Consider the following 57,671-nt stretch of genomic DNA (forward strand, 5'->3'; position numbering starts at 1 on the left):
ACTCTTATAGTATATCACATTTAGTGTACTTTTAGTATATCAAATGATATGTCATTCGAACAAAAACAAGCGAACCATAAATGGTCCGCTTGTTTCTCCTATAATGCTTTTGTTTAATTTAGCGGCTAGGTAAACTGTAACCTTCACCCATTCGAGCCCCATCTGAGAACCGATAAAATTGATAATAATATCGACCGCTTTGTTTATAGAAAAGCTGCCAAGCATACTCCCCGTTATATACTCCTGGCAACAACCGCTCAATGCTGATGTCCGGAAGATCGGCTTTTATAAGGCTACGCATTTTCGCTTCAGAGGTCCCTTTACTTAGTTCTTCAGCATATACTGCGTCGGTTCCTTCAGCAAACTTCCCGTCTACAGTAAAACGTACCCAAACCATCAACTCGGTCCCGGCTTCATTCTTCCCTGTTATGACCCAGTACACCGCATTTTCATCCCACACGGATTTCTGCGCTTTGGTTACCTCTGTCAGACCAGCACTGGTTTTAGCGACATCCTTAGCGATATCTCGCTCGTTCCATTGATCTTTCATAATATAAGCATAGAACTGGATAAGTCCGAACAGAAGGAGCAGAATCAGAACTGACCCCAGGAGGATCCATTTTTTCCTTTTCTTCAAGGTACAGCTCCCTTTCTAGTAATATATCTTTTTTGATTATATAACACACCTGTGTGTTTATCCAAAGTTTCATATCCAATTCAATGATCTAATGATCAGAACCACAAAAGGCTGTAACTTTGCAATCGCAGAAAGTCACAGCCTTTCAGTTATTCGTTATGATCTTAGACTACCGTTTAAGCAGTCCATCAAATGATTCTTGCGCCTTACGACGGATTGCTTCCTCATCTAGCGTTACACATTGTCCATGTTTTACAACCTGTTTACCATTCACCCATACATGCTCAACATCCTTGGCGCTGGCAGAGTATACAGCATGAGACAACAGATCTGTGTGTGGTAGCAAATGCGGCTGGTCTATATCAATCGCGATAAAGTCCGCTTTCATGCCAACAGCGAGTCTACCCACATCATTTAAAAAGATAGACTTTGCGCCATACTCTGTAGCTATACGCAGCGCTTCCGGAGCTGGGACAGCCGTCGGATCACCACTTACACCTTTATGAATGAGGGCTGCAAGACGCATCTCTTCAAACATATCCAGGTTATTATTGCTTGCCGCACCATCTGTACCCAGTGACACCTTCACACCAGCCTTTAGAAGATCCGTAACCCGAGCCACTCCACTAGCCAGTTTCAGATTACTTCCTGGGTTATGAGACACGCCTACATCATGACGAGCCAGTATCTCGATCTCTTCATCATTCAAATGAACGCCATGTGCAACAATAGACGGACGTGTGAACATTCCAAGCTTCTCTAAATGCGCTACAGGCCGAAGTCCGTAATCCACCACATTCTGCTCCACTTCGCGTTTGGTCTCGGACATATGGGTATGCATCGGTAAATCCAAATCATGTGCCGCTTGTACAAACTTAACAAAGAAGTCCGGTGGGCAAGTATATGGGGCGTGTGGCGAGATCATCGTCGTAATTCTACCATCAGCCTTACCATGCCAATTTCGTGCAAAAGAAATCGCTTCCGCAAGCTTGTGATTTTGTACTTCCTCTGGACATAAGCCAATTACGCCTCTCATCAGTACGGAACGGATGCCTGATAATTCGACTACCTCTGCTACTCGGTCCATATGATCGTACATATCCAAGAAGGTTGTAGTACCACCTTTTAGCATTTCCAGTACCGACAAGGAGGTTCCCCAGTATACATCTTCTCCAGTGAACTTCGCTTCCATCGGCCACATCTTCTCTTGAAGCCACACCTGAAGTGCTAAATCATCTCCATAACCACGAAGCAATGACATTGCGGCATGGCCATGTGTATTTACCAGACCTGGCATAAACAGCAGACGACTGCCATCAACAACTTGCACATCATCTTCCATTAAAGGCTCTTTTTTTCCTATGTAAGTGATCAAATCATCTTCAATAGTCATATATCCATTCAGAACCGGCTCATCCGTTCCCGGAATAAGAAAACGCCCGCCCTTAATTATCGTTTTACTGCTCTTCATTTCCGGTTTCTTCCTTTCCGTCTTTCAAATAATAAGCAAGGCTTTGCAAATCCGTTGTAAAATCGGCAGCATGAACCCGGATATTCGATGGTGTTTTTAGAATCACTGGTGCAAAATTCAAAATCGCCTCAATACCAGACTCAATGAGAATATCTGCTACATTCTGCGCTTCTGAATCAGGCACAGTAATTATCCCAATTCGAATACCTTGCTCACGAACCGTCTGACCAAGCTCCTCCATCGGTTGAACGGTAAGAGAGTTGATTTTCCGCCCTACCTTAGGTGCATAGGAGTCAAATATAGCGGTAATCTTCATAGTATCTTTCAGATAAGCATTGTAATTCGATAATGCATGTCCAAGGTTACCGGCTCCTACTAAAGCCACATTCAATTGTTGATCCAGCTTCAGAATATGACGGATTTTTTCAATAAGATAAGTTACGTCATACCCGATACCTTTTCTACCAAAGTCTCCAAAATAAGCTAAATCTTTACGAATTTGAGCAGGATTCAAATCAAGTTTTTGTCCTAGTTCTTGTGAGGAAACGGTTAATATTTCACGTTTCTGGAGATCATTCAAGAAACGCAAGTACACAGGAAGTCTGCGAACAACGGCTTCTGATATTTTATCCGATTTCATAATTTACCTCCTAATTTAAGTGATATTCTGTTCAATTCCTATCGAAATATCTGCACCTCGTCTCAAGGAAGAGCGGTATTCTTATACCGCCCTTCCTTGTAGAGTGATTAATAAGATCGATGACGTTTTTTTCAAGAAACGCCTCCGTCTTCCAACCACTCCGCTATACGAGGAACCATTTGATCCGTAAGCATATGCTCCATTTTCGGGCCAGGCAACGAATAGAGGAAATACTTCCCATAGTGAGATTCGATCACCCTTGTGTCATACACAATAACAATACCCCGATCTTGCGCTGTCCGTACCAGCCTCCCAAATCCTTGCTTGAAGCGAATAACCGCCTGAGGAACAGACAACTTCATGAACGGATTCTTTTTCTGGGCTTGTAATAACTCAGACTTCGCTTCCGCTAGGGGGTGGTTTGGCGGTTGAAATGGGAGCCTCACGATGGCCAAGCATGTTAATGCTTCACCTGGAATATCTACACCCTCCCAAAAGCTGCTTGTTCCTAACAGTACAGAAGCTGCACTGTCCTGAAAACGGCGGATCAGCTTGCTACGGCTGCCCCCCTCCACGCCTTGACCTAACACCGTGATCTCTTGTGAGGCTAGAGCCTCTTTCAGAGGATCATAAACCTGGCGTAGCATCTTGTAAGAAGTAAACAGGACAAGCATCCGCCCACGTGTTGTAATAGCTGCTTCTGCTAGTGACTGTACGAGTGTATCGACAAATCGGGCATCGCCTACACTACCCTTCACACTAGGGAAATCCCGCGGAATAACTAACAGCGCCTGCTCCCGATATTTAAAGGGAGAAGGCAGGAGTGATGTCATCAGACGCCCCTCTTCCGCAGCTTCATTAAGTCCGAGATTATCAATCATAAACTGGAAAGATTTATCGACAGAGAGTGTCGCCGAAGTCAGTACGATACTTTTCTTCTTGTCGAAAAACAGCTCCTTAAGCTGAGTACTAACATCAACAGGAACGGCATACAGCTGTAGCGATTTACTGCGATAATTTCCATTCGCCTCCAGCCAATATACTACATTCTCATCATTTAATCCCATAAAAAACCGTACTTGCTCACGTATAGAAGCTAAATCCTTAAATAAGCCGCTAATATCGGTAACTAGACTATCTGAGGAGGATTGACCTTCTTGATCTCGCATCTCATTAAGCATTTTATCACCTTTACGGATAATTTCGCTTAATGTCAGATTCATAGTATTCTCTAAAGCAACCAATTCATCCCATTCTTTCGGTTTACGGGTAGGAAGTAGCCGCATAACTAACTGGCCAGCTTCTCCCGCCGCTGCATCGCTACGTTCCGGCAAGAGGCTGAATAGTTTATCACTAAGCAGATCCCAGGTTTCTTTTACGGTAAGCAGGTCCGGATAGATTCTATCGATCACTCCGCTCCATTCAGAAGCTTCCTCACTGCCTGATGACTGAAGCATTTGGCGAAGTGTAGGAAGCTGGCCATTTCGACTATCCTTATAAAGACGCGATAGTGTATGTGCCACCGTGAAATGCTTCATATGCATGCCTAAATGCTTGCCAGCGACGTCCTCCAGATGATGGGCCTCATCTATTACAAGATGTTCATAAGCCGGAAGTAGTTGATGCCCAGCCTTAACATCTGCGAAAAGCTTAGAGTGGTTCGTAATGACCACGTCTGCAATACCAGCTTCATGCTTAGCCCGATGATAATAACACTTACGGAACCAAGGACACGAGCGACCCAGACAAGAATCGGTATCGCTTGCCACCGTCTCCCAAAAATCTCCGCCACGTCCACTTAGATTGAGCTCTTCGTCATCTCCTGATTCACTTTGTGTCAGCCAAACGATCATCTGAGCCGCAGTAAGCGCATCTTCCCTCGGACTTATAAAGTCTTTTTTATTAATTTTATGTTCGAACTTACGAAGACACAAATAATGCCCTCTGCCCTTAAAAATTGCAGCTTTAAATGGAAAAGGAACTACCTGTGTTAACAATGGAATATCACGCTCACGCAATTGATCCTGCAGATTAATAGTATGAGTGCTGACCATGACTTTTTCATTAGTGCGTACGCTTTGGTAAATGGCAGGCAATAAATAACCAAGGGATTTACCGGTTCCTGTCCCCGCTTCGATCAATAGATGCTTGTCTTCGGCAAGTGCCGTCATCACCTCATTGATCATAATATCCTGAGCTTCCCGGCTTTCATACTGTGGCAAAGTTTCTTTAAGTCGTTTCGTTACTTCATCCATATAATCTGTAAAAGATAAATTGTGTAGTGGATTCTCAGCATGCTCGTCTCGAGGTGGAGCTAATTCGTTCCAGTCTCCTACAGCAAGCGCTAATTGACGATAGAAGGTCAGATCACCTTCGGGCTGAAGCGTCTCCGCTTCCCGTTCACGCAGCAGACCATCAAAATACCAACCCAGATCACTATCCTCTTCCGTAAACAGCTCACAGAGTCTCTGAATCGTCAGCAGAGGCAAATCGTAGAGCTCCTCTAGACATTTCAGCAATACAAGAGCAGTTGCGAGTGCATCACTGTCTGCCTGATGCGGACGATCATGCGTCACTCCAAAATGTGCACTAACTGATCCTAGTTGATAGGATGTGAGGGAAGGAAAGCAGATTTTCAGAAAATCAATCGTATCTAAAATCCGCCCTTGAAATGGTAAATACCCACACCGGTCTAAAGCATTTTGCAAAAAATGGAAGTCGAATGCGACATTATGCCCTACAAGCACAACATCATCCAAGAGTGGGACAAGCTCCATCATCATCTCATCCAGCTCAGGTGCATCCTTTACATCATCGTCGGTAATCCCCGTTAGACCAGTTATAAAAGGAGGTATCGGTGTTCCGGGCTTGACGTAGGAACCATATACCCGGGAGATGGACCGGTCTTCTTCTATAATTGCAAGGCCAACCTGGATAATTTCACCCACGGATTGGGTTCCCGTTGTTTCAAAATCAAGCACGGCAAATTTCATTATAATTCTATTCCCTTTCAATTGAGACTCTTAATCAGCATAACAGAAGTTGCGAAAAAAGGCGATGCACACCACTGGTTCAGGGGATGCATCGCTTGAATGAAAATACGGAATAATAAACCGTAAACGTAATAATTTACAATAATGAAACAAGCTGATTTCCGAAATGAAGCTTACCTCCCCGGCGGCGGCAAACCTCCAAATTAACGGTTGGTTCAGGAAGTGCCGGGTCAAGTTGCAAAGAAAGGCCAAACAGCTCTTGCGCTTCATTGAACCGTTCTTGAGAGGCCCTGATGCAACCTAAAGCGTTATAAACCATTGCCTTCAGCTTGGTTTCCCGTATCAAACCGAGCATATGGTTCAGATGGCTCCAAGCAGCTTCCCCCTCCCCTTCCTGCAGGTAAGAGATGGCTAAATATAATCGAGCAGCCAAGCTATCCGGATATTGCACAATAACTTCCTTAAACTGTTCAATACATTTCCCATACATCAGCAGCTTATAATACCCTTGACCTCTAACAAAAGTATCCATGCACAGCTCGGGTGCTTCCTGCTCTGGCACTTCCTCTTCAACCACCGTCGTAAAATCTACACTTTCACGAAAGTGACTTAGCTTCTCTGCAAAGGCCAGCCATTCATCCATCACTTTATCACTAAGTCGATGCAGCATATTATAATTGCATAAAAGCTCATTCCGGCGGGCACCCTCCGCTGTAGGGTAATCTGTAACGATCTCCTGAAGCACCTTGTTCATTTCAGCAAACAAATGTTGAAACATGGGCTATCCCCCCTTACTGAAGATGAAATCAGTTCAGCTTGCCTGACTTCATTTTCTGCGAGAACGGGGTCTTTCATCCCTGCCATTCATTACATGGCGTAAGTCCATAATTTAAGCGATTGTAGCATGCAATTCATGATCAGCCAGCTTCACTGGTCTGTTGTTCTCATCCACGAATACCACCGTTGGCTTATGCGATTCCAGTTCTTCCGAAGACAGCATCGCATACGAAATAATAATTACTGTATCTCCCGGTTGAACAAGACGCGCAGCTGCACCATTTAGGCAGATCACACCACTGCCGCGGGGCCCTGGAATAACATAAGTTTCTAACCGTGAACCATTATTGTTGTCCACGATCTGCACTTTTTCATTCTCAAGAATATCTGCCGCTTCCATTAAGTTCTCATCAATGGTAATACTTCCCACATAATTCAAATTCGCTTCTGTCACCGTCGCGCGGTGAATTTTGGATTTCATCATATGTCTAAACAAGAGCGGCAACCTCCTTTGGAATAAATACATTATTGTCAATTAAGCGCGTTCTGCCAAACTTCACGGCAAGCGCTATAATAATTTCCCCATTTACATCCGTTAATAAAACTTCGTTCTCTAAGCCTTCCAGATTAGGGAAAGTCAGTATTTCCGCATAATCAATGACCGCCAAAGGAGAGCTGGAAATAACCGAGGTCAACAATTGCCGCACTTCAGCAACGGTTGTTACTTTTCCTTCTTCAATGGACTGACGTGCTTCACGTAAGGAACGAGATAACACCAGTGCTTGAGAACGTTCCTCTGGAGATAAGAATACGTTACGCGAGCTAAGTGCAAGTCCATCTCCTTCACGAACGATAGGGCAAGGTACAATTTCAATATTCATATTCAAATCAGATACCATTCTGCGGAGCACAGCTACTTGCTGAGCATCCTTTAGCCCGAAGAAAGCATAATCTGGCTGCACGATATTGAATAGTTTATTAACAACTGTTGTTACGCCATTAAAATGCCCTGGACGCGAAGCCCCACAAAGTCGAGTGGTAAGCTCTGATACCGAGACAGTAGTCCGGGTAGGCTGTGGATACATTTCTTCCACACTGGGGATAAATACAATATCGACACCTTCGCGTTCCGCAAGCTCCAAATCACGCTCTTCATCGCGCGGATAGGAATCAAAATCCTCATTCGGTCCGAACTGCAGCGGGTTCACAAATATGCTCATGACGACCGTGTTGCTCATTTCTCCTGCCCGCCGAAGCAGACTGGCATGTCCTTCATGCAGGTATCCCATGGTTGGAACAAACCCAATCGGGGTATGCCCACCTTGTCTCATATATTCCAAGGCCTCGCGCAGCTGCTTAACGCTTCTGACGACTCTCATTTTATTCCCCATCCTTTCCGGCGCCGCCGTATAAAGATTCCAGAACGGTTTCATCCGCCTTAAAAACATGGCCTTCATCTGGGAACGAACGGTCCTTCACTTCTTGTACATATTGGCTGATACCCTCACGAATTACATTACCCACATCCGCGTAGGTTTTGACAAAACGTTTCTCACGGTAGGGTGAGGCATAACGTAGCAAATCATGGAAAACCAATACCTGACCGTCGCAATAACGGCCTGCACCAATTCCAATGGTCGGAATGCTCAGTGCCTCAGAAATCGCTTGTGCTACTTCTTCTGTCACCAGCTCCAGTACCACTGCAAAAGCACCTGCCGCTTCAAGGGCCTTAGCTTCATTCATCAGACGTTTTGCATCTTTGGCGTCCTTACCTTGAATGCGGTAGCCACCAATCATATTTACCGATTGTGGTGTAAGTCCAATATGCCCCAGCACAGGAACTCCCGCAGCTACAACCGCAGTAACAGTCTCACAAATTTCGAGCCCGCCTTCCATTTTGACGGCATGAGCCCGCCCTTCCTGCATCAGTCTGCGCACACCCCGCAAGGTTTCATCTATACTTCCGTGGTAGGTCATAAATGGCATATCTGCCACAATGAATGTTTTTTGTGCGCCCCGAGTTACCGAACGAGTGTGGTAGACCATATCGTCAATCGTAACAGGTAAAGTTGTATCATATCCAAGTACCACATTCCCCAGGGAGTCACCCACCAGAATAAGATCGATACCGGCTTCTTCAGCAAGTAGAGCAGATGGGTAATCATAAGCAGTCAGCATGCTTAACCGCTCACCATCTGCTTTCATTTTTTTCATTTTCACAATATTAAGTGCTTGTTTGTTTGCCATTTCTCTCTTCGTCCTCCTTTTTGAAATTACATCCCCGTAAAAATCGCAACAAAAAAACCTTTTAGCAACGATTTGCTAAAAAGGTCCGAAGGGCAAAAAAGAGTCACTCGCGATCGTCCCTTCTGTCTCGGTCCTTACGGCTCAGAGCAGAATCCAACGTAACCGTCTAACGCAGTTATGAAGGTGATTCCAATAATAAAACCATTATAAGTTCATCAGATCAAGAGTACAGTTCGCAAAACGATACCGCCTCTGCACCATAGTATAACAAAAAGGACTCGGAAATACACGAAAAAAATATGACAGGGGATGACACCCTGTCATATAAAAAAAGATTTATAAAAGCTCGATTTCACCTGAGCATACGCTAGAAATCTCTCCTGCGCTGTTTTTAAGGATTAGTCCACCTAACTCATCCAAACCTACCACAACGCTTTCAGTGCGTCCCTGAGGGCTATTCAGAGCGATTTGGCGACCCAAAGTAACTGACATCGACTCCCACAGCTCTTTGATAGGTTTAAAACCTTGTTCCATGTATAGATTGTAATGCAGCTCTAACTCATTCAATACAGCTCTTACCAGCTCCGAACGGTCAATAGGGACACCGCCCCGCTGAATCCGAAGAGAAGTCGCTACTTCCTTCAGGTGATCAGGATAATCGTCTTCAGTCAAGTTCGCAGAAATTCCAATCCCGGCGATGCAATAATGAAGCTCTCCTTCTCTTAGCGAAGACTCGAGCAAAATTCCACATATCTTTCGACCGCCTGCAAGCAAATCATTTGGCCATTTAATCCCGGCGTCTACTCCGGTTACACGGCGAATTGCCTTACAGACAGCAACCCCAGCAAGCAGTGTTAACTTAGGAGTCTGTAACAAAGGTAAATTCGGACGCAATACAATACTCATCCAAATGCCTTTGCCACGAGGAGAAAACCATTTCCTACCCATTCGCCCTCTAGCACCGGTCTGTTCTTCAGCGATTACGGTTGTTCCTTCTGGCGCACCGTTTTCCGCCAATCGTTTGGCTTCCTCCTGAGTAGATACGACAGACTCTAGGAGCTGAACGCTGTCTAGCCAATTCGAATCAGAAGCTTCCTGCTTCAATCCGGTTAGCGACAGCGCTTTTTCATAGCTCATGTCCATCCATCCTTTTTGCTTCAAGCAGCAATTCTTGTTTATTGTTAAGAAGATCTCCCGAAGCAGTCGCCTGCAGAAGTGCACTCAGCATATTGCCAAGCCAAGGTCCTGGACGTTTCTCAAGCGCTTCCGCCAACTCATTGCCTGTAACAGCAAGCTCCGAGAGACTCTTCAGTGGCATTTGTGCGATCCACTCTTTTGCAGGCACCACTGGGTTGGTGACAGCGGGTGAGACTTCCGCTTCCGCTGGCTGATTCGCAGCGGGAAGGGCATCTGCTGGCAGGATCGCCAGCAGCGAGAGCCACCCTTCGGCGGCTTCCACGCCGAAGGTCAGCACGGCGGCGAGGAAGCGCCGCCGCAGTAGATCCGTGCCGCCCTCCCCCGGCGGCACAGCCTCCAGGGCAGCGGTCCAAGCTTCGCGGACCCGCAGTACCTGGACGACGCTGGTACGCGTCGTCCCAGAGAACGTCCATGCCCGCAGCAGCTCATCGGCCTCCTGGGCCGACTGCTTCAGGGCATGGAGGAGAAGCGCCCACCGCAGGTGGGCGCTCTCCAGTTCCCCTATCCCGGCCGTTAAGGCGGCAGCAGCCGCTAGATCGGTTCCGGTCCAGGGGAACGGGGCTTTGCCGCGCGCGAGCAGCTCGCAGCGCGCTAGCATAGCAAGGCCGCGCCGAGGATGCGGCCCCTCTACGATGCGATCCAGCTCCGCGCGGACACGCTCCACAGCAATATGCGCCAGCTTATCTCGCTGGCGCAGTAGCCCCCTCCACGTATTCTTAGCGATGGAGAAATCTAACACCGATGCGAAACGAACGCAGCGAAGCATGCGAAGCGCATCTTCATCGAACCGTTCCTCTGCATCACCCACACAGCGGATCACACGGAGAGCTAGATCCTTCTCGCCTCCGAAGGGATCAATCAAATCTCCACCCAGCCCGCAGCATATTGCGTTAATCGTAAAATCACGACGACGAAGATCTTCCTTCACATCGCTAACAAATTCAACATGGTCCGGACGACGATGATCGACATATCCGCTTTCAGTTCGGTATGTCGTCACCTCAAATCCATGCCCATCCTGAAGCACAGTGACCGTCCCATGTGCTAGTCCTGTGGGAATACTGCGTGCGAAGATGGCTATCACTTCATCCGGCACTGCTGAAGTTGTAATATCCATATCATGCACTGGCCTACCCAATAGCTCATCGCGAATGCAGCCTCCAACCCAAAAAGCCTCATGGCCGTTTTGCGTTAGCTCAGAAATTACATTTTCCGCCGCAAGAGCCATAGCAGATGGTGCCATTTTCCATTTCATTACGAACTCCTTACCCCCTGACTGTATCCAGTCTAGGTACCTTGCGCCCGAGCACACGGTAATATATATCCTCATACTGACTTGTAATCGAATCCTTACAGAAATCTTTGCAGGCCGTTTCCAGACAAGCTTGTCTGAACTGCTCCACCATGCGATCATCCGATAGGAGTTTGATTGCATATTTCGCCATAGTTTCTGTATCACCAATTGGAGCAATGAATCCTGTCTTGCCATGTTCTATGAGCTCCGGAATGCCTCCGGTTTGAGAACCTATAGTCGGAACACCACAGGCCATCGCTTCCAGGGCGACCAGACCAAAGCTTTCCTTCTCAGAAGGTAACAGAAGAAGATCAGCCAACGAAATAACTTGAGCAATCTCATCCTGTCTTCCTAAAAAGCGGACTTTATCATCCAGACCCATTTCACTGATCTTAGCTTGAATCTTTGGAAGATCTGGCCCTTCACCAACAAGCAGCAGACGTGAAGGGATTTCACGATTCACTTTAGCAAAGATATCGACAACATCGCTTACCCTTTTAACTGGGCGGAAGTTACTGATGTGCATCAAGATCTTCTCCTCAGGAGAAGCAAAATCTTCTCGCAGATTCGATACATCCCGTGGATAATAGACACGATGATCAACGAAGTTATAAGTGAGGTCAATCTCACGCGTAATATCCAGCACTTCTCGAGTTTCTCTAATGAGATCCTTCGATACGGCTGTTACGGCATCACTTTCATTAATTCCAAGACGGATTAGATCTTTTAGCGATTCATCCTGTCCAAGTACCGTAATATCAGTGCCATGCAAAGTCGTTACAACTTTTATATCATTACCAAGCATCTGCTTAGCAAGGAAAGCACAAACAGCATGTGGAACGGCGTAATGAACATGAAACAGATCTAAATTCTGCATTTTGGCAACCTGAGCCATCTTCGTAGCAAGCGCTAAGTCATAAGGAGGATATTTGAATACATAATAATCATTAACCTCTACCTCATGGTAAAATATATTTTTCTGGAATTTCCCTAACCGAAACGGAATGCTGTGTGTAATAAAATGAACTTCATGTCCCTTCTCGGCCAAGAGTTTTCCTAATTCAGTCGCTACTACACCTGAGCCGCCAAGAGACGGATAACAAGTGATGCCTATTTTCAAACGATCCATATTCCGTCCCCTTCTATACCTTATATAGTTTGATCCCCTGCAGTAAACAGATCTACTGCATAGGGAACTTTTGTTGCAAACCCTTCCGCATAGGGAATAAGTCTCCGCTGTCCAAGCAACATGTCTCTGGAACGAACACGTTCAATATAACCTTCCGTTAGCGGTGTGGATACAGCATCGGCACCGAGCGGCTTGGTGAACTGGGAGCGATAGCAGGACAACGCCTGCTCCTTCAGCCCATATTGTTTAGTAACATCTACAATAAGATCCGTACGTCCTAGATCATTTATAAAATAAAGAAACAGCTGTGGAGCCGGAACTGCCGGCTTGTCCGGCATATATTTACGTAGTTTAGCATTAAAAACAGCCTCTTCTACTAGCTTACTGCATGCTATATGATCCGGATGACGATCTTCCCAATAAGGAGCAAAAACAATCGCAGGAGCAAACCGGCGAATTTCTGCTGTCACAGCGGCCACATGCTCTTCTGTTATAAACAGACCTCTGTCAGATAAACCTAAATTCGTCCGCACAGAAACGCCAAGCAGATCAGCAGCTTGCTGTGCCTCTTCCTTGCGTAGCTCTACAGTACCGTTCGAGGACATTTCCGCAGCTGTTAAATCACACAGACCTACTTTTAGTCCTGCAGCGGTATGCTTCGCAATCGTACCTGCCATTCCGATCTCCGCATCATCCGCATGAGCTCCAAATACAAGAATGTCCAGCTTCATTCATCAACACCTGGTTTGTATTTATGGACGAGTTCACGCCAAGCAAAGTCACCACGATCAATTGCCTTCACAAGCACCTCAGCTGTTGCGATATTCGTTGCTACAGGGATACCATATACGTCACATAGACGAAGTAAAGCTGTAATATCTGGTTCATGTGGCTGTGCCATTAATGGGTCGCGCAAGAAAATAATAAGATCCAATTCATCTTGGGCTACCATTGCACCAATTTGCTGATCTCCACCCAATGGTCCTGACATATAGCGATGAATCTTCAAGCTAGTCACATCCATGATCCTTTGGCCAGTAGTCCCCGTAGAAAATAGTTCATGACCTACAAATACATGCTCATAGGCTAATACAAAATTTACGATTTCATCTTTTTTTCGATCATGTGCAATAAATGCGATCTTTAACATGGTGTTCTCCCCTGTCTATTCTATAAAGTGCTCAAATCCATAGATCAAGCCAGTGTATCCCATTACCTTTTGAATACCCATCTTAACGCCTGGCATATAGCCAGCTCGCTCATAAGAATCATGCCGGATTTTTAAGGATTGTCCGAACCCACCAAAAATCACTTCTTCTTGGGCAAACACACCAGGAAGACGGACACTATGTATCCGGAATCCATTATAGTAACCCCCACGTGCACCCTCAATCGTTTCTTCTTCTTTAGGGTTTCCTTGACGAAGCTCTTCCCGTACTTCTGAAATCATCTCTGCTGTTTTGACTGCAGTTCCGGATGGAGCATCCAGTTTTTGGTCACCATGATACTCGATAATCTCCAGATGTGGAAAGTATTTTGAAGCTTGAGCCGCAAATCTCATCAACAGAATAGCCCCTATGGAGAAGTTCGGAGCAATAAGTCCACCTATCCCCTGGTCTTGACACTGCTTGTCCAGTTCCACAATTTGCTCCGGTGTGAATCCGGTTGTACCGATAACCGGACGCACTCCATATTTAATGGCTAGGACTGTATTCATATACGCTGATTGTGGTGTAGTGAAATCGACCACAACATCTCCGTGGCTTCCCGCGAGGGCAGCCTCAAGATCTGAAGTTACAATAACTCCTGAGTCTTCGAGACCTACTAGACGGCCTGCATCTATATCCATTGTGGAACGATCTACCGCAGCCGCTAGTTCCAACTCTTCGTCCTGCAGCACAAGTTTAACAACCTCTTTACCCATTCTCCCGCCTGCACCGGATACGATAACTCTGATCTTGTTGCTCATATCTTTTCATCCTCGCTTTCACTAGTTATATAGTTACTGCATATACGATTGTATGGATTTCTGAAGGTCTACCATCAATTCTCGCAACCCAGAATCATCCGGATGTAAAGAAATCACTTCTTTCAAGGCGGCCATAGCCTGCATATGTTCATTCACCCGACTATGTGCGATGGCAAGCCATACATAAGCATCCCCATATAATGGATCAAGGGTGATGGCCTCTTTAAGTAGTGTAATCGGATGATACGGGTTACGAGTTTTGTTATCTTCATCTTCTATCAACCGCTTAGCTTCCTGTACATGCATCATAGCTTGAAGATGCTGTAGATGTAGACTATACTCAGGTTTGCTGCCATCTAACTTCATAGCCGCCTGAGCATGAACTAAAGCTTTATCTAGCATACCACTGCGGGCATACGTTATGGAACAACGATATCTGACTTCAGCATCAGCCGGACTTGCTGCAATCGCGGCTTCAAAGCATACAATAGCTTCTGCAAAGTCACTACGCAATATAGAGCGATAAGCTTCTCTTACATAATCCCTTTGATCCATATCCTCACCATCCTCACGGCTAAATCCCGTTCGTTTGGTACAGCATATGTTATAGAGGCCTAATCGGTGTCTTTTGGTGTCCAACGACCAGCGTCTCGGGTATTAAACTTATGCATGACCTTATTATGTGCTTCAGTCAGATCAATCCCAAGAGAATTTGCAAAACAAACCGTAATAAACAAAATATCTCCCAGTTCAAGCTCTATAGAATTCTCTGCTTCATCAGACTTCTTCGGCTTCTCACCGAATTCATGATTGACTTCCCGCGCCAACTCTCCGACTTCCTCGGACATGCGGGCTAACATAGACAGCGGACTGAAGTACCCTTCTTTAAATTGCGATATATAAGCGTCTACTTCACGCTGAATGTCACCAAGACTTTTGTCCATAAAATGTATCTTTGCCCCCTCTATATATCTTGCCTTCTGTTTGCCCCTATGTTATCGTAAAGACGTTTTGAAGACAAATCTTTTTTGAATATTTTAACACCCGCAAGAAAAGGTATACTTATTATAGGAAAAGAAAAACTGCCTTAACAAGGCCTAACGAGGGATTCCATGAATTCAAACAAGGTAATTTCAATCAGCAAAACAGTTGCCCCTATCATGCTCGGAACCGCAGTATATGCATTCGGACTATTGTATTTCATCATTCCCAGTCAACTAATGGAAGGTGGCGTAACGGGAATCACACTGCTGCTTAATTATGCCTTTGACATTCCAATCTTTTTAACAACACTTCTAATCAATCTCCCATTGTTTCTGCTCGGTTGGAAAGTCCTGGGTGGCCGCCAAATTGTATACACAGGGGTAGGAATCGGATCTTTGTCCCTTTTCTTGTGGATCTTCGAAAGATTGATCTCTGCTGGATGGATTGTCCCTTTCAGTACCGAACATGACTTTATTCTTGCTGCGCTATACGCAGGGGTAACCCTTGGAACCGGACTTGGGATTGTGTTCCGTTTTGGTGGCACTACAGGTGGCGTAGACATTGTGGCAAGAATTTTGGGACGGAATTTCGGCTGGAGCATGGGGCAGATTATTCTGGCCATCGACATTTTCATTATTGGCTCTTCCATCTTCTATATTCCCAAAGAAAAAATTCTATACACACTCGTTGCAGTGTTCATCGCATCGCGTGTCATCGATTTTATCCAAGAAGGCGCATATGCCGCCAAAGCTTTTACAATCATTAGTGATGAGGCACCCCAAATTGCTGATCTAATAACTGCTGAACTAGAACGAGGTGTAACACTCATCCCCGCAATCGGTGCGTATTCTAAGCAAGCCAAACATATGGTGTACTGTGTAGTTTCAAGGCAGGAAATTCGCCGTCTTAGTTTACTGGTCAAATCGATTGATCCGCACGCGTTCGTAATTATTAGCGATGTGCACGACGTACAAGGCGAGGGATTCAGAGAAACATAAAATATCCCCACAAAGTGTGGCCTTGCTTCGATGCGTACTCAGGTACTTTGCGGGGGCCCCAAATAAATAATTTCTAATTCGTTAAAAAAAGGAGCGGGGGACTCTTCCCCGCTCCTTTTACTTATTTATATAAGCATTCCACTAAATTGGTTTGAAGTTCTGATTCTCTCCACGGTACTTACGATAACCCGCATAAGCTAATACAGCGATAATAAACCCTGCGGCTAGTCCTCCCCAAATCCCAAATTCTTGTGAGGCCAGGGGTACTGACAAAGCCGGCTCATCCTTCTCTTTTCCGAACATTACCCGCACAGTATCCTGACCATAAGACACAATTTCAAGCAACCGGGCCCGTTCGATTTTTTGTGAGGAAGAAGGAATACCTGCGGCGTAAGAGAGCCAAGAATCAAAAGCATTTACAACTTCAGGTTTCCGAGAGACGATCACCGCTGGCCTGATATTTTCGTACCTACCCTGTAGCCTCTCTACAGCCGTTTTCCATCCCGCCAGATCATTTGTAGCACCACTTTGCTCCATCGCATTTAAATCCTCGCGGATTAGCTTATAATACTGAAGCCAAATGGGCTGTCCGGGTTGACTCAGACTGTTGGCAGCTAATCGTAACCTGGTAGCTGTAGCCTCTAATTGCTGCTGGGATACTTTTGCACTTGCCACAGCAGACTTTAGGTCCATAATGACCCCTGACAACGCATTAATGCCCTCTACAGAGGTCATTCCTTCAAAAGAAGAGGACACCATGATCCTAGAGATCTCTTCGGTCTCTTGTCGGACCTTCATCACATCCCCTTCCAAGACATACCCATACAATGCCTCAGCGGCTTGTTCTAGCTGCTGTGCTCCAGTCTTTCCACTTATCACTGTCAAACCGTTGCCCGAACTAACGTCGGCGCTTTGCTTCAAAACCTTGCCAGAACCTTCACCAGCATTCCCTTGCGCTGCTGAAGCTTTTTCAACATTCATGCTGGTCAGTAACCAGCAAAATACTAGAATAACCAACACATAATATCTCCCTCGGAGCATGAGACATCCCCCTCCTACCTAAGAAGAAACGACGTTTTCGTCTTTTAAAGACGATATTCGTTTCTCGTAAAATTATAAAGATAAAGTATAGTATAAAACTTATACTTCTTATAATTCTAAATGTATGGCAGGGGGACAAGGGTTAGAACTGCTTACTAGAACCTATTCTTAAACTGATAGATAGAGTCTACTGGTCTTTGTCTACTACTAAACAACCAAGCAACAATCACACTAAACACCGTAAGCGCCATCGTGAAGTATTGCACCTGTGTGACATCATCATTCAGTACAGAAGGTAACCATGGGTATATTCCATAAGAATAGTCCAGCATATCGTTAGCAAGGGTCCAGAATAGCGCTAGCGGAATCATTTTGCGGAAAGAAAAGAATCGTGCATAGATCAAAGCTTCTACCGCCATCCCCAAATGAGAGACCACCAGCATCCAGTCTTTCCAGACTAGAATATCTCCTTGATAACCTCCAGCAAAAATCATACTTACTGCCCAAATCCCATACTTCACAGAAGTCACCACTGCTAACGCCTCAATAAGCTCCCTTACATTGTTTCCCGTATAGCTTTTTGGAGGAAAGAGCATTAGCAACAGCGCCAAGGTAAAGAACAAGCTCGCGGTTGGACTGTCTGGAACAAATGGGAGCAACCAAAGCGGAAAGTTAGCCGCTGTGAACTCCAATTGATTGCCATACCATATGTAGCCATAAATGGTACCGAGAAGATTCACAATAAATAACAACCAAATGATTCCTCGGTCCTTAAACAGTTTATCAAGAACGGACATACAGATCATTAACCTCCCAAGTAATGGCAACTTTACATTTAGACATACAAAAACCTGACCGCAGTTTCGATCAGGTTTTGCGTAATTATTATTTTACTGTTCGCTTTTTTGTTTGGCAAGCCAGTCTGCCAAGGCATCAATGTCTTGATCCGAAAGCCCCGCTCCCAGAGCAGTATCATACATCTTCGGCATCTGCCCTTGACCCTCTTTTATAATAGTAAGGATTGCTTCTTTATCATGGGTGTCCCCAACGCCGCGAAGTGAAGGCCCGCCTGCCCCTTTCAAATCCGCCGCATGACAAGAGATGCAAGTAGCTTGCTTAAACAGCCCCATAGCCGGATCATCCTTATCTACAATCGCTACTTCCTTTGCTTTAACTGCACTCGAGGTTGGAAGCCCCTTCGCCCTATTCTCTGCCGCCTTCTCTTCCCGCTGAACATCTTCAGGAATTTGTCCAGTCTCAGCCATTTCATGTTTGTATTCCGTCCAAGCCGTATTCGTCAAGTACACAATCGCCGCAAGTGATAAGAACATCAAAGATGAAGCGATCGGTCTACGGTAGAAGCGACGTTCTCTGCCCGTGTCAAGAAATGGAGCTAGAAGAAGTGAACCAAAAGCTACACCTGTCACTCCTAATGTACCCAGAACGATATAATCACCAGAAGCATAAGGAAGCTTCAAATACTGATAAAGAAACAAGAAATACCAGTCAGGAATTGGAATAACTGTAGCACTCGCATTCGCTGGAAACCCTAGCGGCGCAGGCTCTGAAATAGTAAGCACTAATATTCCTACAAGTACAACGACACCAACCATCCATTCTTTCAGTAGAAAGTTAGGGATAAAGGCTTCCGACTTACCAGGATAGGCCGTATAGTCTGGAGGTATGATAAATCCATTGCCTTTACGAACTCTGGTATCACCGACATATACAACCTTTTCCTTAGAATTGTTTCCATGTGCCATCCGTATTCCTCCTCTCTCAGATTAACTTACAACGGTCCAGAAATCCCTTGTCTGCGGATCATAATAAAGTGTCCTACGAGCAGACTAAGAAGCACCGCTGGGAGGAAGAATACATGCAGTGCGAAAAACCGAGTCAACGTTTCTGCACCAACAATCGTACCACCTTGCATAAGCTCTTTCAGTACAGGTCCCATCACCGGAACAGAGTTGGCAATTTCGAGTGTTACCTTTGTCGCAAAGTAAGCTTTATTGTCCCAAGGCAATAAGTAACCCGTTAAACCGAGCCCCAACATTACGAAGAAGATGAGCATTCCAACTACCCAGTTCATCTCACGTGGAGCTTTATAAGAGCCTGTAAAGAAGACGCGCATCGTATGAAGGAACATCATAACGATGACAAGACTGGCACCCCAGTGATGCATTCCGCGAACAATTTGTCCAAAGGCAACACTTGATTGTAAATACTCAACACTTGCATAAGCATTGATAATATCTGGAACATAATACATCGTTAAGAACATACCCGATAAGATCTGAATCACTGTAATAAAAAAGGTCAGTCCGCCAAAACAATACACAAACGCAGAGAAGTGATGGGCCGGGTTAACATGCTCAGGAACCTCGTGGTCGGCCACGTCCCTCCAAATTGGCGTAACATCCAAACGTTCGTCAATCCAGTTATAGACATTTTTAAACATTAGAACCTACGCCTCCTCACTAGCTACTGTATTAGGCACAATATCACCCAAAAGAACCCACCCGTTATCAAATTTCGTTTTATACTGGTCAAGCGGTTTTGGAGCTACTTCGAGATTTTTGCCGAGTTTGGTATAACGCGCACCGTGGCAAGGACAGTGATACTCGTCCGGATGTGCCTTATCATTGTTCCATCCAACCGTACATCCTAAATGTTTACAAATGGGTGAAAGCGCATAAATATCACCCTTTGCGTCTTTACGGATCCACGCAGTCAGCGTCGCTGTGCTGTCGTACCATCCGTCTTTCTGTTTCAATTCAAACGTAAACTCTTGGGGCTCTTCGGTGATTTTGCTAATTTCAGCAACCTTTATAAAATCACCTGCGCCCTTCTTATGTAATATTGGGTCCACGACAAAACGGACCATTGGGAGAATTGTACCTGCCCCCATAAAAGCAGTAGCGCCACCTAGCGTGTAGGTCAAAAATTGCCTGCGCGACATCTCTTTACGGCTGGGTGGTTGTTCAGGCCAAATATCCTGTTGATCATTATGGCTGCTCATACTGTTATATAACCCCCTTCTCAAGATATAAGAAAGTATCTAAGGTGTCCGATCAGAGATGCCTTACTATAAATAATCCGTTTTCAAATCTTTTCAATGAAATACATCACATGCCATTTCGATTCAACCTAATAATAGCTTAGGCACTAAAACCCGTCAAGAATATTGTCTAATTTGTGACAGGCCAAAAAGTGATTTTCACTTACAATTGTTGATTTTCTGTCACATTTACAAGAGGCTCACCGTCCCCACATCTTTTGAATTTTCAGACCAATATCACTATTAATCTTACCTTCCAAAGAGCCCTCAATGATAGGCAGAGAGAGTACTAAATCGCTTTCAAAAATTTCTTGTTCCAGAAGTGCTATATCTGCGGTTAACACCACAGCATACTGGAAACCACTGGATTTGACTTTTCGGCAAACCTCATTAATTAGATCGACATATCCTTCCCCTCCATACTGAATCGCCGGGTAAGTTACAATCCGTCCCTTAAACGGTATTTCCACCAAATCCATAAAATCACGTAATCTTTCTAATGCTTGAACCGTCTCAGGAGGACTCTCGGACCCACTTAATCCTGTAAAAGGTATGAGACATGTATCATAGAACTTTCGATTTTCTTCCCACTGTTCAACTTCAAAATCACTGAATTTCATTAATGTCATCCCCCTATTTGCGATCCTTCTTCGCGTCCACTTTTCACAAATTTGCCCGATGTTATAAATCCCATTATATTGAAAGAGGAGGACAAACGTCTAGATTTAGATTTTCACTAGTCTCCCTTCACCTCTAAATGATACAGAAAGTGAGTTGAACAGGTACCTATTTAATAAAAAAAGAAATGCGCTAAGCGCATTTCTTTATGCCAAACTTTTAAGTTCTTCTGTAAGATTTCGAAAAGCCAATTTATCTCCTGTAGCCAGCGCCGTGTCAATCTCACGGTGCAAGATGTCGGAGCGACGCTTTCGCAGCGCTTCATCCCACACCATTTCTGCCGCAAGTCCTAGCATCACTTCGTACGTAGCCTTCATTTTGTCCATTCGATACACCTCCGCTGTTTAAGAGATCCTTATTGCTTTAATATTTTGATATCCATCAAGATGATTTTGTTTTCGGTTTCAAAAGTGACGGCACCTACTAAATCATATTCAACAATCCTGTCTACGTTCTACATATTTACCCATTCTGATCAATACTTCATCTACTGTTCCTATCAACAACCAAAGCGAAGTCCTCATCTACGTATGTAATCCCCATAAGTATTTGCTTGTATGCCTCCATACTACTATAGATGTTTAGGCACGGCTATCTCCATCCCCCACGGCGTCATCATCACAGTGAGACCAGCAGTAGTCTCCCCTAATTTAAGCATTCCAAGGTGCACCATCATCCGAATAATTCGTTGCTCCAGAATAGAGGCAGCATTGTCATAATAGAACGGTTTAATTAACCACCCAATACCATCCACTAATGAAGGTACGCTCACCCAATTCCCAGCACTAATGCTTACCCAATACACAAGTGAAGGCAGGTTTGGTACAGCCCCCTTATATAGTTTTAACCAAAAAGAGAATATCTGCATCAACGAGTCACATTTTCCGTCGGCTAACACTGCCTCTCCTGTCGCCGTAAGCCTTAGCCGAAAACCTTCTTCAGTGATCCAGCGGCGATGACGAACATAATCATACAGGAGCGCTAATCTAGGTGGATAATGCTCACATGCTCTACCATAACCAAATCTCCAGCCGCCTTTGCTAAGAAGATCCTCCGGAATATGAAGTGCATTCATCACTCCTTGCTGATACCGCCTATACATTGCCCCTTCCTGATTAAGCTCTGGCTCATTTTCCTTGATATATCTCAGAAGCATAACCAGATCACTTAATAACAATTCTCCTTCATTTCGATACATGGCTGGTTCAGAGCTAACCGCAACCTTATCCTTGATATGTGCGCTCATCGTCTCACGAAAGCGCTCTTTCAAGTCTTTAGGCACTTGGAACAAGTATCTGGTTTGCTGGGAGGAACCGCTAAAGAGCCAGCCTCCGCTTTTGAAACGAGAAACCATTTCTCGGAAGCCTCCGGTCTTTCCTTCTGGAGCATCAAAAGAAGCCTGTCTAGCTACAGCCAACAAATCTTCCAGACTAAAGTAGCTGCGTTCATCAAAAAGTAATGTATTCAGAAACCGTAGATCCTCCGGAGCACATTCCCGGATATGAGACTCCATAAAACTTCTGCTTCCAAGCATAATCAAAATACTCTGGATCAAGTCATGTTTGGAATTCTGCTTGCATTCACACCGGTAGCGTCCCGCTATGGCGGTCAGCTGTCCAATATCTGCATAAGTGAGCATATCCGCCAGATTCATATTTTATCGCCTCACCGTTTTACTACCATTATGGGAAATACAGCCCTTTTTATTCCCCTTTGCGCAAAAAAAATAACCCGATGCACGGGTTAACGCTGATTTTGCAGGATATGGCGAGTACAATTATATAGAATAGGGTTCCATTCCCGTTCTTTCTTCTCCAAAATTGTCAGGGATAAATTCCCAATTCGCTCAGAATACTTATCTTTGTAAAATGCAGTATACAGTTGAGCGAGGAACCCTCCATGAGATATAACTAGTATGTTCCGATTGGGATGCTGCGCAGAAATATCCTCCATAAAGGCAAGTGCACGTGCTTGAAGCTGTTCGTCAGTTTCTTGACCAAGTGAAAGCTGACTCCAATCTTTCCCCCACTTCTCTTCACGCTCAGCGGCAGTAAGCCCTTCGACTTGCCCGTAGGCACGTTCCCGGATCCGATCATCAGGATCAAGCAACGGTACATTTAATTTATCAGCGATGATCTTGCCTGTCTCTGCTGCCCGGGAAAGGTTACTTGTAATGCAATAATCCCAGCGATACGGCTCTTGTAATAAGCGGTCAGCAAGCATAGCAGCTTGCATCCGTCCTTCATCATTAAGCGGAATATCACTTTGCCCCTGTATCTTTCCAATTGCATTCCAGTCCGTCAATCCATGGCGTATCAAGCCGATTAGCATATTGCCTCCCCCTTTTCACCCAAGTATTTGTCTCTTAATGTAACATGGATGAAATAAAAAGTCTTCTTTTATGCGTATTAGAATACAAAAAAGCCCCTTATCATTACATAAAGGGACTCCTACATCGTTCTTAACACTATTATATACTGCAATAGCTAAGCCATACATCAATAGACCCTTTATGATCTGCGATATCGATTCAGCCGGGTTAACGAAAACACTGCAAAACCCACGCCAAGCATGGATAACATCATCCAATATTGAGGATGAGTAGGTCCCATATTTACTACAAGCGGTTCAATAATCCCACCTTCAGAGCCTAAAATGGGATAAGTGGATGTCCATTCCATAGAGCCAGCAACGCCAGTCTCTACAATTCCACTTTGAGCCACAGTGATATCAGCAGGTGTTCTAAACATAGTAAAGTAAAGAACACTAGACAAAAATACCGCTAGGAAGCAAGCGATCCAGAGACTAAGCCTATGACGAACAATGGCAGATGTCCCTGCGGATTTCCCATCCCCTGGCATCAACCAAGGACTCTCTAGATAAATCCGCTCCATAACTTTAACATTTATAACTTCTGCACGCTCTTCACTAATCTCTTCTTTCAAATCATGCATAAGCTGGCTACTCTCTTGCCACAGAGACCATTCAGCAGCGCAGTAAGGACAAGTTTCAATATGTTGTTCGAGCAAAATCCGCCTAGGATGTGTGGGGGGAGCGTCCCACAAGAGCGGAATACATTCTTGCGCTTCCCTGCAATTCATTCGCCTTACACCCTCTCAACCTGCTCTTCAACTTCAGGCTCATTGAAATAGGATTCGAGTTGAAGCTTCACACTACTTCTGGCACGAAACAACAATGACTTCACGGAGCTTACACTCTGATCCAAAATTTCTGCAATTTCTTGATAATCCATCTGATCGTATTCACGCAGGATTAGCGCAGAGCGTTGTTTCTCCGGAAGATTATTAATTGCCTCACGAACCAAATTCATCCGTTCTTTACGCAATGCAGCCTGCTCAGGCGCTACTTCAAACGGTGCAACGGGAGTATACCCACTCTCTTCTAGGGATACATTTCCGGCACGATTCTTACGAAGCTCACTTAGCACGGTATTACGAGCAATAGTGTACAACCACGTTGAAAAGGAAGCATCTACCTCTCGAAAGGAATGCAAGCTACGGAATGCCTTGTAGAAAGTCTCCGAACAAAGGTCCTCTGCAATTAGCTCCATTTGTGAGTTTCTAAGCATATGATATACAAATGCCAATATTTTTCGTTGATAACGACGCATTAATTCTGAATATAATTCTGTGTTGCCTTGTTTAATTTCCTGGATCAACTGGGAATCCGTCATGGTGAGATTGGCCCTCCTCGCCCTTGCACGTCTTTTCCCGTCCGGTCCGTACTTATTATACCGGTTTGGGCTTTAAAAGTTGCGCTGGTTTACTACAACTTTTTAGTTTATTACAAGAAGAAACGATATTGTCGACCTTTTATGTAAGACAAACGTTCCTTGTGGGAATTTAAAGGAAAATATATGACGTGCAACTTATCCGTTCTTCAATTTTGAAATACACCTATGTATATTCAAACACCCAATAATTAAGGCATGATGTTTGTGATGAATATAAAAAGAAAAATGGCATATTTCTATGAGCATATAAATTTTATAACGAATCTAGAAATATACCAGATCTATTGTATCACAGATTCTCATAGGATGACATTAATAGACTTCAGAGCAGTAATCTCGTCAGCATGACCTGACAACAGACTATAAACGAAGTTCAAACATAAGACTTTGATCACTTCAATGTGACTTTAATCTCTTTTTAATAAACTGTTGACAAAATGTAAACGTATACATATAATAAAAGTACAGTATGGTTTCTCTCCACTCCTATCCAAATACTACACGGTTCCAATTTATTGTGAACTGTAGCCGCTTACTTTGTAAGCGGTCTTTTTTTGTCCTGTAAGCGCTGTATTAGCCCCTCTCATTATTAATACCCTTTTCTTCATCCACTTGAAGCAGTAGCTGTTTTCAGCAGTATGCTCTTTCAAATCCTATAACGAAATAAAAGCCCCTCCATATTGGAAGGGCTACTAACTACACATATACGGTATAATCGTGCTGCTGCAGAAGCACCTTCGCACGCTCCATATCATTCTCCTGTCGAAAAGATAGGCGCATAATACCCGGCACATCTTCACGACTCTCGATGATTTGTACGTTGCTAAGGTTAATGCCTTGGTCCCCCAGCTCAGTAGCGATACGACCGATAATCCCCGGATGATCCGGCACATCAATATGTAGGTCAAATAAAGGTGCGATCATGCCTTTACGCCGTTCAGGCAACTGACTGCGGAAACCATTCGCTTCTTGGAAAGCCTCTTCAATTCCTACGCCATCTTCACTTTCCAGGAGACGAACAAAAGAAGAAACTTCCTCATTCCAATCCTTCAATAAACGAAGCATTACGGAACGATTGTTCAGCAAAATGTCTCGCCAAATTATAGGATCGCTGGACGCAATCCGAGTGATATCCCGAAAGCCCCCTGCAGCTAGCGTGCTATATAAGGAATCGGTATCGTCATAGGCACGAATCTGATTTACCAAAGCAACAGCAATAATATGCGGTAAATGACTAATGGCACCTACAATCTCATCATGGCGTTCTGGATCAAGGCGTACAATCTGCGCTCTTGTGTTGTGTAGTAAAGACTCCAGTGCATGATAAGCCTCATCTGGCACTCCTGGAGGGGGCGTCAACACATAATAGGCATTCTCAAATAGCAGTGATGAAGCTGCCTCAACACCTGAGCGTTCTGATCCTGCCATTGGGTGTCCGCCGATAAAATGTACTCCAGGAATATCTAAGGAGACCGCACATGCGGCAATACTAGCTTTCGTGCTTCCTACATCTGTAATAATGCAGCCGGGTTTTAGAGGCAATTTACTTAATTGCTGCAGATAATCCTCTAACATCCCTACCGGTACACATAAAAAAATGAAATCAGCATCAAGTGCCGCTTCTTCAACAGAAAGCGTGGCTTGATCAACCACACCTCTGCTTATATATTTACTAGCGGATTCAGGACGGTGGGCATGTCCTACGACGGTCAGGCCCTCCTTGCCTTTAAAGCAAAGGGCCAGTGAGCCTCCGATCAGACCGACACCGAATATAGCTATTTTTGTCGTCATGTTCTTTGAACTACCTGCCTTTTTTAGTCTAGTCTTGCTGTTTATTACTAAGCGCGCACACCAGACTCTATAAGCGTTTGTTCCAACGCAGTTATAAACGCTGTGTTCTGTTCAGCAGAGCCCACAGTAACACGAATATAAGTAGGGTAAACTTGATGACCCGCTCTTACTATGATTCCTTTACGCATCAAAGCATCGAAAACCTCGGTTGCAGGTTTACGAACATCTACCATAATGAAGTTCCCGTGTGCAGGGAAGGATTCAAGGCCCAGACGTTTGAATTCACCTTGTAATTGGACAATACCCGCGCTATTAAGACGACGGCATTCCTCCACGTATTCTTGGTCATTCAAGGCAGCAAGAGCCGCGGCTTGCGCAAGACGAGTGGTATTGAAAGGCTCACGCACCTTGTTGATCAATGAAATAATCTCAGGACTAGCAACGCCATAACCAATACGCAATGCGGCTAAGCCATAAATTTTGGAGAATGTGCGAAGCACAACCAAATTCGCATAACGATTTAATAATTGAATACCGTTGGAGTAAGAAAGATCTGTTACGTACTCACAGTATGCTTCATCAAGAACAACCATTACATTGGAAGGAACAGCATCAAGGAAAGAAACCAAAGCTTCCTCTGGTACAATCGTTCCTGTTGGGTTATTCGGATTACAAATCCAGATAACCTTCGTACGGTCCGTAATACGGGCCAGCATCCCATCCAGATCATGTGTACCATTTACAAGTGGTACCTCGATGGACACAGCGCCTTCGATATCTGCGTTACTCTTATACACAGAGAAGGTCTGGTCAGCCATGATTGTCTCATCACCTGGCAAGAAGAAGGCACGGGCAATAAGAGCAATAATCTCATCAGAACCACAGCCAAAAATAATATTATCGCTGTTCACACCAAGACGGTTGGCAAGTGCTGCCGTCAACTCAACGGCCGATCCGTCTGGATATAGATAAAGATTCTCAAGCTCTGCTAGAATAGCTTCTTTAGCACTCGGGGAAGCTCCATACGGGTTCTCATTGGATGCAAGCTTAATAACCTCACTTAAGCCGAGCTCCTTCTTAACTTCGTCTATAGGTTTCCCTGGTTTGTAGACAGGGAGATTAACTATATTCGGTTTTGGATTCATGAATAGTCCTCGCTCTCCATAGTTGATTACTCCACTATACACAGGTCAAAATGACACTGTTATGGTCTTTTTAATTGTGCCACAAATTCTCGAATTTGCAACAGCCCCTCATTCCGTGTAGCGGGATTATCGAGCAGCGGAATGACCTCTTCTATTTTACGAACAATCGCACTACCTACTACCACGCCATCGCAAATCTGAGCAAAGCGGGCAACCTGTTCGCCAGTTGAGATCCCAAATCCTACAGCCACCGGCAGATCCGTAGCTTGACGCACGGAATCAATAAACGCCTCTACATCAGCATGGAAAGTGGATCGTTCCCCTGTCACACCTAACGAGGATACGCAATAGATAAACCCACTCGCACCTGAGACAATCTTCGCAATACGTTCACTTGAGGTCGGTGCAACCAGTGGAATGAGATTAACGCCAACTTCACTACTGCGGCGACGCATCTCCTCTGATTCCTCGACAGGAAGATCTGGAATAATAAGACCACTAATCTCATGAGCATTCAGTTCTGCGAAAAATGTATCCAGCCCCATTTGCAGGATAGGATTGTAATAGGAAAACAAAATAAAGGGCAAGCTGCTTCCGGCTTGACGAGCTTTTAACGCGGTCTCCATACAGGTACGCAGGTGAACCTCCCCCCGCAGAGCTCGTGCAGACGCTCGCTGAATGACCGGGCCATCTGCTAGCGGATCAGAGTAAGGTACTCCCAGCTCCAAAATGTCTGCACCTGCCGCCTCCAGTTCTGCGATGATGGCAAGCGTAGTCTCCAGATCAGGGTCTCCAACCGTCAGAAAAGGAATTAATGCCGTCCGTTCTTCAGCTTTAAGCTTCCGGAATACCAAATCCATCCGGTTTGTAGTTTTGGTTGTCATTCGTTTCCCTTCCCTTCTGTGTACGCCATGATCGATTCCACATCTTTGTCTCCCCGGCCTGACAGACAGATAACAACAATATCATCCTTGGTAAGGGTTGGACCCATCTTCACTACATGGGCTATCGCATGTGCCGACTCCAAAGCTGGAATAATACCTTCCGTTACACATAGCAGCTTCAGTGCATCAAGCGCCTCTGCATCCGTAATCGGAACATATTTTGCGCGTTCGATATCTTTTAAATAAGAGTGTTCAGGACCTACACCAGGATAATCCAGCCCTGCGGAGATGGAATGAGCCTCTGTTACTTGGCCATGCTCATCCTGTAGTAGATAACTCATCGAACCCTGGAATACGCCATGAGTCCCCTTACTCATCGTCGCCGCATGAAATGGTGTGTCAATTCCCTTGCCTGCTGCCTCAACACCAATCATACCGACACCTTTATCCTCTACGAATGGATAGAACATGCCGATAGCATTACTACCGCCACCTACTGCAGCAACAAGCACATCCGGCAGTCTTCCTTCAGCCTCCAGAATCTGGCGCCGCGTTTCATCACCAATAACCCGCTGAAAGTTACGAACCATCATCGGATAAGGATGTGGGCCTACGGCAGAACCGAGAATGTAAAAAGTATCTTCCACATTGCTAACCCAGTAGCGAAGCGCTTCGTTGCCGGCATCTTTTAAGGTACGCGATCCGGAAGTAACGGGAATCACCTCAGCACCAAGCAGCTTCATACGGAATACATTGAGTGCCTGGCGACGAGTATCCTCTTCCCCCATAAATACCTTACATTCCATACCAAGTAGGGCTGCAACCGTAGCAGTAGCTACACCATGCTGACCAGCTCCAGTCTCAGCGATCACCTTGGTTTTACCCATCATTTTAGCCAGAATTCCCTGACCAATCGCATTGTTAATCTTATGAGCACCCGTATGATTCAAATCTTCACGCTTCAAATATATTTTTGCTTCTCCCAGATGTTTACTTAGACGTTCCGCATAATACAGTGGGGTCTCCCGTCCGGAATATTGCTTTAATAGATAATCTATTTCTTCTTGAAAAGCAGGGTCTGCCGAATACTTCTCATAGGCTTCCTCCAGCTCAATCAATGCAGTCATCAAAGTTTCGGGCACGAAGCGCCCTCCGAATGAACCGAAACGTCCATGCTGGTCCGGTACTTGTGTCATGATTGCTTCACCCTTTCAACAAAAGCTGTCATTTTAATAATATCTTTAACGCCTTCACTCTCTACTCCACTAGATACGTCTACTCCGTACGGAGCATAAGTATCTAGCAACTCTCCTACGTTATTAGGATGAAGTCCTCCAGCCACAAATAACGGCAAACCATTTCGTAGCGCGATTTCCTGATAATCAGGCAACCTCTCCCAAGCGAACGTGCGCCCAGACCCGCCACTCTGCTGAGGATCATAAGTATCTAACAATACAGCATCAACGAAGCCTGTGTATTGTTCCAATGTATATTTGTTATCCGCGTCATCACGCTCTTTATCAGCAACAGACAATGCCTTCCACACCTGAACTTGGGGGAAAGCTTGCCGAACCTTTTGACAAAAGGCTGGACTTTCCTGCCCATGTAGCTGAATGACATCTAGTGACACAACGGAGAGCAGTTCGCTCAGCTCATCCAGCTCTGGATTAACAAAAACCCCAGCAGCTTTAGGTTTTTCACTAGTCTTCCATTGCGGAAGTTCAGCAATCAGTTCGGAAGCACGCTCCAGAGTAACCCTGCGACGACTAGGAGCGAATACAAATCCAATATAATCTAGTGGTAAGTGTAACATAGATTTTAGCACTTCAACGTCCTGAAGTCCACAGATTTTTACTAATGTCTCAGCCATGCCGGACACGGTCCTTTCCATTTGGAAGCATTCCTAGCAATCCATTTACCGCTTCTTCTACATTAGCTTGACGCATTAGATATTCCCCTACGAGGACCCCGTGAGCGCCAGTCGTTCTTAAGTAGTCAATATCACTTGGCCCTGCAATTCCGCTTTCACTGATCACAGGGACCCCTTGAGGTACTAGTGCTGCCAGCTCTGCCGTTGTCTCTAAGGACGTCTCAAAGGTACGCAGATTACGATTATTAATACCCAGCAGAATATTAGGATGTGTTATCTTGTCTGTACTTAATACCACCGCAAGCTCATTCCGATCATGAACTTCGATTAATACATCCATTCCAAGCCCAGTAGCTATTTCTATAAAATGAGACAGTTTATCCGGTGTCAAAATAGCAACGATTAACAACACCGCATCTGCTCCAAGAATACGCGCTTCATAAATCTGTTTCTCATCGATAATAAAATCTTTGCGAAGCAGCGGCAGATTTACAGCTTCTTTCACTTGCTGCAAGTAAGCAGCGCTGCCCTGAAAATAATCTGTATCCGTCAAAACAGATAAACAATCAGCGCCGCCCGCTTCATAACCTTTTGCAATGGAAACAGGATCGAAATCTTCACGAATCAGCCCTTTTGAAGGGGATGCCTTCTTTACCTCTGCAATCAAACCCATATCCCTGTTCTTCCCTTGGGTCAGAGCCTTACGAAAGCCTCTAGTCTGAGGGAGTGCTGCTATATCACGTTCTGCCTGAGCTAGAGAAAAGCTATTACTCAGCGCCTCCACCTCTTTGATCTTTGTAGCGACAATTTTATCAAGATACATAATTAAGCTCCTCCGTCATCACAACAAGCTGTTTCAGCTTGGATAATGCCTTACCCGAATCCACTACTTCTTTAGCTTTCTCGACGCCTCCGGCCATGGTATCTGCCAGACCCGCAACATATATACATGCTCCTGCATTAGCTAACACGATATCTCGGTAGGGATTGATCTCACCTTGGAGCACAGAGGTAATAATTGCTGCGTTCTCTGCTGCATCTCCACCCAAAACAGCTTCAAGTGGATGTCTGTTAAGACCTAATCCCTCCGGAGTAATTTCATAAGTGGTCACTACACCCTCTTTTAGTTCAGATACTAATGTAGAGGCTGAGATGCTGATCTCGTCCAGACCATCCGAACTGCTTACAACCATTGCGCGCTTGGAACCCAGCTCCTTCAGTACATTAGCCACCGTCTCCGTCTTATTTCGGTCATAAATCCCTAGGAGCTGACGGTCAGCCCCAGCGGGATTCGTAAGAGGACCCAGCATATTGAAGATCGTACGTACACCAAGCTCTTTGCGAGGAGCTGCTGCATGCCGCATCGAAGGATGATAAATTTGTGCGAATAAAAAGCAAATGCCGATACGATCCAGACATTCTCGGGCTTGGTCTGCATTCAGATGAATGTTTACGCCAAGGGCTTCAAGTACATCCGCACTTCCCGCTCTGCCTGAAGCAGAACGATTTCCATGCTTGGCAACTCTTACAGAAGCCGCTGATGAAATAATCGCAGAGGCGGTTGAAATATTAAATTTATGGATGCCGGAACCGCCCGTACCACAAGTATCTAACAAGCGTGCGCGATCAGTCAGTACGGATGTGCCAAACCCTCTCATAGCTTCTGCAAAACCCGTAATCTCCTCCACGGTTTCTCCTTTAATTCGTAAAGCGGTCAGCAGTGAACCGATTTGTGCTTGTGAAGCATCTCCTAGCATTATAGCACCCATTATATCCCGTGCTTCTGTACGTGTCAGATTCTTGCCTTCGATTAGCCCGGCGATTCCTGATTGAATTAATTTCATTGCATCCATAATCTTCTTCCTCCCAGCCTTAATGAGTTACTATATAAATCAAACCACTTGTTCAGGGGTATATTCGTACATATAATCTTGGTTGATAACTTGTTTCTCTTTCACTTCGGATGGAAACATAGCTTCTGCCATACGAATAGCTTTCAGCATGCCCTTCGCCTTATTCACCGTTTCTTCATACTCTTTCTCGGGAACCGAATCCCAAACGATACCTGCTCCGGCCTGTACGTACGCACGACCTTTCCGGAAGATGATGGTACGAATGGTGATACAAGAATCCATGTTTCCTGAGAACCCTAAATATCCAATTGCTCCGGCATAAGCACCTCGAGCTTCTTTTTCCAGCTCTGCTATAATCTCCATAGCTCGTAGCTTCGGTGCCCCAGAAACCGTTCCGGCAGGCAGACAGGAGAGAAAGGCATCAAAGAAATCTTTATCCTCACTGAGTGTGCCTGACACATTCGATACCATGTGCATGACATGGGAGTATCTTTCAATCTCCATAAAGGAATCACATTTTACTGAACCAAATTTGGATACTCTCCCTAGATCATTACGACCCAGATCAACAAGCATCAGATGTTCCGCACGTTCTTTTTCATCCTCCAAGAGCTCCGCAGCAAACGCCCGGTCTGATGCTTCACTGTCACCCCTTGGTCTAGTTCCAGCAATCGGCCGTGTCTCCACACGATTTCCATCTACCTTTACGAGTGCTTCAGGTGAAGTGCCAACAATAATCTCCTCGTCCATTTTCAAATAGTACATATAAGGAGAGGGGTTAAGAGTTCTGAGCATCCGGTATACATGCAATGGAGAAACTTCTGTTTCAATATGCAACCGCTGTGACAATACCACTTGAAAAATATCGCCTGAGCGAATATATTCCTTCGCCTGTTCTACATTGTTGATGTACTGCTCTTTAGTGAGATTAGAATGAATCTCTCCAAGCTCGATATCCTGAGGAATGCTGCGACGATTCACATTTTCCTTAGGGCCTTCTTTTTGCAGATCTTCGGCCATAGCCTCCAGCTTACGACTCAGGCTTTCATAATTGGATCTGATATCCGAATCTGTATCTCCGTCTTTTACATGCAGGTTACCAACAAGCAGAATCTGTTGCTTCACATGGTCAAAAACAATGATCCGATCGCAAAACATAAATCTTATATCATCCATTTGGAGATCATCCACAGGATGCTGAGGTAACTTCTCATAATATTGCAGCAGATCATATCCGAAAAATCCGATAGCCCCTCCAGTAAATGGAGGCATTTCGTCAAGCTTAGGACTACGGTATGAACGAAGCAACGCTTTAAGCTCCTCAATCGGCTTTCCGTACAGTTGCTTCTTCTCTCCGCCGACTTCAACGTTAATTGCACCCTTTTTACCGGATATCATCAAAAAGGGATCGCTACCGATGAACGAATACCGTGCCCATTGTTTTCCACCCTCTACACTTTCAAGTAAGAACGCGCGATCACGTTCAGCGAAACGTTGGAATAACCGGATAGGTGTTTCCATATCCGCGAGCAGTCGCTTTACAACAGGAATCAGATTATAATCCCGCGACAGCTTTACCACCTCTTGAACACTTGGATTCGTCATTGTTAGATGCCCCCTTAGATATATGAATGGTTCCGAAATACAAAAAAACCCTCTACCGAAGTAGAGGGTTTGTGTAAGTAAGTATATGTTTTTGAGCATGGATTAGCATAATTATGTAGTGTTTACAGACTTATCCCTAAATAAGATATATCACTGATAAATGACTTCAGTGTATATCAAAATAAAGACTCTGCTAACACGATACATGCTAATCTAAAAAACTTCTCGCACTCTGCTCAACTATACTCATCTCAACTAAACTAAACTCTTCTATACTCGGCTAACTACACTATACATGATGACGAGGGTCATTGACAACCCACAACTATAATTTAAGACTTGCTCTCTGATAAATCCGGACGTAGCTTCTGAGCCTCATTCAGATAAACGTGGCGAATCTCACGCTGCGATTTATCCGTATTAATCTGTACCATCAACCGGATACACATCGGCAAGCTTCCTTTAACCGGGATTTCCGTTGAACACATAAGTGGAACCATTTCCCAGCCTTCAATCTCACGAATAGCTCTTGCAGGAAAAGTAGCATCCAGATCATTGGTCATCGTAATCCATACATTGCTTATATTCTCAGCTATAACATCATTACGTTCTACGATCTCCCGCAGTAATATAACGGTCTCACGTAAAATCTCTGCCTCTTCGTTCTTAGTCACGGTTGTTGCTCCGCGAATTCCTCGGTTTACCACGGTCTTCCCTCCTTCTTAAGCTCTGCGAGAACCTCTCGCACAAGCGACTCCTGCACATCGTTCACAATGCTTACAGAGCCTATGGAATCAGGCACGATAAAGGTCATCTTGCCTTCCTTGAATTTCTTATCATGCATCATAGCGTCCATCAGTTCATCTTCATCATACTCGGAAGGAAGCCGTACAGGCAGTGACAGCGCGGTCAGCATAGATACAGTATCCTCATAAATGGAAGTATCCCGCCCAAGCTTCGCAGCCAATAGCGCTGAACCCGCCATCCCAATCGCGATCGCTTCTCCGTGCAGAAACACACCATACCCACCAACTGCTTCAATGGCATGTCCGATCGTATGTCCAAGGTTCAATATCGCTCGAAGTCCATGCTCACGCTCATCATTCGCCACTACATCTGCCTTAATTGCACAGCCACGCTCTAAAGCATAACCTAAGGCTTCGACATTCAGCTCTAGCAGCTCTTCGGCATGATCACGACACCAATATGCGAACTCTTTGTCCACGAGGAGACCGTGCTTTACCACTTCAGCCAGACCTGATGAAACTTGCCGTGCTGGAAGAGTACGTAATGTATCCAAATCGTAGAGTACCATGGACGGTTGATAGAAAGCCCCTATCATATTTTTGGCTAATGGATGATTGACCGCCACTTTACCACCCACACTACTATCATGAGCTAGGATCGTCGTCGGAATTTGCAGAAAGCCGATTCCACGCATATAGGTTGCTGCTACAAATCCTGCTAAATCGCCAACCACGCCGCCGCCTAAAGCTAAAACTGCTGAATTGCGGTCTAATCCTGCTTGAATCGCGGTTGTCATGACTTCTTCATACACGGCTAATGATTTAGAGGCTTCACCTGCCGTCATTATGTGGCTAACCACAGTATAGCCGTGAGAACCTAAAGCTTCTTCAAGTGCCGGCAAGTACCTTGGCGCAACTTCAGTATCACTCACTACTAACAGTGGACTACGCTCCGAAAATCCGGCCTCAGCACAATAATGGGCGATGTCCTTTAGTAAACCACTACCGATAAGAATAGGATACGAGCGGTCGCCCAAATCTACATTAATAGTACGCATAATTAGTAGCTCTCCAGCTGTGATAGGTAATTTTCATAGTTCGCTTTAATTTCTTCCAGTGAGTCGCCACCAAATTTATCAAGGAATGCTTTTGCGATTTCCCAAGCCACTACGTTTTCCAGAACAACACACGCCGCTGGAACTGCACAAGCGTCGGAGCGTTCAACTTGCGCTGTAAATGGTTCTTTCGTGTCAATATCCACACTTTGAAGCGGTTTATAAAGGGTAGGGATCGGCTTCATGACACCGCGAACTACAACAGGCATACCGTTAGTCATACCACCTTCAAAACCACCTAAGCGATTACTTGCACGGTAGTATCCTTTAGAAGCTTCATACATAATTTCATCATGGACTTGCGATCCGCGCAATTTGCCAGCTTCAAACCCAATGCCAATTTCAACGCCTTTGAATGCATTAATCGACATTACCGCCCCAGCGATTGCTCCGTCAAGCTTCCGATCAGACTGTACATAACTGCCAAGTCCGATAGGAAGTCCTTCGACGATACATTCAACGATTCCACCGATGGAGTCGCCCTCTTCCTTAATCTGATCTATGTAAGCCTCCATCTTCTGTTCCGTTTCTTTGTCGACAACTCTGACAGAGGACTGTTCTGTCCGCTCAATCAGCTCATCAATAGGCAGATCGTTAGCAGGCGCTTCTATTTCACCGATACGAATAACTTGCCCTGCTACCTTCACGCCAAAAGCTGCAAGCAGCTGTCTGGCTACAGCGCCACATGCAACTCTGGCTGCTGTTTCGCGAGCACTGGAGCGCTCCAGTACGTTACGAAGATCCGTATGGTTGTACTTCAATCCGCCATTCAGGTCTGCATGGCCAGGACGCGGCCGATTTACGCGGCGTTTTTCTTCGTCACTGCCAGGAATAGGCTCGATATTCATGATGTTCTTCCAGTGGGTCCAGTCTTTATTCTCTACTACCAAGGCTACTGGAGCACCTGTAGTATAGCCATGACGCACTCCACCTACAATTTGTGCCGTATCTTTCTCAATCTGCATGCGACGTCCGCGTCCATATCCCTTTTGTCGACGCTGCAATTGAAAATTAAGCTCTTCAAAATCCAATGTCAAATTACTTGGCAATCCCTCAATAATGGCCGTAAGCTGGGGGCCGTGCGTTTCCCCCGCTGTTAAATAGCGCAAACTCATGCTGCGTTCCCCCTTTTATACTTTTAAACTGTAAACCGCTAAAATCCTAATGATCTTTGCTCATTATAGTATAGGCAATCCTCTTTGACAAGAAAGGCATCTCCCTAAAACGACTCCATTCGCGACAAAATGAATTGGTTTTTGTGTAAAGAAAAAGCGCCATTCATACTCTAAAGAGTATGGATGGCGCTCCTCGGCTCGGTCCGGCACTTATTAGCTTCCGATCCGCTGACTTGTTGAAGGAAATGTAGACTTTCGCTCTTCCAGTTGCAGAAGGCGCTTCAATTGCATTTCTTCTACACCGAGAATTTGCCCGCACTCACGAACGGTAATAAAGCCTCGTTTGTACGCGGCAATGACCTTGCTTTTGTCCATCGGTTTAACGATCCTTTCGCTTAGCTTACAGATTCTACTACCCAGTATCACTGAACGATAGCGAAAGTATACCTAAAATGTACACAGACGAAGGAGCAAGAAGTATTTATTTTTTACGATAGAAAAAGGTTTCCGTCGATTCAAAGCCATATTGCGCTGGGGTGAAGATCTGCTCTGTACTACCTACAAACAAATACCCGCCTGGACGTAAACTAGCCGAGAACTTATGGTAGAGCTTATTCTTCGCCTCTTCAGTAAAATAGATCATTACATTGCGACAAATGATAAGATCAAAACCCTCATCGAACTTGTCCAGCAGTAGGTTCTGTTTACGGAAATCTATGTTTTTCTTAAGCGTGTCGCTAACTTTGAATAAATGACCCTCGGGTTTAAAATAACGAGCAGCAACATCCTTAGGCACATCCTTTAAAGAACGTTCCAGATACAAACCTTGCTTTGCTTTGGAAAGCGCACCGTCGTCAATATCCGTAGCCAGAATGCCAGTCTGTCCCAATAAATTCTTATCCGATAAAATCATAGCCAGCGTATAGGGTTCTTCTCCAGTGGAACATGCAGCGCTCCACAGTTTCAATCTGCGACCAGATTGTTGTATGTCAGGAAGAATGATATCTCGCAGTACTTCCCACCGATTCGGATTCCGCCAAAACTCGGAGACATTAATCGTCATTCGGTCCAAAAATTCATAAAATAATTCCTTGTCCTTCATCATTGCGGCAAAAAAATCACTAAAGGTTTGATATCCATTCTTCACACGAAGAGTCGTTAAACGCCGCTTCATCTGCGCTTCTTTATACTGAGCCAGATCAATTCCGGTGCTTTGCTTAACTTGATGAATAAACCCGATGTAATCTGAATCTGCTGTTAATGCTGCAACATTACGATCAGACATGTTAATCCCCCGCCTCCCGCTTGGCTCCTACATCCAGACTGCGATCTCTTTGTTATAAAGATTCAATTCATCTGGAGTAAAGAAATTAGCAATTTCTCTTTCTGCACTTTCAGGCGAGTCTGATCCATGAATTAAATTAAGAGGTGTATGGCTGGCAAAATCGCCTCGAATCGTACCCGGCAATGCTTCTCCAACCTTAGTCTTACCAATGAGCGTACGGGATAATGCTACAACATCATCACCTTCCCATACCATTGCAAACACTGGACCTGAAGTTATAAAAGAAACCAACTCTGAAAAAAAGTCTTTGCCAGCATGCTCCGCATAATGTCTTTTTGCTTGGTCTTCACTAACTGTAATCAGCTTTGCAGCGACCAGCTTAAAGCCCTTATCTTCAAAGCGTGAGACAATACGCCCAATTAATCCACGTTGTACTCCATCCGGTTTGACCATCAGATACGTCTTTTCCATAGAGGCACTCTCCAATTCCCCATTAGTTGGGTTGTTTTGACGCTATCTTAACAGAAACCGAGCTTTCTGGAAACGTTTAATTTCATGATCACCAAAATACTAATAAGCTCTACCTGTTACAAAAAAGGCAATATCGCGCAGATTACGCTTAGTCTTGTTGTTAGGCAACTGATCTAGTGCAGCAAGTGCCTTCGCGATATATCGCGAAGCCAGCTCCTCGGAACGGACAATTCCGTCTCCAGAAAGAATAAGATCAATAGCACGCCCTACTGTGCTGTGCCCTTCACGAATAGACTTCAACTCCTCAAGAAGCGGAGCTCGCAATCTTTCATCCTCCAGGCTATAAATGACAGGAAGGGTGATGTTCCCTTGCCGCATATCACTTCCTGGAGGTTTACCGATTTGCTTTTCGGTGCCTGAGAGGTCAAGTAAATCATCACGAATCTGGAAAGCCATCCCTACATTGTATCCATAATTATAAAGTAGACGAGCCACCTCTGGTTCAGCATCAGCAGCAAGTGCACCTAATTGGCAACTGACTGCAATCAACAGCGCTGTTTTACGGCGAATCCGCCGCAGGTAATGACGCACACTTTGCTCACTGTTGAAGAAGTCACGAATCTGCTCCATCTCACCGATCGACATTTCGATCATAGCCTTGGACAAAATCTGATGAATTCGCGGATTCTTCAGCTCCGTCGTCATCACCAGTGCTTTCGCATATATGTAGTCACCGGTGTACATGGCAATTTTATCGCCCCATTTGGCCTTAACAGTAAGTTCACCTCGGCGTAGTTCTGCATCGTCAATGACATCATCGTGAACTAGTGAAGCGCTATGAATTAGTTCTAGCGGTATCGCCACACGCTTCAGCTTCTCAAGATCATACTTACCAAATTTCCCACCCATCAAAACAAATACGGGACGCAATCTTTTACCGCCAGCTTTTAATAAATGCAGAGAAGTTTCGGTTAGTAGGTCGTCATCGCCCTGTACGCTACGGTACAAATCTTTTTCAATCTGATCCATGTCTCTGTTCAGTAATCCGAATATTTGCAGTCGTTTCATTCCTTCACCCGTGTCAACAGTTTATGACTCCAAATCTCCATCTTCACTGCCTGCGGCAGCAGACCCATCTCATAGGCATAGCGGAAATAGAGGTTCAGACCTTTCTGCTGCCTTTCTCCAAAATCATAGCTTAAATTGCGAAAGTACCCTTCCCAATAAGACTTAGTTCCTCCAATTGTCGTACAGGCTGCAAGTACAATAGGATCTAAATCACTTAATCCCCGCAGTTTACTCTCAGCAAAAGCTTCTGCAATCTCCGCAATGGCTTCCGGTTTGTCATTCGCAGCTTTTCGATTCACTGCCCAGACCGCAAAGGTCATCCCTAAGCCCGTCCATTCTTTCCAAAGCTCCGCCAGATCCGTAACGATATACCCTTGATCTTGCCAAGAGGCTTTGATCGCATGATCACCAATGAGTAAGCAGGCATCTGCTTGATGCATCATAGCATCCAAATCAGGATTAGCGCTAATATATTCTGGTTTATTGCCAAAAGCCTTTTCCATTAAAATTTTCAGCAAATTTACCGATGTTGCAGAAGTGTTCGTAACAGCAATCGTACCTGCACCTATCTGTGCAAGAGGCACTCGAGAAAAAAGAAAAATAGACCTCACAGGACCGTCCGCACTTACCGATAAATCAGGTAACAGCAATAACTTATCACTGGCTTCAGCATACGCAAAAGAGGATAATGCACCCACATGAATCGTTCCACGACTCATCCCCTGATTAAGAATGGCAGGTACCTCACTCACCATCTCTGCCGGATATTTCAGTGCAGAGGGATGAAAATTGTGAAATACCGGCCATGAGTTAGTATAGCTGATTTTACCTATGATGGTGTGGCAGTTATTCTCCATCCTTTCAATCCCCCCATCTGCGAAATAATTGATGTTCAATATTAAAGCTGTCAAGCACTTTACCCACCATGAAATTAATCAGATCATCCATACTTTGTGGCCCAAAGTAAAACGCCGGCATTGCCGGAATGATCCGAACCCCCAGACGGGACAGCTTCAACATATTCTCAAGATGAATAGCATGCAGAGGTGTCTCACGAGGAACAAGGACCAGTGGACGTCCTTCCTTAAGCATAACATCAGCAGCACGAGTCATCAGATTGTCAGAGGTTCCATTAGCAACCGCAGACAATGTTCCCATGGAACAAGGCATAATAATCATCCCTTCCACACGAAACGAACCACTTGCAATAGATGCACCGATATCAGCGACAGGATGATAAAGTAGAGAACCGGGATAGCCTTTGAACTTTTCGTTCAAAAAGCCTTCCCGGTCTGATGCGATATAACCTAGTTCTTCTTTAAAAACGCGCCAGCCTGCATTACTTACTACCAAATGAACGGAGTAGCCTAGCGATAGCAACGTTTCGATCAGACGAATACCATAAATAGCACCGCTTGCCCCTGTAATTCCAACCACGAAGTTTTTCGGTTTAGTAAGCGTCATTTTTTGAAATGCACCACCAAGTCAATCAAAGTGAAAGAGAACACCACGATGCTTAGCACGCCGTTCATAGTGAAAAAAGCGGTCTGTAAACGACTGAGATCACTCGGAGATACAATATAATGCTCATAAAAGAGAATAATATATGCGAGGACCATACCAGCCACATACCACCAGCTTAAATCCGTCAAAAACAGCAGCGATACGAATCCAATCGCCGTAAGAATGTGAAACACACGGGCAATAACGAGTGCACCTTGGACCCCAAATCGCACTGGAATGGATTTTAAGCCTTCTTTAAGATCAAATTCAACATCCTGACAAGAGTATATAACATCAAAACCAGCCGTCCAAAACACAATTGTGAAGTAAAATACCATTGAAGTCCAATTCACACTACCGGTCACAGCTACCCAGCCGCCCAGCGGTGCAAGCGCAATGGTGAGGCCGAGGATAAGATGGCATGCCCATGTAAAGCGCTTAGTGAATGAATAAATAACAAGAAGGAATACAGCGATAGGTAACAGCTTAGCTGACAAAGGATTCAATTTAAAGGCTGCCCAAAAGAGCAAGAAAAACGAAATGCCTATAAAAATGACAACTTCACCGATCTTAAGTAACCCTGCAGGAATCGCTCTTCCCGCTGTGCGTGGATTCTTGGCATCACTGATTCGGTCTATCAATCGATTCAATCCCATAGCTGCACTGCGTGCTCCAAACATAGCGATTACAATCCAGCCAATTTGACTCCAGGATGGGAGGCTATCATTCATGACAACGGATCCCAGTAAAGCACCCATAAAGGCAAAGGGTAAAGCAAATACCGTATGTTCAAACTTAATCATTTGTAAAAAGATACCGATTTTCTTAAACATTCCTGTTCTCCTTGAGCCCAATATGTAATGCCGCGATGCCTCCGGTCAAGGGGAAGGATTCCACTTTTTGAAGTCCGGTTTCACGGAAAATAGTGGCCAGTTGCTCCCGGTCTGGGAACATTGCCAATGATTCTGGCAGCCATTTGTATTGCTCGTACCTTTTCGCGAATAACTTACCAAGCAATGGAAGTACACGCTGGAAATAAAAGAAATATACACCTTTAAACGGCTGTTTCATCGGCTTGGATAGCTCCAAACATACAACCATTCCACCAGGTTTTACTACCCGCTTCATTTCGTTAAGCACTTGAACAGGATCTGGCACATTGCGTAGTCCGAATCCAATCGTTGCATAATCAAACGCATTGTCTTCAAAAGGCAGCTCCATAGCATTGCCCTGCACCAGCGAAATACGGTCCTGAAGCCTGCGCTCTTCCACTTTGCGGCGACCTACTTCAAGCATACCTGCGCTGAAATCCAGTCCGATTACATTGCCAGTCTGCGAAGCTTCCGCCAAAGCGATGCTCCAATCACAGGTTCCGCAACATAGGTCAACGGCCGAATCCCCGCGCTTCATCCCCATCTTCTTCATCGTGAATTTACGCCATGCCTTGTGGCGGCGAAAGCTTAGGATGTCATTCATCAAATCGTATTTTCCAGCAATACTCTCAAATACGGAATGTACAAACTGCTCTTTTGGTTTGCTGTTGTCACCCACAGCAGTTGTCGTTTTTTCCATAGTCATCCCTTAACCCTCCACGGCTGCTTGTCCTGTGACCTTCATCTGCAGGAGAAAACGATCCAGCGCGATCTCTAGCTCTCTAAGTAAACTCTCGTCTTTAACGCTTTGCAATAGCCCCTGAATAGACTGAAGCGATTGATGAAGCTTGTCCGTCAGTTGCGAATCACATTTATATTTCATTTTTAGCATCTTCCATTCCTTCTGATCAAGGTTCAGGTCTTGAAGTTGCTTACGTTCTTCCTCTGTTGCAGTCTCCATCATCTTCCAGTAGCAATAGCCATTTCCTGCATTCGCAGGATCATCACTACGAAGAAGCTCAATAGCAACGGTCTCGCACTGACTGAATTCTGCCAGCAGTTTTTCCCACAACTCCACTAAGGAGTTCTCAATCATAGGCGTAAAAGAAAGGAACAGCCGCATATTCAGCTGTACCATGTGCCGCAAGTATTGTTCAGCCGAAAGGCGTATGCCTCTCATCTTCACGTAGAGATTCGCTTTCAAGACATTGAAATCTGCAATCGCCTTACTCAAGATTCCAATCATCTCGATCTGATCACTCTTTGCAAGCAAATGGTAAAACCAGCTGCTAAAGTAATCGCCAGCTAGTACCTTCAATTGACGGGAACGCATAGGGTCTCCCCCCCGTCTATCATTCGAACGGTCAATGACCTCATGCGTGTCCAGACCTAGTTGAACAAGCGCTGTCACAAGCGTGTACAACTCTCCGGCACTTCCTTTTGCAGAAGAAGCATGATTTAGAAAAATATATAACAAATGACCCCGGCCATCAGAAAACGGCGGCAAATCCGTATGCTTCTGAATCATGTCGTAGTCGGTGTAGGGTTTAGCCAGTTGCGGTATGCAGTACGGTTTCATTTCAGCCTCCGAAGCCATTGACATAATAATAATTCGTTTGTTCACAATCTTGTCTATTATATCACATGTTTTTTTGTCACGCACTGTGGTACGCCTGAGTTTCTTTTAATCCATTCAAGGATAAATGAACTGTTTCTTCCAGAGCTCTGTTTCACTAATGCGGAAGCCCGTTTTGAGACGATCCGATATAGGAAGATTACCCGCAGACTGAAGTTCATCTTGCAGCGTATAAGACCATTCAGAACGTCTGATATCACCAGCTAACAGCAATCGGCGGCTACCAAGCCATTTATCTTCTACCACAATGCGAAGTAGAAGTTGATCCACATTCGAGGTTTCCTGAATAGCAAAGGATATGGCCTGAGCCATATTTTGATAGAGTTCCTCAGGTTCATGATCGTTCCCGCTCACTTTCAGATCCAGTGACAGAACATGATCTTCCCAGCCAACGCTATCTATGGATAAGGTCAACGGAAGAGCGCCCAGAACATCAACAAGATTGTCATTGCCCAGCACTGTGTTATGGCTGCCAGTAAAAGTCTCCACTGTCCCATTTCTCTGCTGTACGGATGAGTCTAAGTCTGCCAGTTTCGGCAAAATAACAGCAGAGGTCGCAGTCAAGAGTAATACGGCACCGATCAACCAGGCTTTGTTCATGGACACGCCCCCTTATCCATAGTACCCACTTTTTTTGTGGATATGATCATTCACCCTTACTATATTTTGAAAAAAAGCAGGCTATGCCTGCTTTTCAGCTTTCACTTTCCAATTGTCCGTGTTTCGTTAAAATTTCAGCTTTTCCGCGGATTTTCATTGCTGAGGTATGATCGGTAAATTGGGCAATCAACACCTCACCCTTGTCTAGCTTCTCTGTATGATGAAAGCGTGTATCCGTACCTCTAGTTAGCCCAATGACTTGAACGCCATTTTCTTTGGCCTTAACCACAATATAGTCGCTACCTGTCGGAAGCGGATTTTCGCTCGTATTTTTATCCGTCATCGCTGATCCTCCTCTAAACCTAATGTACAGCCCATGCTATTCCAAAAAACAAATGCCGCCTTGGAGGGCGGCATAGTTGTTACTTAAAAAGACTATGGGATTGATATGTAGAAATCTTTATTTGATTCCGTCTTTCAGCGCCTTACCAGGTTTGAATGCCGGTACCTTGCTTGCAGGAATTTCGATTTCTTCACCAGTTTGTGGGTTACGGCCTTTACGTGCGGAACGTTCGCGCACTTCAAAGTTTCCGAATCCAACCAGTTGTACTTTATCACCGCTTTGCAGCGCTTCTGTAATTGCTTCGAAAACCGCATCTACAGCTTTAGTAGCATCCTTCTTGGGAAGTTCAGTTGCTTCTGTAACTACATTGATCAAATCAGATTTATTCATGTTTTCTCACCTCCCTGAGTAAATTTCCGGTATCATACACTGTTTCCGTTTAAACGTAAAATATACGTGATAATCCCGTTTATTACTGAACACTGGCGCCCATAGACCTTGAAGCGCAACAAACTTATAGTAATACAGCCCATCCATAAATTCAAGCAGTTAGACAAAAAAGGAGTAGAAATTATCATCTATGCTTGCATAAACATCCAATTGCCATCTAATTTTATAGACCTATAAGACCAGGTTAATTCTTCTTTTCAGAAAAAAAATTGAGTCAGATTCACCGTTATTATAGGAACTAGGAATCAAGTTTCGTTATTTTTACGCATAAAAAGAGTGGGATCTCTCCCACTCTTCCAATCTGCTTAAATTTAAGTTAGAGAATAATTGCAATAAGCCCGCCTGAGCCTTCATTGATGATCCGACCAAGCGTTTCTTGCAATTTGTAGCGCGCATTATCCGGCATCATCGCGATCTTGCCTTGAATACCTTCCCTCACAATGGAATGCAAGGAGCGCCCAAAAATATCGGATTCCCAAATCTTAATCGGGTCGTTCTCGAAATCCTGCATCAAATAACGGACCAACTCTTCACTTTGTTTCTCTGTACCAATGATTGGTGAGAACTCAGATTCAACATCAACACGAATCATATGAATAGATGGTGCGGTGGCCTTTAAGCGAACCCCAAAGCGAGAGCCTTGACGAATCAGCTCTGGTTCATCTAGCGCCATTTCAGCTAGTGAAGGAGCAGCAATACCATAACCGGTAGTCTTGACCATTTCTAAAGCTTCAGAGAAACGGTCGTACTCTCTTTTCGCGTGTGAGAATTCCTGCATCAGCTGGAGCAAGTGATCTTTACCGCGGATTTCAACCCCTACTACCTCCATCAGAACCTGATCATACAGCTCTTCTGGGGCATACAGATCGATCTCTGCTACACCCTGACCCATGTTCATACCACTTAGGCCTGCTTTATCGATAAAATCATACTCTGTGAACTGAGAAACGAGCCGGTCAACATCCCGCAAGCGGCGAATGTCTTTTACCGTATCACGAACGGAGTTCTCATAGCTACTACGCAGCCAGTGATTCTCTCCAAGCACCATGACCCAGCTTGGCAAGTTCACGTTTACTTCATGAACAGGGAATTCGTACAATACTTCACGCAGTACACCTGTTACATCCTCTTCGGTCATGTTTGCTGCGCTGAGTGTCATGACAGGGATATCGTATTTGATGGCTAGCTCGCTACGGAGCTGCTGTGCTTCCTCACTGCGTGGGCGAGTGGAGTTAATGACAAGCACAAATGGCTTACCCACTTCCTTCAGCTCTGCAATGACGCGCTCTTCAGAGTCCACGTACGAGTTCCGCGGAATTTCTGCAATCGTACCATCTGTTGTTACTACAACACCAAGCGTTGAATGCTCCTGGATGACCTTACGGGTCCCGATTTCTGCCGCTTCCTGAAAAGGAATTGGCTCCTCAAACCAAGGTGTAGAGATCATTCGTGGTCCATTCTCATCCTCGTAGCCTTTAGCGCCTTCTACAGCGTAACCCACACAGTCTACCAGTCGAACGTTAACCTCAAGCCCTTCCGCAACCTTGATTTGGACTGCGTTGTTAGGCACGAACTTAGGTTCAGTGGTCATAATTGTTTTGCCTGCTGCGCTTTGCGGAAGCTCATCCACAGCTCTTACCCGATCTGCCTCATTCGTGATGTTAGGCAGGACAATTGTTTCCATGAAGCGCTTGATAAATGTCGATTTCCCCGTGCGAACCGCGCCGACGACGCCAAGATAAATGTCTCCGCCGGTACGCTCGGCAATGTCCTTGAAAATATCCACTTTTTCCAAAAGAGATCCCCTCCTCATATTACTCCGAAGAAAAAATGCCTGAAGAGCATCGACTTCGCGTTCCGCCGGTAATCTGACCCTTGCAGGACATCAACCGGACTTATCGTATGCCCGCCCGAAGCCTAGCTGCTTTCGACCGGGACGTACTGGCCCCGCGCTAAACTCCGAATGCTCGGACATGCATTTGGACTAGTATCATCATATGTATCCGGAACGAATTTATGACCCATAATCGCGCATTTTGCAATGTAATTTCTTAAAATTAGTTGTGCGCGCCGCAAGGCGTCTGACGCCCGGAAGCTTTCTCATCCATCATATGAGGTAGGGTTCATTGATAGAACTAACAAAATAGCCAGCTATAACAGCTGGCCCAATCCATATATGCGTATCTACTCTCTATTTCAGTAGCGTAATACCAAATGAAGCTCCGGCATTCCCGGCAAATACAATATAGCCCTTAACAGGTAGTACAACTTCATTTTTATTGCTAATGACCGTGTTATTCACTAGTGCTCCCGTTTCATCGTATACCATAAAACCACCTTTAGCTGGCATCTTGACTACCATTTTCTTGCCAGCAGCTGTTTCGGGAACGCTGAACCATCTAGCATAACCATCAGCTTGTATCGTAGTTATCGACGATTTGCCTTTATAGAGCGGATTCACTCCGTCCTCACTCATATACAAGGTTCCAGCCGCATTAAAGTACTCTATGCCCTCTTTGGCATAGAAAAGAATATCAAATGTATCTCGGCCCGCGATGCCAGGAATTTGGTGCTGGCTCCCAGCCGTATTGGGACCTGTTATCTTCATACCTTTGAAATAACCCTCACTTGTCTGTATTGTTGGCCTAATCATGTTCATATAGGTGATGGAACTGAATTTCTCGCTGACTGGATAGTATAACTTACCTTCTCTTTTTGCCCATGCATCTGCGGTTTGTTTATTCAGTGCTGCAACTTCCAATTTCTCCGCCTTATATTCAGAATACGCAAGCTGGCCTAATTCAGGAACCGAAATATACTGGCTCATCCACAAATAAGTCCGTCCGTTGCTTTCCTTTACAAAATTAATCTTTGTGCTGCCTTCCTCATCAACAAAAGTTCCATCCGTGGTGTAAATAAATTTTTGTTCCGGAGCAGTCATTCCTGATAACAAGAGTTCCCCGTCTTTGATAGCTGCCTTCCACTGATCGCCTAGAGTACTGTAATAACCTGCGTATTTCACAAGATCTTTTGGCATGTCAGCCTTAACTGGCTTGCCAAATGATTTATCTGGCTTGATTTCTTTAATTGCGCCCTTCTCTTTCATCGCCTGAAGGAGCAGTTCACTTGCCAGCAGTTGATTAATTGAGGAGCTCCCGCCCGAGGTAATGACTGCTGCAGCCATATTCTGTACAGGAAGCACGACGAGGGAGGATTGATACATCTGTGTATCTCCTCCTTTAACAAGAGCTTTTATACCATAATCGTTAAAAGGGAATAATCGCACACTATCCCAACCAAGTCCGTAGTCAGCAGAATTATCCCCGTCTTTGGGCCAAAATTCCTTTCTATACTCTTCTTGCTCCATGGCCTGTACTGATTTGGTTGAGAGTACATCTGCTCGCTTCCCAGTAAAGATTTGCGAGAATCGGACCAAATCCTCCGCAGTAGAGTAGACTCCGCCTGTACCAATCGCATTGGTCGTCTCCGTTGGAAGCTGCCCCTCATATGCAGGAGAGTAAAGGCCGGCAAATTTGCTTGAAACTACCATGTCTTGTGGCGTCATGGTATGGGTCATACCCAAAGGTACAGCAAAATTGTCATGAATGAATGTAGTAAATGTCATTTCACTGACTCTTTCTACAAGGATTTCTGCGAGCGTGAATCCATCATTGCAATACACTGAAAAAGCTCCCGGTTCTGCCTTTAATTTCTGTGTAGACAAGTTCTCTAGCAGCGAATCGTGTACATACGTATCTGGATCATTGAATAAAAATGCACTGTTTAAACTCGAACCCTGCAAACCGGATGAGTGATTCAACAACATGCGTGGGGTAATCTTTTTATAACGTTCATCTTCCATTTTAAAATCCGTAATATATTGTACGACAGGAGTATCGAGATTGATCTTGCCTTCATCAACTAATTTCATGACCGCTGACGCCGTAAACATTTTGCTCGTAGAGCCAATACCAAAGATTGTTTCCTTTGTTAAAGGGATTTTTCCTGCTTTGTCGTTAATTCCTGTTTGTCCCGATACTTTGATCACTCCATTGTCAATCAAGGCATACTGCACGCTGGTTATCCCATATTGTTCAGTTAGAAGCGCTGCTTTCTTAGAAGCGAGCTTCTCCAGCGTCTTTGAAGTAACCGAAGCTGTATTGCTGGAAGCCATTGCTGCTGTAGGAATAAGCGGGGTCAGAGCTAAGGCCGCTGCAAGCGTCCACATAAATCCTTTTTTCATGTCATCAACATCCTTTTGTCTCTAATTTTGAACGATTATGAATTATTCACGATTCATTTCTAGCCTGAACTGAATCTCCTTTCTTACCTTCATTCTAGCAATCCAGTCTTACGCGCCATTAAACTGAACCTTAATTCCATCTACGATTTATGTAAGACAATTAAGCTTCTGTTAAGGCAATATCTGAACAACACAAAAACGCCTAATCCTTCGGATATAACCGAGGCTTAGACGCTCTTAAGCTTTAACTTTCACTTCAACTAGGAGACTGCGGGACAGGCTGATTGTTAATCCATAGATATGGCAAAGACTTCACGGGCACGTAATAGGAAGCTTCCTCCAGATCTAGTCGCAAATCTTTTTTCTCGTCATGTTCCCCACCATTCTTTTCGATGGCAGCTATAATATCAAATACATAATCTACATAGACCGTTCCAGCCTTATCCATGATGAAATCAAGAACCTGCCCGGAATAGACGCTAGTTAATGATATGGAGCTTGTTCCTGCCTTCTTATGATCAATGGTGTAAAGTCCAGGATATAGCTCATCCAGTACGGGCAAAGAGCCGTCATGAGCTGATTTATAACGATTGATCTGACGCTGCATATCATTCACCTTTTGAACGGTAACAAGGTCCATCACCTTAACAACTGGATCGCTTTCCTCATTCAAAATAAGAAAATAAGCGCTTCCGCCCTGTTCAAAAGCCGTAGCCGGAATATCATCCAAATATCCCTTATTGTTCAGCTTGCCTAGGTCTATCCGGAACTTCTCATATCTTGGAGTAGCTTCATCCGCATTAAGGATCGGAAGCACACCTTCCTCTTGTTGAAAATCATCAACAGCTGCTTGTATCCGTTTAACACTTTCTCGATAATTAACGCTAGCACGCTTTTCTTCTCCAGGATACAGACATCCGGAAAGAGTAAGAGCGATTGACATCACTACCAGAAAAAGTCTTGCTCCTGCCTTTAGCTTCTTCTTTCTTCGTATAAACTCCAACCGAGTCCCTCCCAAGGTGACAATCTAACACTACCACAGCTCATCTTCTTCCCCACGCCGCGCAGCTTCAAGCTTACGGCGTACAGCAGCCTTAAGTGGATCTTCTGGCACCTGAACAGTCACATCGCTCCATACGGCAGCCTGACAAGCCAGACGCACTCCTTCTTCTAACGTAGTTCCAAGCTTACGTCGTTCAATATCCCCTGGCGGTCTCAGCGCTGTGGCCTCTTCAGTCGCAATTTTAACCTTGCACATCAGACAGCCTGCTTTGCCTCCACAGCGAGTGGTAATCGTCACTCCGGCTTTACGAGCTGCCTCCAGTAACGAGATACCGCGATTCACCACAGCTTTACGACCTTCAGGTTGAAACATAACGGTGACGCCATTTTGCGATTTCATGATGTTACTTCCTTCCTCAACATTATGTAACTGCTTACATAATCGAAACAACTCCGCCCAATAGGCCAACTAACATGATGACAAACGCAAGGATAGATAGCAGTGCTTTAAGCAGTCCCTTTGTTTTGCTCCGAGCAAAAGTTATCAGAAATACAGACAGTCCCATAATCAGCATTGCAATCAGGGACAACCACATTTTTGTCATCGGATCCAAGGTCAAAGCCCCCATTCGCCTGTAATATATTAGGGATTATTATATCATGACCTTATCCTATTCTGTAAAAAAACATCATTTTTTATATATTATTATTAAGATATTTTAGCTGCGAGAGTTTACCAATAAATAAAAAAAGAGCAAAAGATAACAGAATCTCATGGATTCTGAATCTTTTGCTCACCCAACCTAAAGCTATTTTTTAAGCATCATTTTCATTAAAGACTCCATTGTGCCGGAACCTGCGCCGCCTTTTTTGACGGCATTAATAATTTCCTGCACAGTAGCTTCACTGACCGGCACTTTCGCCATCGATGACACCTGCTTAATTAACTGGCGGAGCTGGGCTTCATTCTGCGTAGTTCCTGGTTTGACCGTACTGGCTAGCTTTTTGACGGCACTTTCCGTAATGTTCTTGCCCGCCTTTTTGTTAATGGCGTTCAATGCATCCTTGGAAAAATCTCTGCTCACTTTTCATCCCTCCTCCGTCAATCCCCAATACAACATATGAGAATTTGCGGAAAAAGGTGAACAGGATCAGGAATGCCACTGCTCCCAAGTTTCCTGAGATATTGCCTCAAGCTCAGGTTTACGATCACGGCCCATCAGAGCTTCAACAGCACTACGTGGACTTCTACCTTTAAAAAGGACATGATAAATTTGATCTGTAATGGGCATTTGGACCCCTAGCTTGATGGAAATGGCATAAGCTGCCTCCGTGGTACGAATACCTTCGACTACCATTCCCATCGACTCCAGCACCTCATCCAGTGGTTTCCCTTGCCCGAGCATAAAGCCAGCACGCCAGTTACGGCTGTGCTGGCTCGTAGCAGTCACTACAAGATCGCCAACACCTGCAAGCCCTGCAAAGGTCAAAGGATTCGCTCCAAGCTCGACGCCCACCCGAGAAATCTCGGCCAGTCCACGTGTCAGAAGCGCCGCCTTAGCATTATCCCCAAATCCTAGACCATCAGATAGACCTGCACCGAGTGCAATAATATTCTTTAGTGCGCCGGCAAGCTCTACTCCTACCTGATCACGGTTCGTATATACACGAAAATCATTGTTTATGAACAATTCCTGTGCTTCAGCAGTACGCTTGTCATCAGGTGAAGCCACAACAACTGTAGTAGGACACAGGCGCACTACTTCCTCTGCATGACTTGGTCCGGAGAGAACGACAATCTGCCCTTCGTCACATCCGAGTTCTTCAGCAATAACTATGGACATCCGTTTCTTGCTCTCAGTCTCAAAGCCCTTCGTAGCATGAACGCATAGCATTTCATCCTTCCAGAACGGCTTCAGACTGCGAGCAACCTGTCGCATACCTGAAGATGGGGCTACAATAACAACCGCTTTAGAACCGGAAACTGCGGTCTCCAGATCGGTGGTTGCAATGATGTTTGTGGGCAGAGAAATCCCCGGTAAATACTTATTATTGATATGAGAACCATTGATCTCGGCGGCTTGATCAGAGTTACGTGTCCACAGATAAACTTCCGAGTGATTCGCAGCCAGCACACTTGCCAGCGCAGTTCCCCAGCTCCCCGCTACTAGTACGGTTACTTTATCAGACAACACGATTCCCTCCTTTTACTTTTGAGCCTATCTTGTTCTCACGGCCCTCTACAATCTTAACAATGTTCGTCCGGTGCCGCCAGAAGGCAAACACCGCAATGATAATACTGGTCCAGAGCACAGGCTGTGTAAATCCTGTCAATAACAGAAAAACCGGTGTCAGCGCGACAAAAATCAACGAGCCAAGTGACACGTAACGAGTGATAAAGATAGATCCTATGGCGATAACACCAGCGAGCAGTGCAGGCCATAAACACAGTGTGGCCATAACACCGATCGTAGTAGCGATGCCCTTTCCCCCACGGAAACGAAAGTAAAGCGGCCAGTTATGTCCGACAATGGCAGCGATTCCGCAAAGAGCAGCAACCCAGGTTCCCCAGCCGCCTACCCAAGTTCCTAACCAAACTGCGGCAACACCCTTCAGTACATCCAGCACTAGCACAGATATCGCAGGACCTTTTCCCAGTACACGCAGTGTATTGGTAGCCCCCGCATTGCCGCTCCCATATTGACGGATATCAATTCCCTTTAGTAGCTTGGCGAACAGCACACTAAAGCTGACAGAACCAAGCAAATAGCTTACAACGATAACCAGAAGTTCAAGCGCCACACTTCTTCTCCCCTAACCTTCGTTTTCGGATTTGCGCCGTGTAAAGAGACGGATTGGCGTTCCCTCGAAATTAAACGCCGCGCGGATTTTATTCTCCAAGTAACGTTCATAGGAGAAGTGCATCAGCGATGGGTCATTTACGAACACCACGATCGTCGGTGGCTTCACCGCAACCTGCGTTACGTAGTTAATACGTAAGCGACGGCCTTTGTCAGTTGGAGGAGGGTTAATCGCAATGGCATCCGATACAACATCGTTCACCAGATGCGTAGTAATGCGTAGTGCATGCTGTTGAGATACAAGCTGCACCACTGGCAGCAGTTTTTGCAGGCGCTGTTTAGTTAAAGCCGACAAGAAGACAACCGGTGCGTAACTCATAAACAAGAAGTGGTCACGAATCTTAGACTCGAAATTCTGCATAGTCTTGTCGTCTTTCTCAATGGCATCCCATTTGTTTACAACAAAAATAGATGCTTTACCAGCTTCATGTGCATAACCAGCGATATGCTTGTCCTGGTCGATGATGCCCTCTTCACCGTTAATTACAACGAGAACCACATCAGCCCGTTCAATCGCACGCATAGCACGCATAACACTGTATTTCTCAATGTTCTCATAGACCTTGCCTTTTTTGCGCATACCTGCAGTATCGATAAGCACATAACGTTGTCCATCACGTTCAAAAGGCGTATCAATAGCATCGCGAGTAGTACCTGCAATATCACTAACGATAACGCGTTCTTCACCCAGAATTGCGTTAACCAAAGAGGATTTACCTACATTCGGACGGCCAATCAAAGCTACACGAATGACATCGTCATCATATTCATCATCTATTTTCTCTGGCAGACGTTCTACGACAGCGTCCAATAAGTCACCAAGTCCTGTACCATGACTACCGGAAATTCCGATTGGATCTCCAAAACCTAGGCTATAGAACTCATAAATATCATCTGCACGCTTCATATTATCCACTTTATTGATGGCAAGAACGATCGGTTTACCTGAACGGAACAGAATCTGAGCTACCTCTTCATCTGAATTCGTCACACCACTCTTCGCCTCACACATAAATACAATAACATCCGCTTCTTCAATCGCCAGCTCCGCTTGAACGCGGATTGATTTCAGAATCGTGTCATCTCCATCAATTTCAATACCTCCGGTATCAATCACACTGAACGACTTACCGTTCCAATCTGAAATACCATAAATCCGGTCACGTGTAATCCCCGGTTTATCTTCTACAATGGCCAATCTATCGCCAATCAGCCGATTAAAAATCGTCGATTTCCCGACGTTAGGCCTCCCAACGATTGCCACAACGGGTCTTGCCATATTCATTCCTCCTGTCATCCTTACGATACTCATCATAGCAAAAAACATTAAAATTGGCTAACACTCATGTTAGCTTTAATAAATTCTTTCTGTCACTGGAAAAAGAGAATCGGCGAACCCCCGTATCGAGGGCTCGCCGATTACTTTACCCGTATATTCAAAAAGCAGGATTAGTTATTACCTTTGAATTTGTCCAACTTGTCTCCAAAACGTTCAGCAAGCGTAAAGCTAAGGCCTTCGTTGCTTAGAGAAACGTTAGGGTTATTCAATACTTCTTTAGGAGCTCTGTCTCTGCTGTTGCTGCGTTCAGGTCTAGCAGTAGGTGCTGGAGCTTCTTCAGTTTCTTTGATGCTCAGGCTAACACGTTTCTCGGATGGATTGAAGTCCAGTACTTTCACTTGTACTTCTTGTCCTTCTTTCAATACTTCGTGTGGAGTAGCAATGTGTTTGTGGGAGATTTGTGAAATGTGCACAAGACCTTCCACTCCTGGAAGCAATTCAACGAATGCTCCGAAGTTCACAAGACGTTTTACAACGCCTGTTACAACATCACCGATGTTGATTTCGCCAGCAGCAGAGTCCCAAGGACCTGGAGCAGCAGCTTTAATGCTCAGGCTGATTTTTCCTTTTTCAGGATCAACCTTAAGTACTTTAACACGTACTTTATCACCTTCAGAAACTACATCAGAAGGCTTCTCTACGTGATTCCAAGCGATTTCGGATACGTGTACAAGACCGTCAACTCCGCCAACATCAACAAATGCGCCGAATTGGGTCAGACGTTGTACAGTACCTTCAATGATTTGACCTTCAGAGAGTTCAGCCATAATTTTAAGCTTGTTAGCTTCGAACTCTTCTTCAAGAACTTCTTTAGCGGACAGAATTACTTTGCTGTTCTCACGGTCAAGTTCTTTCACTTTAACGCGAAGAGTACGGCCTTTGTAATCGCTGAAATCTTCTACGAAATGACGCTCAACCATGGAAGCTGGGATAAATCCACGTGCTCCAACATCAGCTACTAAACCGCCTTTAACAACGTCAGCCACAGTAACTTCAAAAGCTTCTTGGGAAGCAAAGTACTTCTCAAGATCTTCCCATGATTTTTCGCTATCAACAGCACGTTTGGAAAGAACAAGGCTTTCCTTGTTGTCGTTGATGCTAACAACTTTACATTCTACTTCCTGTCCAACTTCTACTGCTGCAGCAGCGTTGTCCAGTTGTACTGCGGACAATTCGCGAATCGGAATCACACCGTCGTATTTATATCCAATGCTTACATAAGCTTGGTTATCTTCAATTTTGACGATTGTTCCTTTCACGGTATCGCCTTTTTTCAGAGAAATGATTTCCAAGTCAGCTTGGTTAGTCACTTCTTCTTCGTTAACGGCAGCAACTTCTTCTACAGCTCCGTTATTTTCTGTCACAGCGGATTCCACCGCTTCTACGGTTTCATTACTCTCCGTAGCTTCCTGATTTTTAATTTCTTCAGACATGTGATTAGCCTCCTCGATTCAAAACCCCATTTATTTAAACCTGCGTATAGCAGAGTTCAAAACAAGCATTGCTTGATATTACAAATTACACTTGAAGATAGTATGTTCCAAAAAATAGCGACTATGCCGTTATTTAATCATAGCGCAGGACGAAATTTGTGATTCCGTTTATCCCTTAACCAACAGTTGGTATACCCGACTTCTTCATCTCATTGATGCGTTCCATAATGACATCGGTAACAGCCTCGAGAGATTCACTTCCTGCACCGGCAAATTGACTGAGATCTATAGGAGCCCCATAGACTACAATCATCCGTCGAAAGGGTTTGTACTCACCGACAATAGCGGCTGGAACAACTGCAGCACCGCTTCGAAGTGCGAAGCTTGCAGCACCTTTCTTGGCAACTCCGGCGTCAGAGTTACGCGTACCCTCCGGGAAGATACCCATGACATTACCACCGCGAAGTGTGTTAAGGGCCGTTTTAATGGATTCTTTGCTTACACCACCACGTTTGACCGGAAAAGCACCCAATTTGTTAATGAGCCAGCCAAGCACAGGAACCTCAAAAAGTTCTGCCTTAGCCATATACTTTACTTGACGGTCTAACTTAATCCCGATAGTCATCGGATCCAGCAAACTAATATGGTTGGCACAGAGCAGCACCCCGCCCTCCTTTGGCACATTCTCTTCCCCCACAATCTTAAGCGGGAAAACAATTGCGTAAATCAAGCGAAGCAATCCTCGGCAAAATACATAAATCATAAATGATTTCTCTCCCCGTCAACATGAGATCTACAATGGGATACAATGGCCTCCACGACTTGATCGATATCCATAAAGGTCGTGTCGAGAAGAATCGCATCTTCCGCACGTCGCAGCGGTGAAATCTCCCGTCCTTCATCCAGACGATCCCGCTGTGCAATATCATGTTCAAGCTGCTGAAGCGTCACCGATTCCGCGTCTCTCAATTCCTTATAACGACGGAGAGCTCTTTCTTCCACACTTGCCGTCATAAAAATTTTTACTTCGGCATCGGGCAGCACGGTCGTACCGATATCGCGGCCATCCATTACAACGCCTTTGCGAAGCGCCATCTGACGCTGCAAATGACTCAGTCTGGACCTTACACCTTCGATCTTCGAATACTGCGACACAAGGCCGCTAACCTGAAGACTCCGAATATGCGGCGTTACGTCTTCCCCATTAATCAGCACCTTCTGGATGTCTTTTTCCGGAATAAGCTCAATAACCATATCGTGAACTTTTTGGTTCACTTGATTCTGATCTTCCGGTTCTATGCCTTCTCGGATCATATACCAGGTGATTGCCCGGTACATTGCGCCTGTATCGACATAAATATAAGACAACTTCTGGGCTACCAATCGGGCTACAGTACTCTTGCCTGCCCCGGCAGGTCCGTCGATGGCGACGTTAATTCTGTCGTAAGTATGTGTACCCTGCCTATCCAACGGGGCATTCCTCCTCAAACACTCTTTCATAAGAAAAGCATCTAGCGATGTCAAGTTCGTTCCTGCAATATCAAGGAGCACATACAAATGGATATGCTTGA

The 57,671-nt window shown here is 45.0% G+C and carries 63 protein-coding genes; 1 reads left to right on the plus strand and 62 read right to left on the minus strand.

Translation table 11 applies throughout. The annotated features are described in order from the left end of the window. Window positions 1-118 precede the first annotated feature (118 nt). From ACWNM1_RS10830 to ACWNM1_RS10905, 16 genes are all read right to left on the minus strand, one after another. Window positions 119-637: a cell wall elongation regulator TseB-like domain-containing protein gene (locus ACWNM1_RS10830; RefSeq protein ID WP_449600955.1), complete on the minus strand. Its 519-nt coding sequence runs from the start codon at window positions 635-637 to the stop codon at window positions 119-121. Window positions 638-806: 169 nt separating this feature from the next. Beyond that, the gene (locus ACWNM1_RS10835; RefSeq protein ID WP_449600956.1) at window positions 807-2,108 is read right to left on the minus strand and encodes an amidohydrolase; all 1,302 of its coding nucleotides are present in this window, start codon (window positions 2,106-2,108) and stop codon (window positions 807-809) included. Further along, a complete protein-coding gene (locus tag ACWNM1_RS10840) occupies window positions 2,095-2,748 on the minus strand; it encodes a redox-sensing transcriptional repressor Rex (protein ID WP_076299589.1) in 654 nt (217 codons plus the stop codon). Before ACWNM1_RS10840 ends, ACWNM1_RS10835 begins: the two co-directional genes overlap by 14 nt. A 131-nt stretch (window positions 2,749-2,879) precedes the next feature. After that, on the minus strand, window positions 2,880-5,741 hold the full coding sequence (dinG, locus tag ACWNM1_RS10845) for an ATP-dependent DNA helicase DinG (RefSeq protein WP_449600957.1): 2,862 nt from the start codon (window positions 5,739-5,741) through the stop codon (window positions 2,880-2,882). A 136-nt stretch (window positions 5,742-5,877) separates the two neighbouring features. Then, window positions 5,878-6,519, minus strand: coding sequence for a tetratricopeptide repeat protein (locus ACWNM1_RS10850; RefSeq protein WP_042190119.1), 642 nt, complete (start codon window positions 6,517-6,519; stop codon window positions 5,878-5,880). A gap of 111 nt (window positions 6,520-6,630) precedes the next feature. Beyond that, window positions 6,631-7,014, minus strand: coding sequence for an aspartate 1-decarboxylase (panD, locus tag ACWNM1_RS10855; RefSeq protein ID WP_042129504.1), 384 nt, complete (start codon window positions 7,012-7,014; stop codon window positions 6,631-6,633). Further along, complete coding sequence (gene panC, locus ACWNM1_RS10860; protein WP_449600958.1) at window positions 7,007-7,897, minus strand: pantoate--beta-alanine ligase; 891 nt, start codon at window positions 7,895-7,897, stop codon at window positions 7,007-7,009. The genes panD and panC overlap by 8 nt, the downstream gene beginning before the upstream one ends. 1 nt (window position 7,898) lies before the next feature. Next, window positions 7,899-8,765 carry a 3-methyl-2-oxobutanoate hydroxymethyltransferase gene (panB, locus tag ACWNM1_RS10865; RefSeq protein ID WP_449600959.1) on the minus strand — a complete coding sequence of 289 codons (867 nt, stop codon included), beginning with the start codon at window positions 8,763-8,765 and terminating at the stop codon, window positions 7,899-7,901. 336 nt (window positions 8,766-9,101) lie between these two features. Then, entirely contained in the window at window positions 9,102-9,902 is an 801-nt protein-coding gene (locus tag ACWNM1_RS10870; protein WP_449600960.1) for a biotin--[acetyl-CoA-carboxylase] ligase, read from the minus strand. Then, window positions 9,892-11,217 carry a CCA tRNA nucleotidyltransferase gene (locus tag ACWNM1_RS10875; protein WP_449600961.1) on the minus strand — a complete coding sequence of 442 codons (1,326 nt, stop codon included), beginning with the start codon at window positions 11,215-11,217 and terminating at the stop codon, window positions 9,892-9,894. Before ACWNM1_RS10875 ends, ACWNM1_RS10870 begins: the two co-directional genes overlap by 11 nt. Before the next feature lie 10 nt (window positions 11,218-11,227). Next, the gene (bshA, locus tag ACWNM1_RS10880) at window positions 11,228-12,385 is read right to left on the minus strand and encodes an N-acetyl-alpha-D-glucosaminyl L-malate synthase BshA (protein WP_076299584.1); all 1,158 of its coding nucleotides are present in this window, start codon (window positions 12,383-12,385) and stop codon (window positions 11,228-11,230) included. A gap of 20 nt (window positions 12,386-12,405) precedes the next feature. Beyond that, window positions 12,406-13,116: a bacillithiol biosynthesis deacetylase BshB1 gene (gene bshB1 / locus ACWNM1_RS10885; RefSeq protein ID WP_449600962.1), complete on the minus strand. Its 711-nt coding sequence runs from the start codon at window positions 13,114-13,116 to the stop codon at window positions 12,406-12,408. After that, a complete protein-coding gene (locus tag ACWNM1_RS10890) occupies window positions 13,113-13,535 on the minus strand; it encodes a methylglyoxal synthase (protein ID WP_042129517.1) in 423 nt (140 codons plus the stop codon). The genes bshB1 and ACWNM1_RS10890 overlap by 4 nt, the downstream gene beginning before the upstream one ends. 15 nt (window positions 13,536-13,550) lie before the next feature. Beyond that, window positions 13,551-14,354: a 4-hydroxy-tetrahydrodipicolinate reductase gene (dapB, locus tag ACWNM1_RS10895; protein ID WP_449600963.1), complete on the minus strand. Its 804-nt coding sequence runs from the start codon at window positions 14,352-14,354 to the stop codon at window positions 13,551-13,553. 33 nt (window positions 14,355-14,387) lie between these two features. Then, window positions 14,388-14,909 (minus strand): tetratricopeptide repeat protein, encoded by a 522-nt coding sequence (locus tag ACWNM1_RS10900; protein WP_042190136.1) that lies wholly within the window; start codon window positions 14,907-14,909, stop codon window positions 14,388-14,390. Window positions 14,910-14,968: 59 nt separating this feature from the next. Further along, window positions 14,969-15,298 (minus strand): nucleotide pyrophosphohydrolase, encoded by a 330-nt coding sequence (locus ACWNM1_RS10905; protein WP_036676271.1) that lies wholly within the window; start codon window positions 15,296-15,298, stop codon window positions 14,969-14,971. 168 nt (window positions 15,299-15,466) lie between these two features. Here ACWNM1_RS10905 and ACWNM1_RS10910 point away from each other — a divergent pair, with 168 nt between their 5' ends. Beyond that, a complete protein-coding gene (locus tag ACWNM1_RS10910; RefSeq protein WP_042190138.1) occupies window positions 15,467-16,336 on the plus strand; it encodes a YitT family protein in 870 nt (289 codons plus the stop codon). A gap of 141 nt (window positions 16,337-16,477) precedes the next feature. Here ACWNM1_RS10910 and ACWNM1_RS10915 read toward each other — a convergent pair whose 3' ends face one another. The 46 genes from ACWNM1_RS10915 to cmk form a co-directional block, all read right to left on the minus strand. Then, the gene (locus tag ACWNM1_RS10915; protein ID WP_449600964.1) at window positions 16,478-17,377 is read right to left on the minus strand and encodes a sporulation protein YpjB; all 900 of its coding nucleotides are present in this window, start codon (window positions 17,375-17,377) and stop codon (window positions 16,478-16,480) included. Between the two features lie 155 nt (window positions 17,378-17,532). Further along, window positions 17,533-18,174, minus strand: coding sequence for a DUF1405 domain-containing protein (locus ACWNM1_RS10920; RefSeq protein WP_449600965.1), 642 nt, complete (start codon window positions 18,172-18,174; stop codon window positions 17,533-17,535). 93 nt (window positions 18,175-18,267) lie between these two features. Next, window positions 18,268-19,140 (minus strand): menaquinol-cytochrome c reductase cytochrome b/c subunit, encoded by an 873-nt coding sequence (locus ACWNM1_RS10925; RefSeq protein WP_234531915.1) that lies wholly within the window; start codon window positions 19,138-19,140, stop codon window positions 18,268-18,270. A gap of 26 nt (window positions 19,141-19,166) precedes the next feature. After that, on the minus strand, window positions 19,167-19,838 hold the full coding sequence (gene qcrB / locus ACWNM1_RS10930) for a menaquinol-cytochrome c reductase cytochrome b subunit (protein WP_042129529.1): 672 nt from the start codon (window positions 19,836-19,838) through the stop codon (window positions 19,167-19,169). A gap of 6 nt (window positions 19,839-19,844) precedes the next feature. Next, the gene (locus tag ACWNM1_RS10935; RefSeq protein WP_042190144.1) at window positions 19,845-20,399 is read right to left on the minus strand and encodes a QcrA and Rieske domain-containing protein; all 555 of its coding nucleotides are present in this window, start codon (window positions 20,397-20,399) and stop codon (window positions 19,845-19,847) included. Window positions 20,400-20,638: 239 nt separating this feature from the next. Next, entirely contained in the window at window positions 20,639-21,058 is a 420-nt protein-coding gene (locus tag ACWNM1_RS10940; protein WP_449600966.1) for a DUF2487 family protein, read from the minus strand. A gap of 204 nt (window positions 21,059-21,262) precedes the next feature. Further along, a complete protein-coding gene (locus ACWNM1_RS10945; RefSeq protein ID WP_042129535.1) occupies window positions 21,263-21,442 on the minus strand; it encodes an IDEAL domain-containing protein in 180 nt (59 codons plus the stop codon). 245 nt (window positions 21,443-21,687) lie between these two features. After that, complete coding sequence (locus tag ACWNM1_RS10950) at window positions 21,688-22,770, minus strand: hypothetical protein (protein ID WP_042190148.1); 1,083 nt, start codon at window positions 22,768-22,770, stop codon at window positions 21,688-21,690. A gap of 89 nt (window positions 22,771-22,859) precedes the next feature. Next, window positions 22,860-23,447 carry a histidine phosphatase family protein gene (locus tag ACWNM1_RS10955; RefSeq protein WP_042190151.1) on the minus strand — a complete coding sequence of 196 codons (588 nt, stop codon included), beginning with the start codon at window positions 23,445-23,447 and terminating at the stop codon, window positions 22,860-22,862. A 179-nt stretch (window positions 23,448-23,626) separates the two neighbouring features. Further along, window positions 23,627-24,217, minus strand: a complete 591-nt coding sequence (locus ACWNM1_RS10960) for an anti-sigma factor family protein (protein WP_042190154.1) — start codon at window positions 24,215-24,217, stop codon at window positions 23,627-23,629. 5 nt (window positions 24,218-24,222) lie between these two features. Further along, window positions 24,223-24,810, minus strand: coding sequence for an RNA polymerase sigma factor (locus tag ACWNM1_RS10965; protein WP_042190156.1), 588 nt, complete (start codon window positions 24,808-24,810; stop codon window positions 24,223-24,225). 756 nt (window positions 24,811-25,566) lie between these two features. After that, complete coding sequence (locus ACWNM1_RS10970) at window positions 25,567-26,661, minus strand: prephenate dehydrogenase (protein ID WP_449600967.1); 1,095 nt, start codon at window positions 26,659-26,661, stop codon at window positions 25,567-25,569. A gap of 47 nt (window positions 26,662-26,708) precedes the next feature. Continuing rightward, entirely contained in the window at window positions 26,709-27,806 is a 1,098-nt protein-coding gene (hisC, locus tag ACWNM1_RS10975) for a histidinol-phosphate transaminase (protein ID WP_449600968.1), read from the minus strand. 59 nt (window positions 27,807-27,865) lie between these two features. Further along, window positions 27,866-28,690: a tryptophan synthase subunit alpha gene (gene trpA / locus ACWNM1_RS10980; RefSeq protein ID WP_449600969.1), complete on the minus strand. Its 825-nt coding sequence runs from the start codon at window positions 28,688-28,690 to the stop codon at window positions 27,866-27,868. Then, entirely contained in the window at window positions 28,687-29,886 is a 1,200-nt protein-coding gene (trpB, locus tag ACWNM1_RS10985) for a tryptophan synthase subunit beta (protein ID WP_042190170.1), read from the minus strand. The genes trpA and trpB overlap by 4 nt, the downstream gene beginning before the upstream one ends. Then, window positions 29,883-30,560 (minus strand): phosphoribosylanthranilate isomerase, encoded by a 678-nt coding sequence (locus tag ACWNM1_RS10990; RefSeq protein ID WP_449601006.1) that lies wholly within the window; start codon window positions 30,558-30,560, stop codon window positions 29,883-29,885. The genes trpB and ACWNM1_RS10990 overlap by 4 nt, the downstream gene beginning before the upstream one ends. Then, entirely contained in the window at window positions 30,553-31,383 is an 831-nt protein-coding gene (gene trpC / locus ACWNM1_RS10995) for an indole-3-glycerol phosphate synthase TrpC (RefSeq protein ID WP_076284566.1), read from the minus strand. The genes ACWNM1_RS10990 and trpC overlap by 8 nt, the downstream gene beginning before the upstream one ends. Beyond that, a complete protein-coding gene (gene trpD, locus ACWNM1_RS11000; protein WP_449600970.1) occupies window positions 31,373-32,413 on the minus strand; it encodes an anthranilate phosphoribosyltransferase in 1,041 nt (346 codons plus the stop codon). The genes trpC and trpD overlap by 11 nt, the downstream gene beginning before the upstream one ends. A 39-nt stretch (window positions 32,414-32,452) precedes the next feature. Next, window positions 32,453-34,018 (minus strand): anthranilate synthase component I, encoded by a 1,566-nt coding sequence (gene trpE, locus ACWNM1_RS11005; RefSeq protein WP_042190178.1) that lies wholly within the window; start codon window positions 34,016-34,018, stop codon window positions 32,453-32,455. 332 nt (window positions 34,019-34,350) lie between these two features. Continuing rightward, window positions 34,351-34,725: a chorismate mutase gene (gene aroH / locus ACWNM1_RS11010; protein ID WP_042190180.1), complete on the minus strand. Its 375-nt coding sequence runs from the start codon at window positions 34,723-34,725 to the stop codon at window positions 34,351-34,353. Further along, the gene (aroB, locus tag ACWNM1_RS11015; RefSeq protein ID WP_449600971.1) at window positions 34,719-35,822 is read right to left on the minus strand and encodes a 3-dehydroquinate synthase; all 1,104 of its coding nucleotides are present in this window, start codon (window positions 35,820-35,822) and stop codon (window positions 34,719-34,721) included. Before aroB ends, aroH begins: the two co-directional genes overlap by 7 nt. A 2-nt stretch (window positions 35,823-35,824) precedes the next feature. Next, on the minus strand, window positions 35,825-36,994 hold the full coding sequence (aroC, locus tag ACWNM1_RS11020) for a chorismate synthase (RefSeq protein ID WP_042190184.1): 1,170 nt from the start codon (window positions 36,992-36,994) through the stop codon (window positions 35,825-35,827). Window positions 36,995-37,207: 213 nt separating this feature from the next. Next, complete coding sequence (locus tag ACWNM1_RS11025; protein WP_170880309.1) at window positions 37,208-37,369, minus strand: hypothetical protein; 162 nt, start codon at window positions 37,367-37,369, stop codon at window positions 37,208-37,210. A gap of 106 nt (window positions 37,370-37,475) precedes the next feature. After that, window positions 37,476-38,279 (minus strand): CheR family methyltransferase, encoded by an 804-nt coding sequence (locus ACWNM1_RS11030; RefSeq protein ID WP_449600972.1) that lies wholly within the window; start codon window positions 38,277-38,279, stop codon window positions 37,476-37,478. A 27-nt stretch (window positions 38,280-38,306) separates the two neighbouring features. Then, window positions 38,307-38,750, minus strand: a complete 444-nt coding sequence (gene ndk / locus ACWNM1_RS11035) for a nucleoside-diphosphate kinase (RefSeq protein ID WP_060622704.1) — start codon at window positions 38,748-38,750, stop codon at window positions 38,307-38,309. A 99-nt stretch (window positions 38,751-38,849) separates the two neighbouring features. After that, window positions 38,850-39,818 carry a polyprenyl synthetase family protein gene (locus tag ACWNM1_RS11040; protein WP_076284562.1) on the minus strand — a complete coding sequence of 323 codons (969 nt, stop codon included), beginning with the start codon at window positions 39,816-39,818 and terminating at the stop codon, window positions 38,850-38,852. Next, window positions 39,815-40,675: a menaquinone biosynthetic enzyme MqnA/MqnD family protein gene (locus ACWNM1_RS11045; protein ID WP_449600973.1), complete on the minus strand. Its 861-nt coding sequence runs from the start codon at window positions 40,673-40,675 to the stop codon at window positions 39,815-39,817. Before ACWNM1_RS11045 ends, ACWNM1_RS11040 begins: the two co-directional genes overlap by 4 nt. A gap of 4 nt (window positions 40,676-40,679) precedes the next feature. Then, on the minus strand, window positions 40,680-41,282 hold the full coding sequence (locus tag ACWNM1_RS11050) for a UbiX family flavin prenyltransferase (protein ID WP_042190195.1): 603 nt from the start codon (window positions 41,280-41,282) through the stop codon (window positions 40,680-40,682). Beyond that, a complete protein-coding gene (locus tag ACWNM1_RS11055; RefSeq protein WP_449600974.1) occupies window positions 41,279-42,154 on the minus strand; it encodes a UbiA-like polyprenyltransferase in 876 nt (291 codons plus the stop codon). The genes ACWNM1_RS11050 and ACWNM1_RS11055 overlap by 4 nt, the downstream gene beginning before the upstream one ends. Continuing rightward, window positions 42,147-42,899 carry a demethylmenaquinone methyltransferase gene (locus ACWNM1_RS11060; protein ID WP_449600975.1) on the minus strand — a complete coding sequence of 251 codons (753 nt, stop codon included), beginning with the start codon at window positions 42,897-42,899 and terminating at the stop codon, window positions 42,147-42,149. Before ACWNM1_RS11060 ends, ACWNM1_RS11055 begins: the two co-directional genes overlap by 8 nt. Before the next feature lie 3 nt (window positions 42,900-42,902). Continuing rightward, the gene (locus ACWNM1_RS11065; protein ID WP_231573320.1) at window positions 42,903-43,856 is read right to left on the minus strand and encodes a heptaprenyl diphosphate synthase component 1; all 954 of its coding nucleotides are present in this window, start codon (window positions 43,854-43,856) and stop codon (window positions 42,903-42,905) included. Window positions 43,857-43,886: 30 nt separating this feature from the next. Then, window positions 43,887-44,429, minus strand: a complete 543-nt coding sequence (locus ACWNM1_RS11070; RefSeq protein WP_076284560.1) for a hypothetical protein — start codon at window positions 44,427-44,429, stop codon at window positions 43,887-43,889. 94 nt (window positions 44,430-44,523) lie between these two features. Next, complete coding sequence (gene mtrB / locus ACWNM1_RS11075; RefSeq protein ID WP_042190204.1) at window positions 44,524-44,772, minus strand: trp RNA-binding attenuation protein MtrB; 249 nt, start codon at window positions 44,770-44,772, stop codon at window positions 44,524-44,526. A gap of 117 nt (window positions 44,773-44,889) precedes the next feature. Then, entirely contained in the window at window positions 44,890-45,162 is a 273-nt protein-coding gene (locus ACWNM1_RS11080; protein ID WP_036676223.1) for an HU family DNA-binding protein, read from the minus strand. A gap of 376 nt (window positions 45,163-45,538) precedes the next feature. After that, window positions 45,539-47,017, minus strand: coding sequence for a stage IV sporulation protein A (spoIVA, locus tag ACWNM1_RS11085; protein ID WP_042129583.1), 1,479 nt, complete (start codon window positions 47,015-47,017; stop codon window positions 45,539-45,541). Between the two features lie 396 nt (window positions 47,018-47,413). Then, complete coding sequence (locus tag ACWNM1_RS11090; protein ID WP_449600976.1) at window positions 47,414-49,465, minus strand: serine hydrolase domain-containing protein; 2,052 nt, start codon at window positions 49,463-49,465, stop codon at window positions 47,414-47,416. A 256-nt stretch (window positions 49,466-49,721) separates the two neighbouring features. After that, on the minus strand, window positions 49,722-50,468 hold the full coding sequence (locus tag ACWNM1_RS11095; protein WP_449600977.1) for a hypothetical protein: 747 nt from the start codon (window positions 50,466-50,468) through the stop codon (window positions 49,722-49,724). Between the two features lie 30 nt (window positions 50,469-50,498). Next, complete coding sequence (locus tag ACWNM1_RS11100) at window positions 50,499-50,867, minus strand: 2Fe-2S iron-sulfur cluster-binding protein (RefSeq protein WP_341052725.1); 369 nt, start codon at window positions 50,865-50,867, stop codon at window positions 50,499-50,501. Window positions 50,868-50,901: 34 nt separating this feature from the next. Then, window positions 50,902-51,081 (minus strand): DUF2768 family protein, encoded by a 180-nt coding sequence (locus ACWNM1_RS11105; RefSeq protein WP_042129589.1) that lies wholly within the window; start codon window positions 51,079-51,081, stop codon window positions 50,902-50,904. A 195-nt stretch (window positions 51,082-51,276) separates the two neighbouring features. Beyond that, window positions 51,277-51,552, minus strand: coding sequence for a stage VI sporulation protein F (locus tag ACWNM1_RS11110; protein WP_042190213.1), 276 nt, complete (start codon window positions 51,550-51,552; stop codon window positions 51,277-51,279). A 66-nt stretch (window positions 51,553-51,618) separates the two neighbouring features. Continuing rightward, complete coding sequence (locus ACWNM1_RS11115; RefSeq protein ID WP_449600978.1) at window positions 51,619-52,659, minus strand: NAD(P)H-dependent glycerol-3-phosphate dehydrogenase; 1,041 nt, start codon at window positions 52,657-52,659, stop codon at window positions 51,619-51,621. After that, window positions 52,652-53,269, minus strand: a complete 618-nt coding sequence (plsY, locus tag ACWNM1_RS11120) for a glycerol-3-phosphate 1-O-acyltransferase PlsY (RefSeq protein ID WP_042129592.1) — start codon at window positions 53,267-53,269, stop codon at window positions 52,652-52,654. The genes ACWNM1_RS11115 and plsY overlap by 8 nt, the downstream gene beginning before the upstream one ends. Window positions 53,270-53,281: 12 nt before the next feature. Further along, the gene (gene der, locus ACWNM1_RS11125) at window positions 53,282-54,607 is read right to left on the minus strand and encodes a ribosome biogenesis GTPase Der (RefSeq protein ID WP_449600979.1); all 1,326 of its coding nucleotides are present in this window, start codon (window positions 54,605-54,607) and stop codon (window positions 53,282-53,284) included. 170 nt (window positions 54,608-54,777) lie between these two features. Then, window positions 54,778-56,100 (minus strand): 30S ribosomal protein S1, encoded by a 1,323-nt coding sequence (rpsA, locus tag ACWNM1_RS11130; protein WP_170880310.1) that lies wholly within the window; start codon window positions 56,098-56,100, stop codon window positions 54,778-54,780. Window positions 56,101-56,275: 175 nt separating this feature from the next. Further along, complete coding sequence (locus ACWNM1_RS11135; protein WP_449600980.1) at window positions 56,276-56,863, minus strand: lysophospholipid acyltransferase family protein; 588 nt, start codon at window positions 56,861-56,863, stop codon at window positions 56,276-56,278. After that, window positions 56,860-57,570, minus strand: coding sequence for a (d)CMP kinase (cmk, locus tag ACWNM1_RS11140; protein WP_231573321.1), 711 nt, complete (start codon window positions 57,568-57,570; stop codon window positions 56,860-56,862). The genes ACWNM1_RS11135 and cmk overlap by 4 nt, the downstream gene beginning before the upstream one ends. Window positions 57,571-57,671 lie beyond the last annotated feature (101 nt).

It is taken from the genome of Paenibacillus sp. Marseille-Q9583 (genome assembly GCF_976954365.1).

Coding starts and splice junctions, on each gene's coding strand:
- ACWNM1_RS10835 (WP_449600956.1), bottom strand. CDS start 2,108: ATGAAGAGCAGTAAAACGATAATTAAGGGCGGGCGTTTTCTTATTCCG.
- ACWNM1_RS10840 (WP_076299589.1), bottom strand. CDS start 2,748: ATGAAATCGGATAAAATATCAGAAGCCGTTGTTCGCAGACTTCCTGTG.
- dinG (WP_449600957.1), bottom strand. CDS start 5,741: ATGAAATTTGCCGTGCTTGATTTTGAAACAACGGGAACCCAATCCGTG.
- ACWNM1_RS10850 (WP_042190119.1), bottom strand. CDS start 6,519: ATGTTTCAACATTTGTTTGCTGAAATGAACAAGGTGCTTCAGGAGATC.
- panC (WP_449600958.1), bottom strand. CDS start 7,897: ATGAGAGTCGTCAGAAGCGTTAAGCAGCTGCGCGAGGCCTTGGAATAT.
- panB (WP_449600959.1), bottom strand. CDS start 8,765: ATGGCAAACAAACAAGCACTTAATATTGTGAAAATGAAAAAAATGAAA.
- ACWNM1_RS10870 (WP_449600960.1), bottom strand. CDS start 9,902: ATGAGCTATGAAAAAGCGCTGTCGCTAACCGGATTGAAGCAGGAAGCT.
- ACWNM1_RS10875 (WP_449600961.1), bottom strand. CDS start 11,217: ATGAAATGGAAAATGGCACCATCTGCTATGGCTCTTGCGGCGGAAAAT.
- bshA (WP_076299584.1), bottom strand. CDS start 12,385: ATGGATCGTTTGAAAATAGGCATCACTTGTTATCCGTCTCTTGGCGGC.
- bshB1 (WP_449600962.1), bottom strand. CDS start 13,116: ATGAAGCTGGACATTCTTGTATTTGGAGCTCATGCGGATGATGCGGAG.
- ACWNM1_RS10890 (WP_042129517.1), bottom strand. CDS start 13,535: ATGTTAAAGATCGCATTTATTGCACATGATCGAAAAAAAGATGAAATC.
- dapB (WP_449600963.1), bottom strand. CDS start 14,354: ATGAGCAACAAGATCAGAGTTATCGTATCCGGTGCAGGCGGGAGAATG.
- ACWNM1_RS10900 (WP_042190136.1), bottom strand. CDS start 14,909: ATGGATCAAAGGGATTATGTAAGAGAAGCTTATCGCTCTATATTGCGT.
- ACWNM1_RS10905 (WP_036676271.1), bottom strand. CDS start 15,298: ATGGACAAAAGTCTTGGTGACATTCAGCGTGAAGTAGACGCTTATATA.
- ACWNM1_RS10910 (WP_042190138.1), top strand. CDS start 15,467: ATGAATTCAAACAAGGTAATTTCAATCAGCAAAACAGTTGCCCCTATC.
- ACWNM1_RS10915 (WP_449600964.1), bottom strand. CDS start 17,377: ATGCTCCGAGGGAGATATTATGTGTTGGTTATTCTAGTATTTTGCTGG.
- ACWNM1_RS10920 (WP_449600965.1), bottom strand. CDS start 18,174: ATGTCCGTTCTTGATAAACTGTTTAAGGACCGAGGAATCATTTGGTTG.
- ACWNM1_RS10925 (WP_234531915.1), bottom strand. CDS start 19,140: ATGGCACATGGAAACAATTCTAAGGAAAAGGTTGTATATGTCGGTGAT.
- qcrB (WP_042129529.1), bottom strand. CDS start 19,838: ATGTTTAAAAATGTCTATAACTGGATTGACGAACGTTTGGATGTTACG.
- ACWNM1_RS10935 (WP_042190144.1), bottom strand. CDS start 20,399: ATGAGCAGCCATAATGATCAACAGGATATTTGGCCTGAACAACCACCC.
- ACWNM1_RS10940 (WP_449600966.1), bottom strand. CDS start 21,058: ATGAAATTCAGTGATTTTGAAGTTGAACAGTGGGAAGAAAATCGAAAG.
- ACWNM1_RS10945 (WP_042129535.1), bottom strand. CDS start 21,442: ATGGACAAAATGAAGGCTACGTACGAAGTGATGCTAGGACTTGCGGCA.
- ACWNM1_RS10950 (WP_042190148.1), bottom strand. CDS start 22,770: ATGAATCTGGCGGATATGCTCACTTATGCAGATATTGGACAGCTGACC.
- ACWNM1_RS10955 (WP_042190151.1), bottom strand. CDS start 23,447: ATGCTAATCGGCTTGATACGCCATGGATTGACGGACTGGAATGCAATT.
- ACWNM1_RS10960 (WP_042190154.1), bottom strand. CDS start 24,217: ATGAATTGCAGGGAAGCGCAAGAATGTATTCCGCTCTTGTGGGACGCT.
- ACWNM1_RS10965 (WP_042190156.1), bottom strand. CDS start 24,810: ATGACGGATTCCCAGTTGATCCAGGAAATTAAACAAGGCAACACAGAA.
- ACWNM1_RS10970 (WP_449600967.1), bottom strand. CDS start 26,661: ATGACGACAAAAATAGCTATATTCGGTGTCGGTCTGATCGGAGGCTCA.
- hisC (WP_449600968.1), bottom strand. CDS start 27,806: ATGAATCCAAAACCGAATATAGTTAATCTCCCTGTCTACAAACCAGGG.
- trpA (WP_449600969.1), bottom strand. CDS start 28,690: ATGACAACCAAAACTACAAACCGGATGGATTTGGTATTCCGGAAGCTT.
- trpB (WP_042190170.1), bottom strand. CDS start 29,886: ATGACACAAGTACCGGACCAGCATGGACGTTTCGGTTCATTCGGAGGG.
- ACWNM1_RS10990 (WP_449601006.1), bottom strand. CDS start 30,560: ATGGCTGAGACATTAGTAAAAATCTGTGGACTTCAGGACGTTGAAGTG.
- trpC (WP_076284566.1), bottom strand. CDS start 31,383: ATGTATCTTGATAAAATTGTCGCTACAAAGATCAAAGAGGTGGAGGCG.
- trpD (WP_449600970.1), bottom strand. CDS start 32,413: ATGGATGCAATGAAATTAATTCAATCAGGAATCGCCGGGCTAATCGAA.
- trpE (WP_042190178.1), bottom strand. CDS start 34,018: ATGACGAATCCAAGTGTTCAAGAGGTGGTAAAGCTGTCGCGGGATTAT.
- aroB (WP_449600971.1), bottom strand. CDS start 35,822: ATGCGTACTATTAATGTAGATTTGGGCGACCGCTCGTATCCTATTCTT.
- aroC (WP_042190184.1), bottom strand. CDS start 36,994: ATGAGTTTGCGCTATTTAACAGCGGGGGAAACGCACGGCCCCCAGCTT.
- ACWNM1_RS11025 (WP_170880309.1), bottom strand. CDS start 37,369: ATGGACAAAAGCAAGGTCATTGCCGCGTACAAACGAGGCTTTATTACC.
- ACWNM1_RS11030 (WP_449600972.1), bottom strand. CDS start 38,279: ATGTCTGATCGTAATGTTGCAGCATTAACAGCAGATTCAGATTACATC.
- ndk (WP_060622704.1), bottom strand. CDS start 38,750: ATGGAAAAGACGTATCTGATGGTCAAACCGGATGGAGTACAACGTGGA.
- ACWNM1_RS11040 (WP_076284562.1), bottom strand. CDS start 39,818: ATGAAACGACTGCAAATATTCGGATTACTGAACAGAGACATGGATCAG.
- ACWNM1_RS11045 (WP_449600973.1), bottom strand. CDS start 40,675: ATGGAGAATAACTGCCACACCATCATAGGTAAAATCAGCTATACTAAC.
- ACWNM1_RS11050 (WP_042190195.1), bottom strand. CDS start 41,282: ATGACGCTTACTAAACCGAAAAACTTCGTGGTTGGAATTACAGGGGCA.
- ACWNM1_RS11055 (WP_449600974.1), bottom strand. CDS start 42,154: ATGTTTAAGAAAATCGGTATCTTTTTACAAATGATTAAGTTTGAACAT.
- ACWNM1_RS11060 (WP_449600975.1), bottom strand. CDS start 42,899: ATGACTATGGAAAAAACGACAACTGCTGTGGGTGACAACAGCAAACCA.
- ACWNM1_RS11070 (WP_076284560.1), bottom strand. CDS start 44,429: ATGAACAAAGCCTGGTTGATCGGTGCCGTATTACTCTTGACTGCGACC.
- mtrB (WP_042190204.1), bottom strand. CDS start 44,772: ATGACGGATAAAAATACGAGCGAAAATCCGCTTCCGACAGGTAGCGAC.
- ACWNM1_RS11080 (WP_036676223.1), bottom strand. CDS start 45,162: ATGAATAAATCTGATTTGATCAATGTAGTTACAGAAGCAACTGAACTT.
- ACWNM1_RS11090 (WP_449600976.1), bottom strand. CDS start 49,465: ATGAAAAAAGGATTTATGTGGACGCTTGCAGCGGCCTTAGCTCTGACC.
- ACWNM1_RS11100 (WP_341052725.1), bottom strand. CDS start 50,867: ATGAAATCGCAAAATGGCGTCACCGTTATGTTTCAACCTGAAGGTCGT.
- der (WP_449600979.1), bottom strand. CDS start 54,607: ATGGCAAGACCCGTTGTGGCAATCGTTGGGAGGCCTAACGTCGGGAAA.
- rpsA (WP_170880310.1), bottom strand. CDS start 56,100: ATGTCTGAAGAAATTAAAAATCAGGAAGCTACGGAGAGTAATGAAACC.
- ACWNM1_RS11135 (WP_449600980.1), bottom strand. CDS start 56,863: ATGATTTATGTATTTTGCCGAGGATTGCTTCGCTTGATTTACGCAATT.